This is a genomic window from Nocardiopsis coralliicola (assembly GCF_054779695.1).
The window spans coordinates 1-55223 of sequence record NZ_BAAGXT010000013.1; the positions used below are offsets into that span (position 1 = coordinate 1).

Annotated in this window: 52 protein-coding genes and 5 tRNA genes (1 of these 57 running past the window's edge); 29 read left to right on the plus strand and 28 right to left on the minus strand. The window is 72.8% G+C overall.

Annotated features, from left to right (window positions below; all coding sequences use genetic code 11):
- Positions 1 to 231 precede the first annotated feature (231 nt).
- A complete protein-coding gene (locus ACYVGT_RS11945) occupies positions 232 to 486 on the minus strand; it encodes a DUF2630 family protein (RefSeq protein ID WP_460857188.1) in 255 nt (84 codons plus the stop codon).
- Positions 487 to 702: 216 nt separating this feature from the next.
- Between ACYVGT_RS11945 and ACYVGT_RS11950 the strand changes: the two genes are divergently transcribed.
- From ACYVGT_RS11950 to ACYVGT_RS11975, 6 genes are all read left to right on the plus strand, one after another.
- A complete protein-coding gene (locus ACYVGT_RS11950) occupies positions 703 to 2172 on the plus strand; it encodes an FGGY-family carbohydrate kinase (protein WP_460857403.1) in 1470 nt (489 codons plus the stop codon).
- Entirely contained in the window at positions 2172 to 2819 is a 648-nt protein-coding gene (locus tag ACYVGT_RS11955) for a histidine phosphatase family protein (RefSeq protein ID WP_460857190.1), read from the plus strand. The genes ACYVGT_RS11950 and ACYVGT_RS11955 overlap by 1 nt, the downstream gene beginning before the upstream one ends.
- A 477-nt stretch (positions 2820 to 3296) precedes the next feature.
- Positions 3297 to 4754, plus strand: coding sequence for an FGGY family carbohydrate kinase (locus tag ACYVGT_RS11960; RefSeq protein ID WP_460857192.1), 1458 nt, complete (start codon positions 3297 to 3299; stop codon positions 4752 to 4754).
- 185 nt (positions 4755 to 4939) lie between these two features.
- Positions 4940 to 5620 (plus strand): class II aldolase/adducin family protein, encoded by a 681-nt coding sequence (locus tag ACYVGT_RS11965; protein ID WP_460857195.1) that lies wholly within the window; start codon positions 4940 to 4942, stop codon positions 5618 to 5620.
- Positions 5621 to 5825: 205 nt separating this feature from the next.
- Entirely contained in the window at positions 5826 to 6113 is a 288-nt protein-coding gene (locus ACYVGT_RS11970; protein ID WP_460857197.1) for a metal-sensitive transcriptional regulator, read from the plus strand.
- Between the two features lie 41 nt (positions 6114 to 6154).
- A complete protein-coding gene (locus ACYVGT_RS11975; RefSeq protein WP_460857199.1) occupies positions 6155 to 6361 on the plus strand; it encodes a heavy-metal-associated domain-containing protein in 207 nt (68 codons plus the stop codon).
- Between the two features lie 61 nt (positions 6362 to 6422).
- Here the strand turns inward: ACYVGT_RS11975 and ACYVGT_RS11980 are convergent, their stop codons facing one another.
- The gene (locus ACYVGT_RS11980; protein ID WP_460857202.1) at positions 6423 to 7775 is read right to left on the minus strand and encodes an NAD(P)/FAD-dependent oxidoreductase; all 1353 of its coding nucleotides are present in this window, start codon (positions 7773 to 7775) and stop codon (positions 6423 to 6425) included.
- 356 nt (positions 7776 to 8131) lie between these two features.
- Between ACYVGT_RS11980 and ACYVGT_RS11985 the strand changes: the two genes are divergently transcribed.
- A complete protein-coding gene (locus tag ACYVGT_RS11985) occupies positions 8132 to 8638 on the plus strand; it encodes a hypothetical protein (protein ID WP_460857205.1) in 507 nt (168 codons plus the stop codon).
- 173 nt (positions 8639 to 8811) lie between these two features.
- On the opposite strand, the gene ACYVGT_RS11990 is transcribed toward ACYVGT_RS11985, so the two are convergent.
- Positions 8812 to 9396 (minus strand): SACE_7040 family transcriptional regulator, encoded by a 585-nt coding sequence (locus ACYVGT_RS11990; RefSeq protein WP_460857208.1) that lies wholly within the window; start codon positions 9394 to 9396, stop codon positions 8812 to 8814.
- Between the two features lie 131 nt (positions 9397 to 9527).
- Between ACYVGT_RS11990 and ACYVGT_RS11995 the strand changes: the two genes are divergently transcribed.
- The 3 genes from ACYVGT_RS11995 to ACYVGT_RS12005 all read left to right on the plus strand — a co-directional run bounded on the left by ACYVGT_RS11995 (position 9528) and on the right by ACYVGT_RS12005 (position 14648).
- Entirely contained in the window at positions 9528 to 11153 is a 1626-nt protein-coding gene (locus ACYVGT_RS11995; protein ID WP_460857210.1) for a carboxyl transferase domain-containing protein, read from the plus strand.
- 85 nt (positions 11154 to 11238) lie between these two features.
- On the plus strand, positions 11239 to 13371 hold the full coding sequence (locus ACYVGT_RS12000; protein ID WP_460857213.1) for an acetyl/propionyl/methylcrotonyl-CoA carboxylase subunit alpha: 2133 nt from the start codon (positions 11239 to 11241) through the stop codon (positions 13369 to 13371).
- Between the two features lie 98 nt (positions 13372 to 13469).
- Positions 13470 to 14648 (plus strand): acyl-CoA dehydrogenase family protein, encoded by a 1179-nt coding sequence (locus ACYVGT_RS12005; protein ID WP_460857216.1) that lies wholly within the window; start codon positions 13470 to 13472, stop codon positions 14646 to 14648.
- A 194-nt stretch (positions 14649 to 14842) separates the two neighbouring features.
- Here the strand turns inward: ACYVGT_RS12005 and ACYVGT_RS12010 are convergent, their stop codons facing one another.
- Positions 14843 to 15331, minus strand: a complete 489-nt coding sequence (locus tag ACYVGT_RS12010) for a GNAT family N-acetyltransferase (protein ID WP_460857219.1) — start codon at positions 15329 to 15331, stop codon at positions 14843 to 14845.
- A gap of 264 nt (positions 15332 to 15595) precedes the next feature.
- Here ACYVGT_RS12010 and ACYVGT_RS12015 point away from each other — a divergent pair, with 264 nt between their 5' ends.
- The 3 genes from ACYVGT_RS12015 to ACYVGT_RS12025 are packed head-to-tail and all read left to right on the plus strand — an operon-like array spanning position 15596 to position 17651.
- On the plus strand, positions 15596 to 16462 hold the full coding sequence (locus ACYVGT_RS12015) for an alpha/beta fold hydrolase (RefSeq protein ID WP_460857221.1): 867 nt from the start codon (positions 15596 to 15598) through the stop codon (positions 16460 to 16462).
- A 41-nt stretch (positions 16463 to 16503) separates the two neighbouring features.
- Positions 16504 to 17415 carry a hypothetical protein gene (locus ACYVGT_RS12020; protein WP_460857223.1) on the plus strand — a complete coding sequence of 304 codons (912 nt, stop codon included), beginning with the start codon at positions 16504 to 16506 and terminating at the stop codon, positions 17413 to 17415.
- Positions 17412 to 17651 (plus strand): hypothetical protein, encoded by a 240-nt coding sequence (locus ACYVGT_RS12025; RefSeq protein WP_460857225.1) that lies wholly within the window; start codon positions 17412 to 17414, stop codon positions 17649 to 17651. Before ACYVGT_RS12020 ends, ACYVGT_RS12025 begins: the two co-directional genes overlap by 4 nt.
- 16 nt (positions 17652 to 17667) lie before the next feature.
- On the opposite strand, the gene ACYVGT_RS12030 is transcribed toward ACYVGT_RS12025, so the two are convergent.
- The 3 genes from ACYVGT_RS12030 to thrS form a co-directional block, all read right to left on the minus strand.
- Positions 17668 to 18450: a class I SAM-dependent methyltransferase gene (locus ACYVGT_RS12030; protein WP_460857227.1), complete on the minus strand. Its 783-nt coding sequence runs from the start codon at positions 18448 to 18450 to the stop codon at positions 17668 to 17670.
- Between the two features lie 148 nt (positions 18451 to 18598).
- Positions 18599 to 19837 (minus strand): phospholipase D-like domain-containing protein, encoded by a 1239-nt coding sequence (locus ACYVGT_RS12035; RefSeq protein WP_460857229.1) that lies wholly within the window; start codon positions 19835 to 19837, stop codon positions 18599 to 18601.
- A 139-nt stretch (positions 19838 to 19976) separates the two neighbouring features.
- The gene (thrS, locus tag ACYVGT_RS12040; protein ID WP_460857230.1) at positions 19977 to 21953 is read right to left on the minus strand and encodes a threonine--tRNA ligase; all 1977 of its coding nucleotides are present in this window, start codon (positions 21951 to 21953) and stop codon (positions 19977 to 19979) included.
- Between the two features lie 288 nt (positions 21954 to 22241).
- Between thrS and ACYVGT_RS12045 the strand changes: the two genes are divergently transcribed.
- Both ACYVGT_RS12045 and ACYVGT_RS12050 read left to right on the plus strand, forming a co-directional pair.
- Positions 22242 to 23435, plus strand: a complete 1194-nt coding sequence (locus tag ACYVGT_RS12045; RefSeq protein WP_460857231.1) for an FAD-dependent monooxygenase — start codon at positions 22242 to 22244, stop codon at positions 23433 to 23435.
- A gap of 267 nt (positions 23436 to 23702) precedes the next feature.
- The gene (locus ACYVGT_RS12050) at positions 23703 to 24005 is read left to right on the plus strand and encodes a PGPGW domain-containing protein (protein ID WP_460857232.1); all 303 of its coding nucleotides are present in this window, start codon (positions 23703 to 23705) and stop codon (positions 24003 to 24005) included.
- A gap of 238 nt (positions 24006 to 24243) precedes the next feature.
- On the opposite strand, the gene ACYVGT_RS12055 is transcribed toward ACYVGT_RS12050, so the two are convergent.
- Positions 24244 to 24317, minus strand: a tRNA-Val gene (locus ACYVGT_RS12055).
- A 436-nt stretch (positions 24318 to 24753) separates the two neighbouring features.
- Here ACYVGT_RS12055 and ACYVGT_RS12060 point away from each other — a divergent pair.
- Positions 24754 to 25173, plus strand: coding sequence for an SsgA family sporulation/cell division regulator (locus ACYVGT_RS12060; protein ID WP_460857235.1), 420 nt, complete (start codon positions 24754 to 24756; stop codon positions 25171 to 25173).
- Positions 25174 to 25508: 335 nt separating this feature from the next.
- On the opposite strand, the gene ACYVGT_RS12065 is transcribed toward ACYVGT_RS12060, so the two are convergent.
- Positions 25509 to 26351 carry an aminotransferase class IV gene (locus tag ACYVGT_RS12065; protein WP_460857237.1) on the minus strand — a complete coding sequence of 281 codons (843 nt, stop codon included), beginning with the start codon at positions 26349 to 26351 and terminating at the stop codon, positions 25509 to 25511.
- Between the two features lie 514 nt (positions 26352 to 26865).
- Between ACYVGT_RS12065 and ACYVGT_RS12070 the strand changes: the two genes are divergently transcribed.
- The 5 genes from ACYVGT_RS12070 to ACYVGT_RS12090 all read left to right on the plus strand — a co-directional run bounded on the left by ACYVGT_RS12070 (position 26866) and on the right by ACYVGT_RS12090 (position 27976).
- Positions 26866 to 27294 (plus strand): roadblock/LC7 domain-containing protein, encoded by a 429-nt coding sequence (locus ACYVGT_RS12070; RefSeq protein ID WP_460857239.1) that lies wholly within the window; start codon positions 26866 to 26868, stop codon positions 27292 to 27294.
- Between the two features lie 261 nt (positions 27295 to 27555).
- Positions 27556 to 27628 (plus strand) — tRNA-Gly (locus ACYVGT_RS12075).
- A gap of 83 nt (positions 27629 to 27711) precedes the next feature.
- Positions 27712 to 27784, plus strand: a tRNA-Gly gene (locus ACYVGT_RS12080).
- A gap of 26 nt (positions 27785 to 27810) precedes the next feature.
- Positions 27811 to 27882 (plus strand) — tRNA-Cys (locus ACYVGT_RS12085).
- A gap of 17 nt (positions 27883 to 27899) precedes the next feature.
- Positions 27900 to 27976, plus strand: a tRNA-Val gene (locus tag ACYVGT_RS12090).
- A 902-nt stretch (positions 27977 to 28878) separates the two neighbouring features.
- Here the strand turns inward: ACYVGT_RS12090 and ACYVGT_RS12095 are convergent.
- Entirely contained in the window at positions 28879 to 29520 is a 642-nt protein-coding gene (locus ACYVGT_RS12095) for a DUF4333 domain-containing protein (RefSeq protein ID WP_460857241.1), read from the minus strand.
- Between the two features lie 203 nt (positions 29521 to 29723).
- Between ACYVGT_RS12095 and ACYVGT_RS12100 the strand changes: the two genes are divergently transcribed.
- The gene (locus tag ACYVGT_RS12100) at positions 29724 to 30101 is read left to right on the plus strand and encodes a TraR/DksA family transcriptional regulator (RefSeq protein ID WP_460857243.1); all 378 of its coding nucleotides are present in this window, start codon (positions 29724 to 29726) and stop codon (positions 30099 to 30101) included.
- Between the two features lie 85 nt (positions 30102 to 30186).
- Here the strand turns inward: ACYVGT_RS12100 and ACYVGT_RS12105 are convergent, their stop codons facing one another.
- The 6 genes from ACYVGT_RS12105 to ACYVGT_RS12130 all read right to left on the minus strand — a co-directional run bounded on the left by ACYVGT_RS12105 (position 30187) and on the right by ACYVGT_RS12130 (position 36117).
- A complete protein-coding gene (locus tag ACYVGT_RS12105) occupies positions 30187 to 30750 on the minus strand; it encodes a TetR/AcrR family transcriptional regulator (protein ID WP_460857245.1) in 564 nt (187 codons plus the stop codon).
- Positions 30743 to 31579: an alpha/beta fold hydrolase gene (locus ACYVGT_RS12110; protein ID WP_460857247.1), complete on the minus strand. Its 837-nt coding sequence runs from the start codon at positions 31577 to 31579 to the stop codon at positions 30743 to 30745. Before ACYVGT_RS12110 ends, ACYVGT_RS12105 begins: the two co-directional genes overlap by 8 nt.
- Positions 31580 to 31733: 154 nt before the next feature.
- On the minus strand, positions 31734 to 32324 hold the full coding sequence (locus ACYVGT_RS12115; protein WP_460857249.1) for a class I SAM-dependent methyltransferase: 591 nt from the start codon (positions 32322 to 32324) through the stop codon (positions 31734 to 31736).
- A 90-nt stretch (positions 32325 to 32414) separates the two neighbouring features.
- Entirely contained in the window at positions 32415 to 33515 is a 1101-nt protein-coding gene (locus ACYVGT_RS12120) for a cytochrome P450 (RefSeq protein WP_460857251.1), read from the minus strand.
- Positions 33497 to 34837 (minus strand): cytochrome P450 family protein, encoded by a 1341-nt coding sequence (locus ACYVGT_RS12125; protein WP_460857253.1) that lies wholly within the window; start codon positions 34835 to 34837, stop codon positions 33497 to 33499. Before ACYVGT_RS12125 ends, ACYVGT_RS12120 begins: the two co-directional genes overlap by 19 nt.
- Before the next feature lie 416 nt (positions 34838 to 35253).
- Positions 35254 to 36117 carry an SDR family oxidoreductase gene (locus ACYVGT_RS12130; RefSeq protein WP_460857256.1) on the minus strand — a complete coding sequence of 288 codons (864 nt, stop codon included), beginning with the start codon at positions 36115 to 36117 and terminating at the stop codon, positions 35254 to 35256.
- A gap of 111 nt (positions 36118 to 36228) precedes the next feature.
- Here ACYVGT_RS12130 and ACYVGT_RS12135 point away from each other — a divergent pair, with 111 nt between their 5' ends.
- Positions 36229 to 36825, plus strand: coding sequence for an acyl-CoA-like ligand-binding transcription factor (locus ACYVGT_RS12135; protein WP_460857259.1), 597 nt, complete (start codon positions 36229 to 36231; stop codon positions 36823 to 36825).
- 128 nt (positions 36826 to 36953) lie between these two features.
- On the opposite strand, the gene ACYVGT_RS12140 is transcribed toward ACYVGT_RS12135, so the two are convergent.
- The 3 genes from ACYVGT_RS12140 to ACYVGT_RS12150 form a co-directional block, all read right to left on the minus strand.
- The gene (locus ACYVGT_RS12140) at positions 36954 to 38444 is read right to left on the minus strand and encodes a cation:proton antiporter domain-containing protein (RefSeq protein ID WP_460857261.1); all 1491 of its coding nucleotides are present in this window, start codon (positions 38442 to 38444) and stop codon (positions 36954 to 36956) included.
- Between the two features lie 174 nt (positions 38445 to 38618).
- Positions 38619 to 39101: a MarR family winged helix-turn-helix transcriptional regulator gene (locus ACYVGT_RS12145; protein ID WP_460857263.1), complete on the minus strand. Its 483-nt coding sequence runs from the start codon at positions 39099 to 39101 to the stop codon at positions 38619 to 38621.
- 56 nt (positions 39102 to 39157) lie between these two features.
- Positions 39158 to 39619 (minus strand): hypothetical protein, encoded by a 462-nt coding sequence (locus ACYVGT_RS12150; RefSeq protein WP_460857265.1) that lies wholly within the window; start codon positions 39617 to 39619, stop codon positions 39158 to 39160.
- Between the two features lie 694 nt (positions 39620 to 40313).
- On the opposite strand from ACYVGT_RS12150, the gene ACYVGT_RS12155 reads away from it, so the two are divergent.
- From ACYVGT_RS12155 to ACYVGT_RS12165, 3 genes are all read left to right on the plus strand, one after another.
- Complete coding sequence (locus ACYVGT_RS12155; protein ID WP_460857267.1) at positions 40314 to 41117, plus strand: AfsR/SARP family transcriptional regulator; 804 nt, start codon at positions 40314 to 40316, stop codon at positions 41115 to 41117.
- Positions 41118 to 41260: 143 nt separating this feature from the next.
- Positions 41261 to 41878, plus strand: coding sequence for an NAD(P)-dependent oxidoreductase (locus ACYVGT_RS12160; RefSeq protein ID WP_460857269.1), 618 nt, complete (start codon positions 41261 to 41263; stop codon positions 41876 to 41878).
- A gap of 38 nt (positions 41879 to 41916) precedes the next feature.
- A complete protein-coding gene (locus ACYVGT_RS12165) occupies positions 41917 to 43227 on the plus strand; it encodes an FAD-dependent oxidoreductase (RefSeq protein WP_460857271.1) in 1311 nt (436 codons plus the stop codon).
- Positions 43228 to 43261: 34 nt separating this feature from the next.
- Here the strand turns inward: ACYVGT_RS12165 and ACYVGT_RS12170 are convergent, their stop codons facing one another.
- The 7 genes from ACYVGT_RS12170 to ACYVGT_RS12200 all read right to left on the minus strand — a co-directional run bounded on the left by ACYVGT_RS12170 (position 43262) and on the right by ACYVGT_RS12200 (position 49266).
- Positions 43262 to 43753, minus strand: a complete 492-nt coding sequence (locus tag ACYVGT_RS12170; protein WP_460857273.1) for a nuclear transport factor 2 family protein — start codon at positions 43751 to 43753, stop codon at positions 43262 to 43264.
- Positions 43750 to 45297, minus strand: a complete 1548-nt coding sequence (locus ACYVGT_RS12175) for an FAD-dependent monooxygenase (protein ID WP_460857276.1) — start codon at positions 45295 to 45297, stop codon at positions 43750 to 43752. The genes ACYVGT_RS12170 and ACYVGT_RS12175 overlap by 4 nt, the downstream gene beginning before the upstream one ends.
- A gap of 6 nt (positions 45298 to 45303) precedes the next feature.
- The gene (locus ACYVGT_RS12180) at positions 45304 to 46263 is read right to left on the minus strand and encodes an aromatase/cyclase (RefSeq protein WP_460857278.1); all 960 of its coding nucleotides are present in this window, start codon (positions 46261 to 46263) and stop codon (positions 45304 to 45306) included.
- 33 nt (positions 46264 to 46296) lie between these two features.
- Positions 46297 to 47082: a 3-oxoacyl-ACP reductase FabG gene (fabG, locus tag ACYVGT_RS12185; RefSeq protein WP_460857280.1), complete on the minus strand. Its 786-nt coding sequence runs from the start codon at positions 47080 to 47082 to the stop codon at positions 46297 to 46299.
- 21 nt (positions 47083 to 47103) lie between these two features.
- Positions 47104 to 47361 carry an acyl carrier protein gene (locus ACYVGT_RS12190; protein WP_460857283.1) on the minus strand — a complete coding sequence of 86 codons (258 nt, stop codon included), beginning with the start codon at positions 47359 to 47361 and terminating at the stop codon, positions 47104 to 47106.
- A 72-nt stretch (positions 47362 to 47433) separates the two neighbouring features.
- Positions 47434 to 47760 (minus strand): TcmI family type II polyketide cyclase, encoded by a 327-nt coding sequence (locus ACYVGT_RS12195; protein ID WP_460857285.1) that lies wholly within the window; start codon positions 47758 to 47760, stop codon positions 47434 to 47436.
- Between the two features lie 42 nt (positions 47761 to 47802).
- Complete coding sequence (locus ACYVGT_RS12200; protein WP_460857287.1) at positions 47803 to 49266, minus strand: FAD-dependent monooxygenase; 1464 nt, start codon at positions 49264 to 49266, stop codon at positions 47803 to 47805.
- Positions 49267 to 49439: 173 nt separating this feature from the next.
- On the opposite strand from ACYVGT_RS12200, the gene ACYVGT_RS12205 reads away from it, so the two are divergent.
- Genes ACYVGT_RS12205 through ACYVGT_RS12215 form a run of 3 tightly spaced genes read left to right on the plus strand, consistent with a single transcriptional unit; the run spans position 49440 to position 53319 of the window.
- On the plus strand, positions 49440 to 50708 hold the full coding sequence (locus tag ACYVGT_RS12205; RefSeq protein WP_460857290.1) for a beta-ketoacyl-[acyl-carrier-protein] synthase family protein: 1269 nt from the start codon (positions 49440 to 49442) through the stop codon (positions 50706 to 50708).
- Positions 50705 to 51967 carry a ketosynthase chain-length factor gene (locus ACYVGT_RS12210; RefSeq protein ID WP_460857293.1) on the plus strand — a complete coding sequence of 421 codons (1263 nt, stop codon included), beginning with the start codon at positions 50705 to 50707 and terminating at the stop codon, positions 51965 to 51967. The genes ACYVGT_RS12205 and ACYVGT_RS12210 overlap by 4 nt, the downstream gene beginning before the upstream one ends.
- Positions 51968 to 52017: 50 nt before the next feature.
- On the plus strand, positions 52018 to 53319 hold the full coding sequence (locus ACYVGT_RS12215) for an NAD(P)/FAD-dependent oxidoreductase (RefSeq protein ID WP_460857295.1): 1302 nt from the start codon (positions 52018 to 52020) through the stop codon (positions 53317 to 53319).
- A 91-nt stretch (positions 53320 to 53410) separates the two neighbouring features.
- Here ACYVGT_RS12215 and ACYVGT_RS12220 read toward each other — a convergent pair whose 3' ends face one another.
- Entirely contained in the window at positions 53411 to 55054 is a 1644-nt protein-coding gene (locus ACYVGT_RS12220; protein WP_460857297.1) for a hypothetical protein, read from the minus strand.
- Positions 55051 to 55223 carry the end of an ATP-binding cassette domain-containing protein gene (locus ACYVGT_RS12225; protein WP_460857299.1) on the minus strand. 556 nt of this gene lie beyond the right edge of the window, so only the last 173 of its 729 coding nucleotides appear in the window; the start codon falls outside the window, past its right edge — the gene reads right to left on this strand; the stop codon is at positions 55051 to 55053. Before ACYVGT_RS12225 ends, ACYVGT_RS12220 begins: the two co-directional genes overlap by 4 nt.

A 55223-nucleotide genomic window follows, 5' to 3' on the forward strand; every position in this document is an offset into this window, starting at 1 on the left:
GCCCCATCCGGCCCGCGCGCGGCTTTGCGCCGGGCCCCCGCACCGAGGCGCGGCACGGCCCCGCGAGCGGCGCCCGGTCCCGCGCTGGAGGAGGCGCCCGCCCGGCCCCGCCGGCAAACGGAAGCCGATGGCGGCGCCGCTGGGCCCGGGAACGGGGCTCCGGCCCGCCACCGGTCGGCGTTCCGCGGCCGGCCCCGCTGTCCCGGGACAGCGCCGGCCCGCCGCCGGCCGTCAGTTCCAGTAGCCCTCGACCTCGGCGGCGGGGCGGACGCTGGGCTCGGGCGCGTCCTCGCCGTACTCGTCCTGGGCGCGGCGCTGGCGGAGCAGGTCCCAGCACTGGTCGAGTTCGGCGGCGACGTCGCGCATGCGGGTGCGCTCGTCGGGCGTGAGCCGGTGCTCGTGCTGCTCGCGCAGCGCCTTCTCCTCCTGCACCAGTGCGTCGATGCGCCCGAAGATGTCCTGCTCGGCCCTCTTGTCTGCATCCATGGCCTCATGATCGGCGGCGCACCGGGCCGGGACAAGCACCGCCAACCGCGCCAGACGCGACGTTTACCCAGAGCAGAGCCGCGGGCGGATTCGCGGATGCACCCGCCGGGCCTCGGCCCGCGGAACCGGGGATCCACCACCCGTTCCACCGTTCCGGCCCGTCTGCTTCAATCTCAATGAGAAGTTAACATTCTTCATAACATAGAGGGGGTGGGCATGTCCGCACCGGCTGCGCCCGTGTGGGTCGGCATCGACATCGGGACCCAGGGGGTCAAGGCGGTCGCCGCCGAGCGCGGCGGCGCCGTCGCCGGCCAGGGGTCGGCGCCGCTGCGGAGCGTGCGCGGCGGCGGCCGGCACGAGCAGGACCCGGGCGACTGGTGGGCCGCGGTGGGCACGGCCTGCCGGACCGCGATCGCCGCCGCCGGAGCCCGCCCGGTGGGCGGTACGGCCGTGTGCGCGACGTCGGGCACCGCGCTCGTCGCCGACCGGCACTTCACCCCCCGCGGGCCGGCTCTGATGTACGACGACGCCCAGACCGCCGCCGGGGCGGAGGAGCTCGCCGACGCGGTCGGCGCGGCCGTCTGGGAGCGGACCGGCCTGCGCCCGCAGCCGCACTGGGCGTTCGCGCGGATCGCGCACCTGGTCCGCACCCGGTTCCGGCCCGGCGCCGGCGACCTGGTGCTGCACCAGTCCGACTACGTGGCGGGCCGGCTCAACGGCGGCCCCGTCGCCCCGGACACCAGCCACGCGCTGAAGTCCGGCGCCGATCCGCTCGCCGCCGCCTGGCCCGGCGAGGTCCGCGCCGCACTGGGCGCCCCCGCGGAGGCACTGCCCGAACCGGTCGCGCCGGGCACCCTGATCGGCGCGGTCAGCGCCGCGGCGGCCGCGCATACCGGCCTGCCCGAGGGCACCCCGATCGCGGCGGGCATGACCGACGGCTGCGCGGCCCAGATCGCCTCCGGAGCGCTGGAGCCCGGAGCCTGGAACTCGGTACTGGGCACCACCCTCGTCCTCAAGGGCGCCGCCGAGCACCGGGTCGCCGACACCGCGGCCGGGGTGTACAGCCACCGCTCCCCGGACGGCCTGTGGTGGCCGGGCGGGGCGTCCAGCACCGGCGCGGGCGTGCTGAGCACCGCCTTCCCCGGCGCCGACCTGGCCGCCATGGACGCCGCCGCCGCACTGGACCGCCCGGCGTCGGCCGTCGTCTACCCGCTCTCCGGCCGCGGCGAGCGGTTCCCGTTCAGCGCACCGGAGGCCACCGGGTTCGCGCTGGGCACCCCGCGCGGGGAGGCGGACCGCTACGCGGCGGTACTGCAGGGCGTGGCGTTCCTGGAGCGGCTCTGCCTGGAGCGCCTGGACGCGCTCGGCGCGCGCGCAGCCGGGGCCCTGCGGGTGACCGGCGGCGCGGTCAGGAGCACCGCCTGGACGCAGCTGCGCGCCGACGTGCTGGGACGTCCGCTGGAGGTCCCGGCAAGCGCGGAGCCGGCGTTCGGCATGGCGCTGCTGGCGCTGTCGGGCTCCACCGACACACCGATCGCCGAGGCGGTGCGCGCGGCGGTGCGGATCGAGGGCAGAGTAGAGCCGCGCCCGGAGGTGGGTGCGCGGCTGGAGGAACCGTACCGGCGGCTGACCGCCGCGCTCGCCGAGCGCGGCTGGACTCCGGCGGCGAGCGAAGGGGCAGCGTGATGGCGGAGGCGGTCGAGGTGGAGCCCACGGAGCTGATCGTGGTGCGCCACGGCGAGACGGTGTGGCACGCCGACAACCGGTACGCCGGATCTAGCGACATCGCGCTGACGGCGCGCGGTGAGGAGCAGGCCGCTGGCCTGGCCCGGTGGGCGGCCGGCGCCGGCCTGGCTGCGGTGCGCAGCTCAACGCTGTCCCGGGCGCAGCGCACCGCGGAGCCCGCCGCTGCGGCGGCCGGGCTGGCGCCGGTGGCCGACCCGCGCCTGGTCGAGCAGCACTTCGGCGACGGCGAGGGGCTGACGTCAGCGGAGATGCGCGAGCGGCTCGGCGCCGCGCGGGAGCGGTTCGAGATGGACCCGTTCCGCAACCCCATCCCCGGGTCGGAGGACCCGGTGGAGGTGGCCGAGCGCGGGCTGGCGGCGCTGTCGGACGCGGCGCTCGCGGCAGCCGGCGGCCGGGTGCTGGTGGTCGCGCACGGCACGCTCATCCGCCTGGTGCTGTGCTCCCTGCTCGGCATCGACAAGGGGCGCTACCGGCGGGTCTTCCCCTCGGTCGGCAACTGCCGCGGCGTGCGGCTGCGCTGGCGCAGCTCCCACCGGGCGGCGCTGCTCGGCTTCAACGAGGCGCTCGGCGACGCTGTCGGGCACTGACGCCCCGAGCCCGGGAGGCGGCGCCGGCGCTCCAGCCGCCCCCGAGGCGTGCCCCGCACCCGGGCTCGAACCGGGCGCCGCAGCGGCCGCCGCGGCGCTGACCTGGCCTGACTGCACCCACTCCGGGGAGCGCCGCACCCGCCGGACCCTACCCTGCATGTGCATCCCTGTGAGGGCCGGGGCCGGGCCGGCTCCTTCGGGCCGCGCTTCAACTGCCCCGGCCCCCCGTCAGCTGCGGCCTTCGCGGCGGGCGCGGCGCGGGGTTGACGGGCATGGAATATAAACGTAAAAAGTGATAAACAAACATTCACAGTGTTAAATCCGCGCTCCGGCGCGGCACCAGTCACCGGTCTGCACACCGGCAGCACCAGAACTTCCCAGGTCGTCTCCCCGCCGCACCTCGGTCCGCGTGCCCTCCCCCGGGCCCGCGCCACCGATCCGGCCGGGTGCGCAGGACGGATCGAGCGCGGAGGCCGCATGTACATCGGAGTGGACATCGGAACGTCGCTGACGAAGGCGGTCGCCTTCGACGGGACGGGACGCGAGATCGACGCGGAGTCGCTGTCCACGTCGCTGCTGCACCCCGAGCCCGGGCGCGTGGAGCAGGACGCGAACGAGGTCTTCGCCTCGGTCGGCACCGTCGTCGGCCGGCTCGCCGACCGGCTGCCCGGCGCCCGCTCCGGTGCGGTGGAGCTGCTCGCCCTCACCGGCCAGGGCGACGGCCTGTGGCTGCTCGGCGCCGACGGCCGGCCCACCCGCACGGCGCTGTCCTGGATGGACGGCCGCGCCGCCGGCCTCATCCGCGACTGGGAGGACCGCGGGATCGGCGACCAGGTCTTCCGCGCCACCGGCAACACCGTCTTCCCCGGTGCCCAGGCCGCCCTGCTCTCCTGGCTCGACACCAGCGCCCCCGCCGAGCTGGACGCGGCCGCCACCGCCGGCTACTGCAAGGACATGGTGTTCCAGCGGCTCACCGGCGAGCGCGCCACCGACCCCTCGGACGCGTCGCTGCCCTTCGGCGGCGGTCCCGGCGGATACTCCGCCACCGCGCTGAAGGCCACCGGCCTGGAGCACCGCGCGGACCTGCTGCCGCCGGTCGCCGACGGCCCGCCCACCGCGCCGCTCACCGCGGCCGGCGCCGCGCTGATCGGCCTGCCGGCCGGCACCCCGGTCAGCTCCGGCCCGTTCGACCTGCCGGCCTGCGCCCGCGGCGCCGGCGTCGTCCAGCCGGGCGACGGCCTGGTCACCATCGGCACCACACTGGCCTGCCAGGTCGCCCGCGCCGAGGTGGACACCACCGGCGCGCCGGCCGGCATGACGCTGGCCACCGGCGGCGGCGCCTATCTGCGCGCAATGCCGGCGATGGTCGGCACGGCAGGCCTGGACTGGGCCCTGCGCACCACCGGCACCAGCATCGACCGGCTGGAGGACCTGCTCGCCGAGTCGCCGGCCGGCGCGCGCGGCGTGCACATGCTGCCCTACCTGGCGCCGTCCGGCGAGCGGGCCCCGTTCGTCGACCCGTTCGCGCGCGGCGAGATCGCCGGCCTGAGCCTGCACCACGGGCCGGCCGACGTGGTGCGCGCCCTGTGCGAGGGCATCGCCTACGCCGCGCGGCACTGCCTGGAGGCGGCGGGCCTCAGCGGCGAACTGGTGCTCTGCGGCGGCGGCGCCCGCAGCGCTCGCTGGGTGGAGGTGTTCTCCGCGGTCACCGGGCTTCCGGTGCGCCTGGAGCCGGGCGCGCAGGTCGGCGCGAAGGGCGCGGTGCTCGCCGGGCTGTCTGCGCTCGGCAAGGGCGTCGACGAGGCGGCCTGGACCGCGGCACCGGCCACGGCGCCGCCGCCCGCGGCGCTGGTGGAGCAGTACGCCGAGGGGTACGGGCGCTACCTGTCCCGCCTGGAAGCCGCCCGCCCCATGTGGGCCGCCGCCGCACGCTAGGAGGCGCGGCACCCGCCACGGCGCTGCCGGCGCGCCCGCCGCATTCCGGTGGGCCCGCCGCCGGCCGGCGCACCGAAGGCCGCGCCGATCCGCAGGGCCGCCACCGCCCGCGCCGGACCGCGCGGAGCTCAGCCACCGCCCGGGAGCAGACCTCCGGGGCGCAGAAGAACAAGGGGGAAGCACGCATGCGCTGCGCAGAGGAGCGTGCGGCGGTCGTCGCCGCGGTCCAGCGGCTGGTCGGCGACGGGCTCGTGGTCGGCACCGCCGGCAACGTGAGCGTCCGCGCCGGAGACGGGAACGGGGACGGCGCCGTTGCGGTGACACCGAGCGGGCTCGACTACGGTGCGCTGGCACCCGAGCTGGTGGGGCTGCACGCGCTCGACGGCGCGGCCCTGGACGCGCCGCTGGCGCCGACCAGCGAGATGGGCATGCACCTGGAGGTCTACCGGCGCACCGGCGCGCAGGCCGTGGTGCACACGCACTCCCCGGCTGCAGCGGCACTGTCGGTGCTCGTCGACGAGATCCCGCCGATCCACTACTACTTGGCGCTGTTCGGCGGCCGGGTGCCGGTGGTGCCGTATGCGCCCTATGGCAGCGCGGAGCTGGCGGAGGCGGCCGGCGCAGCCCTGGAGGAGGCGGGCGGCTGCCTGCTCGGCAACCACGGCGCGGTGACCACCGGCGCAACGCTCGACCAGGCGCTGGAGCGCGCCCGCCACCTGGAGTGGCTCAGCGACGTGGCACTGCGCGTGCTCGGCGCGTCCCGGCCCTACCGGGCGCTGACCGGGGCCGAGATGGACGAGGTCGGAGCGCGCATCGGCGGCTACGGCCAGTCTGCTCCGCCGGCCGGGCCCGCGGACAGGCCCTGAAGGTCCGCCGCGGCCGGAAGGTTCGCTTCCGGGCGAATTGCACCGATACTCGAAGGGCGCCCTCCGCCAGGGGAGGGCGCCCTTTGCGCGTCCCCGCGGGGCCCGGCCGCCGGCGCAGCACGCCGGTCCCGCGCACCGCCACCGATTGATACCAGTGGGGGGTATATTGGCAAGGGCAGAGACCGAAGATCAGGGGAGCACCCGGATGGCGACCTACGGCTACCACGACGACAAGCAGAGCCACCTCAACCGGCTGCGCCGGATCGAAGGGCAGGTCCGGGGTCTCCAGCGCATGGTCGAGGACGACGAGTACTGCATCGACATCCTCACGCAGACCGCAGCGGTCAACAAGGCGCTGCGCTCCTTCGCCCTGTCCATGCTCGACGAGCACCTGAAGCACTGCGTCGGACACGCCGTGGCCAACGGCGGCGACGAGGCCGACGCGAAGGTGCGCGAGGCGTCCGAGGCCATCGCGCGCCTGGTGCGCTCCTGACACCACCCCGACGGGCACCCAGCCCTGGATGAGGAGGCCCCATGGCCGGCACCACCATCACTGTCAACGGGATGACCTGCGAGCACTGCGTCAGCTCGGTCACCGAAGAGATCGGTGCGATCCCCGGCGTGACCGGGGTCGCCGTCGACCTGCCCACCGGCCGGGTGGACATCTCCGGCGAGGGCCCGATCGACCCCGCCGCCCTGGAGGCGGCCGTCGACGAGGCCGGCTACACGATCGCCTCCTAGGACCCCGAGCCGGTGCGCCGGCTGGTGCGGCCGCACCGGCCGGCGCACCGGTTCGCGCCGCCTACCCCTGCGCCCCCAGCCGCGCCGTCTCGGAGGGGACGGCCTCGGCGTCGAGGTAGGAGTCCTGCTCCATGTCGACGAAGGACGACGGCTTGCCGTGGTGGAAGCCCAGCCGCGACACCTCCGCGCCCAGCACCGCGTCGATGCACCAGTTGGCGGCGACCCGGGCGCGCGACGGGGCCGAGGGCACCGCGGCCAGGTGGTAGGCGCGGGTGACGCCGAGCGCAGGCAGACCGGTCAGCTCCACCCCGAGCGGGCGGGCGAGCGCATCGTGGCCGCTCAGGTCGACGACCAGGCCCAGGTCGCGGTGGCAGAACTCGGTGGTGGGGCGCCCGAGCAGCGAGGCGACGACGTTGTCCGCCACCGCCGCCCCCTGCCGCTGGGCGTACTGCGCGGTGGGCGGGCAGTAGGCGCTCTCCTCCTTGCTGAGGTCGGGCACTGCCGCGGCGTCGCCGAGGGCGAACACACCGGACTGGCCGCGGGCCGCCATGTCCGCTCCGACCACGAGCCGGCCGCGGTCCAGTTCCGCCCCGAGGGTGGCCATCAGCGGGCTGGGGGTCGTTCCGGCGGTCCACACCAGGGTGCGGCAGGGCAGCACGCGCCCGTCGGTGAGGGTCACCCGGTTCTTGGTGATCTCCTTGGCCGACACGCCGAGCGTGACCTCGATGCCCATCCCGCGCAGCATGTCCAGGGCGCGGTCGCCGAGGTTGGTGCCGAGCTCAGGCAGGATGTGCGGCGCGACATCGACCAGGTGCCAGCGGAGCAGCGACCGCAGCTCCGGGTAGCGGCGGGCCATCTGCTGGGTGAGCCGGGCGAGCGAGGCCGCTGTCTCCACGCCGGTGTAGCCGCCGCCGACCACGATGAACCGGCAGCGCTCCTCCCGCTCGACCGGGTCCGCGGTGGCGTTGGCCAGCTCCAGCTGGGCGAGCACGTGGTCGCGGAGGACGACGGCCTCGGCAAGGTTCTTGTTGCCGAAGGCGAAGTCGCCGAGTCCCGGGATGTCGAACGACCGGGTCAGTGAGCCCGGCGCCAGGACCAGCCGGTCATAGCGCTCGTAGTCGCGCTCGCCGTTGATCTTGTCGATGACGACGGCCTTGGCCGCGGTGTCGACTCCGACGGCGGCGCCGGGCACGAGCCGGGTGCGTGCCAGCACCCGGTGCAGCCCGATCGCGATGGATTGCGGAGTCAGGATGCCCGATGCGACCTGCGGCAGCAGCGGACTGTAGAGCATGTAGTCGTTGGGCGCGACCAGCACGATCTCCGCGGCGCCGCGCGGCACGCGGCGCTCCAGGCGGCGCAGTGCGTGCAGCCCCGCGAACCCCGCGCCGATCACCACGATCTTCGGACGTGCCATGGTCGCTTCCTCCCCCTGGCGCCGGTGCGGCCCCTCGATAGGTCATCTCCAGCGGGCAGCTGCCCTGCTGTGCGCCCTGTTAGTCGGCTGCCCGCCGGCCCACCCGTGAAACGTAGGCAGCACGGCGCGCGCCAACGGCGCGACGCGCCCGGGGGCGACCGCCTCTTGGCCCTGCGTTGGGGCGATGGCGGTCCGCCGCGCCGCACCCGGCGCAGTGCTCTCGGAAATCCCGTTGCTTTAAGTTACGGTTTGATATCGGAACGTCATCACCGCTGATGAGGCGCTTGGTGGCGGACCGTGTGCCCGCGGTGCGCGGGCACAGCACCATCACCCGAGAAACCCGAGAAGGGGACACCATGCATCGTGTCAGCAAGGCGGCGACCGTCGTCCTGATGACCGGCGGACTGGTCTGCGCGGGCTTCGCCTCGGCGTGGGCCGACGAGCAGCCGCTCCCGGACACGGAGCTTGCCGCGGCGGTCGCCCAGGTCTGCAAGGTGGCGCAGGAGGCCGAGAAGCCGGCCGAGCAGCCCGCCGAGCAGCCGGCCGAGCAGCCGGCCGCCGGGGCCGAACAGCCTGCCGAGCAGCCCGCTGAGCAGCCGGCTGAGCAGCCGGCCGCCGAGGCTGAGCAGCCGGCCGAGCAGCCCGCTGAGCAGCCGGCCGCCGAGGCTGAGCAGCCGGCCGAGCAGCCGGCCGCCGAGGCCGAGCAGCCCGCCGCGGAGGCCCAGGAGCTCGACCAGGCCGTGGCCCAGCTCTGCGACGTCGCCAACACCGGCGACGCTGCTGCTGCCGAGGCCACCGGTGTGGCCGAGGGCGCCGAGCCGGCGGCCGAGGCTGTCGAGCCGGCGGCCCCCGGCATCAGCTAAGGGCCGAGCCGCTAGTCAGGGGGGTCGGACCGCGCGGTGTGCGCGGACCGGCCCTTCTCTCGCGCCGGAGCCGGGCCGGTCCCGGCCGCACCGCAGGTGCGGCCAGGTGTCCTGGCGCAGGGCAGCAGGCGCTTCTGGCCCGCGCCGCGGGACCCCGGCCCGCGCCAGGCCGGTCAGCCGGCCGGGAGGGGGCCTTCGAGAAGGGCGCTGCGCGCCATCCGGAAGAGCAGCGCCGCCATCCGGTCCCGGTGCAGGGCGCCGGCGCTGTGCGGGGTGGAGTTGAGCAGACCGAACGCTCCGTGCACAGCGGCGCGCAGCTCCTCCGGTGCAGCTCCCGGGCGCAGCCGGCCGAGCACCTCCACCCACTGCTCGGCGTAGGAGCGCTGCAGCCGGCGGATGCTGCGCCGCTCCGGCTCGGGGACGTTGGCGAGCTCGCGGTCGTGCACCGTGATCAGCGCCGGCTCGCCGAGCGAGAAGTCGATGTGCGCGCGCAGCAGCGCCCCGAGCGCCTCCTCGTCGGTCGCAGCGGCCGCGGTCCGCTCCGCGCCGCCGCGGTGCAGGCGCTCGCTGACGTCGAGCAGCATCGCCGCGAGCAGGGCCTCCTTGCCGGGGAAGTGCCGGTACAGCGCCGGCCCGGTAGTCCCCACCGCCCGGCCCAGGTCCTCGATGGAGGCGCCGTGGTAGCCGCGTGCGGCGAAGAGCTCCGCCGCCGCGGCGAGGATCTCCGCCCGCCGGCCGCCTGCTGCCCGCACCGCCATCGCCGCCTCCGCTGCTGTCCCGCTGCCGTTTCCGGGCCCGCCGTGCCCCTTGGCGCCGGCACCCCTGGACACCTGTGTCCGGCATCACTACGATCAGCCATGTTAGCGATCATTAACATCGAGGGGAACCGATGACGAGGGCATCCGCGCTCCGATCCGCGGTCGACACCGGCAGCGCCGCCTTCACCGCGAACGCCGAGGCCAACCGCACCCTCGCCGAGCAGCTGCGGGAGCGGATCGCCCGCACCGCCCGCGGCGGCTCCGACGCCGCGCGCGACCGCCACACGGGGCGCGGCAAGCTGCTGCCCCGCGAGCGCGTCCGCGCACTGCTCGACCCGGGGTCGCCGTTCCTGGAGCTGTCGCCACTGGCCGGCTGGGGCCTGTACGGCGCTGACGGGCACGACGCACCGGGCGCCGGCATCATCACCGGCATCGGCCGCATCGCCGGGCGCGAGGCGGTCGTCGTCGCCAACGACGCCACCGTCAAGGGCGGCACCTACTTCCCGATGACGGTGAAGAAGCACCTGCGCGCCCAGGAGGTGGCGCTGCAGAACCGGCTGCCGTGCATCTACCTCGTCGATTCGGGCGGCGCCTTCCTGCCGATGCAGGACGACGTGTTCCCCGACCGCGACCACTTCGGCCGCATCTTCTACAACCAGGCGACGATGTCCCGGGAGGGCATCCCGCAGCTCGCCGCGGTCCTCGGCTCGTGCACCGCCGGCGGGGCCTATGTTCCGGCGATGAGCGACGAGGCGGTGATCGTGCGCGAGCAGGGCACGATCTTCCTCGGCGGACCGCCGCTGGTGAAGGCGGCGACCGGCGAAGAGGTCACCGCCGAGGAGCTCGGCGGCGGCGACCTGCACTCCCGCGTGTCCGGGGTGACCGACCACCTCGCCGACGACGACGCCGACGCACTGGACACCCTGCGCCGCATCGCCGCGACGCTCGGTCCGCAGTCGGATCCGGCCTGGGAGCGCGCGGAGTCCGCACCGCCCGCCCGCGACCCCGCCGAACTGGCCGGGATCATCCCGACCGACACCCGCACCCCCTACGACGTGCGCGAGGTGATCGCCCGCACCGTCGACGGCTCGGAGTTCACCGAGTTCAAGGCCGAGTACGGAACGACGCTGGTCACCGGATTCGCCCGGATCCACGGCCACCCGGTGGGCATCATCGCCAACAACGGCATCCTGTTCGCCGAGTCGGCGATGAAGGGCGCCCATTTCATCGAGGTGTGCGACCGGCGGTCGATCCCGCTGGTGTTCCTGCAGAACATCTCGGGGTTCATGGTGGGCCGCGACTACGAGGCGGGCGGCATCGCCAAGCACGGCGCCAAGATGGTGACAGCGGTGGCCTGCGCCCGCGTCCCCAAGTTCACCGTCGTCATCGGCGGCTCGTTCGGCGCCGGCAACTACAGCATGTGCGGCCGCGCCTACTCGCCCCGGTTCCTGTGGATGTGGCCGAACGCCCGCGTGTCGGTGATGGGCGGCGAACAGGCCGCGTCGGTGCTGGCCACAGTGCGCCGGGACGCCCTGGAGGCGCGCGGTGAGGAGTGGCCGGCCGCTGACGAGGAGCGCTTCAAAGACCCGATCCGGCAGCAGTACGAGGAGCAGGGCGAGCCCTACTACTCCACCGCACGGCTGTGGGACGACGGCGTCATCGACCCGGCCGACACCCGCACCGTCCTCGGCCTCGGCCTGTCCGCGGCCCGGCACGCGCCGCTCGACCCGGTCGGCTACGGCGTCTTCCGGATGTGAGCGCCGTGCCCCGCCCGAGCAGCAGACCGCATCCCAGTCCGCGCGCGCCCGCAGTGGCCGCGCACCCGACGAGACGAGGCCGCCGATGACCCTCTCCTCCGCTGGAGAACCGCCCGCCGTCCTGGTCGCCAACCGCGGCGAGATCGCGGTCCGCATCATGCGGACCCTCCGCCGCATGGGCCTGCGCTCGGTCGCCGTCTACGGCGACGGCGACGCCGGCGCCCGGCACGTCCGCGAAGCCGACGCGGCGGTCCGGATCGGCGGCGCCGCGCTCGCCGACAGCTACCTGGACGCGGCGGCCGTCGTCCGCGCCGCCGTGGGGTCGGGCGCCCGCTACGTCCACCCCGGCTACGGCTTCCTCTCGGAGAACGCCGCGTTCGCGCGCGCCTGCGGCGAAGCCGGCCTGGTGTTCGTCGGCCCTCCGCCGGCCGCGATCGAGGCGATGGGCGACAAGATCCGCGCGAAGGACGCGGTCGCCGCGGCCGGCGTTCCGCTGCTGCCCGGGTTCGCCGAGGAGCCGGGGGCGCCGCTGGAAGGCGATGCGCTGGCCGGCGCTGCTGAGCGCACCGGGTATCCGCTGCTGATCAAGCCCTCGGCCGGCGGGGGCGGGAAGGGCATGCGGCTGGTCCGCGCACCCGGCGAGCTGGCCGAGGCGGCGGCCGCGGCGCGCCGCGAGGCCGCCGCGTCCTTCGGCGACCCGACGCTGCTGGTCGAGCGCTATGTAGAGCAGCCGCGCCACATCGAGGTGCAGGTCTTGGCCGACGGGCACGGGACGGTCCTGCACCTGGGCGAGCGCGAGTGCAGCCTGCAGCGGCGCCACCAGAAGATCGTCGAGGAGGCGCCGTCGCCGATGGTCGGCGCAGGGCTGCGCGCCGCGCTGGGTGAGGCGGCGGTCGCGGCGGCGAAGGCGTGCGGCTACGTCGGCGCCGGGACGGTCGAGTTCATCGTGCACGGCGGCGCCGGTCCCGAGGCGGCCGAACCCGAGTACGCCTTCCTGGAGATGAACACCCGGCTGCAGGTGGAGCACCCGGTGACCGAGGAGGTCACCGCGGTCCGCGGCGCGCGCGGCATCGACCTGGTCGAGCTGCAGATGCGCATCGCCGCGGGCGAGCCGCTGCCGTTCGGCCAGGACGACGTCTCCTGGTCCGGCCACGCCGTGGAGTGCCGCGTCTATGCCGAGGACCCCGCCCGGGAGTTCCTGCCCACCGGAGGCCGGGTGCTGCTGCTGTCCGAGCCGTCCGGGGACGGCGTGCGCGTCGACTCGGGACTGGCCGAGGGAGCCGAGATCACCTCGGCCTACGACCCGATGCTCGCCAAGGTGATCGCGTGGGCGCCGGACCGCGCGGCGGCGCTGCACCGCTGCTCGGCGGCGCTCGCCGGATTCACCCTGCTCGGCTGCGGCACCAACACCGCGTTTCTGCGCCGGCTGCTCGCCCACCCGGCGGTTGCGGCGGGCGCGCTGACCACCGGCCTCACCGAGCAGGTGCGCCCCGAGCTGACCGCAGGCGACGGCGAGCCCCCCGCAGCGGTGGCCGCCGCGGCTGCGGTCGACCACCAGCTGGGCCTGGAGCCCGCGGCGGGCAGCGACCCGTTCGCGCTGCCGAGCGGCTGGCGGCCCGGCGGCGGTGCCTGGACGACCTGGCGGCTGCGGGCACCGGGGCGCGACCCGGTCGCCGTGGACGTGCGCCGGCTCGGACCGCCCGAGCCGGCTGCGGCCGGCGCTGAGCGCGAGCAGGACTACGAGGTGTGCGTGGACGGCGGCGCTCCGATCGCCGTGCGCGCGGCGCGCTCCCGCAGCGGGCGCAGCCTGACCGTCGCCGCCGGCGGGCGCACCGAGCGCTACGCGCGCGCCGCCGGCGGGGGCGCACTCTGGATCGGCCGGTCCGGCGCAGCGTGGTCCTTCACCGATGCGCCCCGGGTGGCACCGACCCGCGCAGCCGCCGCCTCCGCGGGCGGCCCGCTGCTCAGCCCGATGCCCGGGACGGTGCTGTCCGTGCCGGTGTCGGTGGGCGATGCGGTGTCCGCGGGCGACCCGGTGGTCGTGGTGGAGGCGATGAAGATGGAGCACACCGTGCGTGCGGCGGCGGAGGGCACCGTCGCCGAACTGCCGGTCCGCGCAGGCGACGCGGTTGCGATGGACGCCGTCCTCGCCGTCGTCGCCCCGCACGGCAGCGCAGCTCCGCAGCCGCAGGAAGCAGGCGCACCCGCACCGCCCTGACCGCACCGACCGCCCTGCACCCCGGGCCGGCGGAGCGGCAGAGCCTGCTGCCGGACCCGGCCCCCGTCCCGCCCGAACCACGATCGGAAGTGACCGCGATGACCGACGGAGCCATTGCCCTGCGGCCCGACGCACTGCCCGAGGAGTACGCCGACCTGCGCGCCAGCGTCGAGGTGTTCGCCCGCGACGAGGTCGCCCCCGTCATCGGCGACCTCTACGAGCGGGGCGAGTTCCCCTACGACATCGTCGCCAAGATGGGCCGGATGGGCCTGTTCGGGTTGCCGTTCCCCGAGGAGCACGGCGGGATGGGCGGTGACTACTTCGCGCTCTGCCTGGCGCTGGAGGAGCTGGCGCGCGCCGACTCCTCGGTCGCCATCACGCTCGAGGCCGGGGTGTCGCTGGGCGCGATGCCGCTGTACCGGTTCGGATCGGCCGAGCAGCGGACGGCGTGGCTGCCGCAGCTCTGCTCGGGCGAAGCGCTCGGCGCGTTCGGCCTCACCGAGCCGGGCGGCGGCTCCGACGCCGGCGCCACCCGCACCACGGCGCGGCTGGACGGCGACTCCTGGGTGATCGACGGCTCCAAGTGCTTCATCACCAACTCCGGTACCGACATCACCGCGCTGGTGACGGTGACCGCGGTGACCGGCCGCAAGCCTGACGGCCGCCCGGAGATCTCGACGATCCTGGTGCCCTCGGGCACGCCCGGCTTCACTGTCGGCCGCGCCTACTCCAAGGTCGGCTGGAACGCCTCGGACACCCGCGAGCTCTCCTTCGACGGCGTGCGGGTGCCGGCCGCGAACCTGGTGGGCGAGCGCGGCCGCGGCTACGCCCAGTTCCTCCGCATCCTGGACGAGGGCCGGATCGCGATCGCCGCGCTCTCAGTCGGGCTGGCTCAGGGCTGCGTCGACGAGAGCCTGCGCTACGCCGCCGAACGGGAGGCGTTCGGCGCCCCGATCGCGACTCGGCAGGCGATCCAGTTCATGATCGCGGAGATGGAGGCGCGCGCCCGCGTCGCCCGGCTCGCCTACTACGACGCGGCGGCCCGGATGCTCTCCGGCGAACCGTTCAAGAAGGAGGCGGCGATCGCCAAGCTCACCGCGTCCGACGCCGCCATGGACAACGCCCGCGCCGCCACCCAGGTCTTCGGCGGCTACGGCTTCATGAACGAGTACCCGGTCGGCCGCTTCTACCGCGACGCCAAGATCCTCGAAGTCGGCGAGGGAACCTCCGAAGTCCAGAAGATGCTCATCGCCCGCGAACTCGGCATGCCCGCCTGACGGACCGTCCGGCGGGGCGGGCAGCCCGACCGCCCCGCCGGACGGCGCTGGTGCACTGTCCCCGCTCGCGGACCGCTGGGGGTCCGCGGGCTGGCGTCCTGCTCGGCCTCTGACACGGCCGCCGCCCCGGACCGGCTGGCTCCTACCGGCGGTCCGGCCCGCTGGCGTGCGGACACGCCCCTCCCGCGCGGGGGTCAGCGCGGTCGGAGCTCCTTTGCATAGGCGAGCAGGGTCAGGCCGGGGACGGGCGTCCAGTCGCGCTGGGGCAGGCGCGTGTAGCCGAGGGATGCGTAGAGGCGGTGCGCCCCGTGCATCGCCGGCTGTGTGGACAGCACGACGCGCCGGGCACCCGCCGCTGCGGCGTGCTCCTCCAGTGCCGCCATGAGCGCACGGCCGATGCCGCGCCGCTGGGCGCCGGGGTCGACGGCGAACGCGCGCACCTCGGTCTCTGCCGCATCCGCCGCCACTTCACTGCCGGCGTGCCAGGGCTCCAGCATCACCGTGCCCAGCAGGTCGGCGCCGTCGGTGGCGACCAGCACCGTGCCGGGGCCCTCCGTTCCCAGCCGGGCGAGCTCGCCGGCGTAGTCCGGCGCCGAGTCCAGCAGGCTCTGGGCCCCGTAGGCGGCCAGGCGCAGGGCGCCGATGCGCTCGGATTCCCCGGGAAGGGCGCGTCGGATCTCCATGGCGCCAGTGAACCACTCCCCGGTGACAGCCGCGTGCCTCCCTTCCGCAGAGCAGGCCCGCCCTCTCACCGACCGCCGACCGCCGACCGCCGACCGCCGACCGCCGACCGCCGACCGCCGACCGCCGAGCAGGAAACCCGGCGACGCGCCTCCCCGGCTCCCGGACCCGCAGCTACCGGTGAGTAAAGTCGGGACCGCCCAGCGCGGGCGCGGCGCCCCGCGCCGCGGGTGCCCGCCCCGATCCGACGCAGCAAAGGCAGCGCCGTGCTTGCCCCCACTTCCGACCGCTCACCGACCTCTCCGATGGCCTACGACCGCGCCGGTTCCGGCACCCCGGTCGTCCTGCTGCACGGACTCGGGCACCGGCGACAGGCGTGGACCCGGGTCATCCGGGCCCTCGGCCCGGGATTCGACGCAGCAGCCCCCGACCTGCCGGGGTTCGGCGCCACTCCGCCACCGCCGCCCGGCGCGCCCTACGACGTCGCAGCGCTGGCCGACACGGTCGCGGAATGGGCTGACGGCCTCGGCTGGGAGCGCCCGCACCTGGTCGGCAACTCGCTGGGCGGCGCAATCGCCCTGGAGCTGGCGCGCCGCGGCCGGGCCGCGTCGGTCACCCTGTTCTCCCCGGTCGGCTTCGCGGACCCGGGGACGCGCGCCGGCATGTACGCCCTCGCCGCCGGAGCCGGTGCCGCCTCGCGGGTGCCCGCGCACATCCGGCAGGCCGTCGCGGCCAGCCCGCCCGGCCGCTCCCTGGCACGCCGGGCGCTGCGCGGCGACCCGAAGGCGTCCGGCTCCCGCGACCTGGTGTTCGACGCGAGCGTGCTCAACTCGGGGTCGGCGTTCGTACGGCTGATCCCCGAGATCGCCCGGCACCGCTTCAGCGGCCCGGTCCACTGCCCGGTGACCGTCGGCTGGGGCGACCGCGACCGGCTCCTCCGGCCGTCCAACGCCGTCCGCGCCCTGCGGCTCATCCCGCACGCCCGGACCGTGATCCTGCTGGGCTGCGGCCACATCCCGATGGCCGACGCACCCGGCCGGGTAGCCGCCGAAATCCGGCGCACCGCGAACCGGTCCGCCCTCCCCGCCTCGGCAGACGGCCCGATACCCGAGACTTCTCCGCGGATTCTCTGAAACCGCCCGCTTGTCCGGCATGGCCCCGCTAGCGTCACGCCATGCCATCGAACGCACACGAGGTGCCGATCGAGTTCTTCAAGAACCGGCCGAGCCTCGCCCCCCAGCTGCTGCAGGAGTCCTTCGGCTACGAGGTGCCGGAGGACACCACGGCCCTGCTCGCCTCGGAGTCGTGCACGGACGTGCAGCCCAGCGAGTTCCGCGCCGACGGGGTCATCGCCCTCGCCGACAAGGAGAACACCAACAAGCTGGCCGTGGTGCTGGAGGTCCAGCTCGGCACCGACGCCGGAAAGCGGTGGAGCTGGCCGGTCTACCTGGCCACCATCCGGGCCCGCCTGAAGTGCCCGACCGTGCTGGTCGTACTCTGCCCGGCCGCGGCCACGGCCCGCTGGGCCGCCGATCCGATCTGCACCGGCCACCCGGAGTGGGACCTGCGCCCCCTCGTCCTCGGCCCCGACACCGTCCCGGTCGTCACCTCCCCCGCCACCGCCAGGGAGGCCCCGGAACTCTCCGCCCTCTCGGCCATCGTCCACGGCGACCGGGACTTCTCCGTCCTCGACGCCTTCGCCGATGGCATCGGAGACCTGCCCGAAGACACCCTCCGCACTTACACTGGACTCGTGCTCGCCGGCCTCTCCGCGGCGACCGTCGAACGATGGGATGCCAAAGTGACCGACATCGACTTCGTCCACCGCAGCAAGTTCGCCCGCGCCCACGAAGCCATCGGCGAGGCCCGCGGGGAAGCGCGCGGCGAGGCCCGAGGGGAAGCGCGCGGCGAGGCCCGCGGCGAAGCCAAGGCACTCCTGCTCATGCTCAAAGCGCGCCGCATCACCGTCGACCCCGCATCACGCCGCCGCATCACCGACTGCACGGACTCGGCACAGCTCGAAGAGTGGATCCTCCGAGCGAGCACCGTCGAACACGCCGACGAACTCTTCGACGCACGCCCATGACAGACGTCCACCACGAGACCCGCAGCAAGTTCGCCCGCGCCCACGAAGCCATCGGCGAGGCCCGTGGAGAGGCGCGCGGCGAAGCCAAGGCACTCCTGCTCATGCTCAAAGCCCGCGGCATCACCATCGACCCGGACACACGCGACCGGATCGCCCACTGCACCGACATCGAACAGCTCGACCGGGGGATCATCCGCGCCGCAACCGTCCAGCACGCCCGCGAGATCTTCGGTTGACGCGTGCTGCCGCCGGCTACTCCGCGGTGATGCGGATCTTGGACTGGCCGTGCGGGAGTTCGTCCCAGTCGGCCATGAACCGGGCCTGCAGGCCGTGCTTCTCGGCGAGGGAGATGAGGGTCTCGGTGCGGTAGTAGAAGTCCTCGTTGAGGACCTGGTGCTCGCGCCCTTCGGTGCGGTCGAAGGTGAAGTCGAAGAAGCCGCCGGGGGCCAGGATGCGGCCGACGTGGGCGAACGCCTCGTCGATCACGGGCAGCGGCGAGTGCGAGAAGACGCTGTGGGCGTGCACCACGTCGAAGGAGTCCGCGGGCAGGAAGTCGAAGGTGAGGTCCTTCGTCAGCGTCAGGTGCGGCAGCTTCTGCTGCAGCTCCTGGTCGGTGAGCGTGCCCTTGGCCGCGATGAGGATGTCCGGGGAGATGTCGATGCCGTAGTAGTTGCCGGTGTGCAGGTAGTCGATGAAGCGCCAGCCGGCCCGCAGGTTGCCGCAGCCGATGTCGAGCATGCGGTGCTCCGGCTTGAGGCCGTGCTTGACCAGGTAGTCGAACTGCATCTGGCCCAGGGCCAGCCAGCGCTTGCGGCTGCCGCTGCCGACCGCCTGCTTGGGGTCGCGGGCGGTGTCGGAGGCCATCACGGCGCGGTAGTAGGACACGTGGTCGCGGTGCTGCAGCCGCAGCTTCAGGTCCCGGGCCGACCGCTTGAGGTAGGGCGCGATGCGGTCGGGGTGGGCCAGCGCATAGCGGACCTTGTGCACCAGTGAGGAGCGGTTCGCGTTCAGCGAGGCAGCGGTCTTCTTCGGCATCGGAAGGGCACTTTCCATTGCGTCGGTCGTGTCGCGAGCGTACTCTCCCCGCGGCACCGTCGGTAATCCGACGCCCGAGGAGTCCGCGGGGTTCGCCGATCCGACAGACCGCGCTGGCCCGCCCGACGCCCCGCCGACACCCCGCGCGCTAGAACAGCGGCCGCAGCGGCCCGATCACACGCTCGGTGAGCTTCGCCAGCAGCGGCCTCGCCCGCCACTCCGCCGCGCGGAGCTCCTGGGCGTTGCTGCTGTCGTTGGCGAACACCTCCTCCAGGTGGGCAGCCATCCCGTCGTCGAAGATCTCGACGTTGATCTCGTAGTTGCCGGTGAGGCTGAGCCGGTCCACATTGGCGGTGCCGACCGTCGACCAGCGGCCGTCGATCGTGGCGGTCTTGGCGTGCACCATGGCGTTGCGGAACCGCCACAGCGTCACTCCGCCCTGCAGCAGCACCGAGTACAGGCCGCGGGACATCCAGTCGGCGATGACGTGGTTGGACGCCTCGGGCACCAGGACGCGGACGTCCACCCCGCGGTGTGCGGCCGCAACCAGCGCGTCGACGATCTCGCGGTCGGGGATGAAGTACGCCTGCGTGATGTAGATGTGCTTGCGGGCGCGGTCGATCGCGTCGAGGTACATGCCGCGGATCGGGTAGACGAAGAGGTCCGGAACGTTGCGCTGGGCGCGGATCTCCGGCGTCCACGGTGCATCGCCGATCGGCGTGAGGCGGGGCTGGCCGGCGCGCCGGTGCCGGTTCCAGAACTCGCAGAAGGCGTTCTCCAGCTCCCACACCGCGGGCCCTGCCATGCCCAGGTGGGTGTCGCGCCACTCGGTGGCGTAGGAGCGGCCGACGTTGTACCCGCCGACGAAGCCGATCCGGCCGTCCACGGAGAGGATCTTGCGGTGGTCGCGGCCGAGCTTGCGCACGTCCAGCAGGAGCACACCGGGGTGCAGCACGGGATAGCGGAGCACGTCCACGGTGGGCGGGAAGCGGAAGAACGCCCGCGGCACCACGAGGTTGGCGAAGCCGTCGTAGACGACGTAGACCTCGACGCCGCGCTCAGCCGCCGCGATGAGCTCCCGTTTGAAGGCGCGGCCGGTCTGGTCGCCCTTGACGATGTAGGACTCGAAGAGGATCCGGGTGCGGGCGCCGCGGATCGCGTCCAGCATGTCGGCGTAGAGGTCCTCGCCGTAGGTGTAGGTGGTGACCAGGCTGTCCCCCACCGCGAGCTCCTTGGGCGGAGTCCGCGGGAACCGGGCGCGCTTGGGCCGCACCCGCTTGCGCCACAGGTCGATGCCGATGAGCCCGAGGATGGCGGCCAGTTGGGCCGAGCCCAGGGCGATCACCGCCCGCTTGACGGCGGTGAGGATGGTGGTTCTTCGTAGCATTCCGTCGTCTCCGGTCCGCCGGGGGCCCGACACCCGCCGGACGCCCACCACGCTACCGTTCGGGGGCCGCGGGGCCGCGCAGCACGACACGCCCGTGTCCCCGCCGGCCGGACGGGGCACGGGCGCGCCGGAGCAGCCCTCAGCGGTGTTCGCGCACCGCCTCGGTGATCTCGCGGACCGCCTCATCGATCGGGACGCCGTTCTTCTGCGAACCGTCGCGGTAGCGGAACGAGACGGCGCCCTTGCCGGCGTCGTCGTCCCCCGCCAGCAGCATGAACGGCACCTTCTGCTTCTGCGCGGTGCGGATCTTCTTCTGCATGCGCTCGTCGCCGGCGTCGACCTCGGCGCGGATGCCCTGGGCGCGCAGCCGGTCCGCGACCTCCTGCAGGTAGGGCGCGTGCTCGTCGGCGATGGGGATGCCGACGGCCTGCACCGGGGCGAGCCAGGCCGGGAAGGCGCCGGCGTAGTGCTCCAGCAGCACCGCGAAGAACCGCTCGATGGAGCCGAAGAGCGCCCGGTGGATCACGACCGGCCGCTGGCGGGTGCCGTCCGCGGCGGTGTAGGTGAGGTCGAAGCGCTCCGGCATGTTGAAGTCCACCTGGATGGTGGACATCTGCCAGGTGCGCCCGATGGCGTCCCGGGCCTGCACGGAGATCTTGGGCCCGTAGAAGGCCGCACCGCCGGGGTCCATGACCAGGTCGAGGCCCTGCTTCTCGGCGGCCTGGCGCAGGATGGCGGTGGACTCCTCCCAGACCTCGTCGGTGCCGACGTACTTCTCCGGGTCCTTGGTGGACAGCTCCAGGTAGAAGTCGTCCAGGCCGTAGTCGCGGAGCAGGTCCAGCACGAAGGTCAGCAGCGAGTCGAGCTCGTCCGCCATCTGCTCGCGGGTGCAGTAGATGTGCGAGTCGTCCTGGGTGAAGCCGCGGGCGCGGGTCAGGCCGTGCACCACTCCGGACTTCTCGTACCGGTAGACCGTGCCGAACTCGAACAGGCGCATCGGCAGCTCCCGGTAGGAGCGTCCGCGTGCGTCGTAGATCAGGTGGTGCATCGGGCAGTTCATCGGCTTGAGGTAGTAGTCCACCCCGCCGTCGAGCTGCATGGGCGGGTACATGCCGTCGGCGTACCAGTCGAGGTGGCCGGACTTCTCGAACAGCTTGGCCTTGGTGGCGTGCGGCGTGTAGACGAACTCGTAGCCGGCCTGCTCGTGGCGCTTGCGCGAGTAGTCCTCCATCTCCCGGCGGACGACGCCGCCCTTGGGGTGGAAGACGGCGAGGCCGGAGCCGATCTCCTCGGGGATGGAGAACAGGTCGAGCTCGGCGCCGAGCCGCCGGTGGTCGCGCTTCTCGGCCTCCTCGAGGAAGGCGAGGTAGGACTTGAGCGCGTCCTTGGACTCCCAGGCGGTGCCGTAGATCCGCTGCAGCTGCGGGTTGGTCTCCTTGCCGCGCCAGTAGGCGGCGGCGCTGCGCATCAGCGTGAACGCCGGGACGGCCTTGGTGGTCGGCAGGTGCGGGCCGCGGCAGAGGTCCTTCCAGCAGAGCTCGCCGGTGCGCGGGTGCAGGTTGTCGTAGATGGTCAGGCCGCCGTCGCCGACCTCGACCGAGGCGCCCTCCGCGGCCTCGCCGCCCTGGCCGCCCTTGAGCTCGATCAGCTCCAGCTTGTAGGGCTCGGTGGCGAGCTCGGCCCGGGCCCCCTCATCGGTGACGTCGCGCCGCTCGAAGCGCTGGCCCTGCTTGACGATCTGCTGCATCCGCTTCTCGATCGCCTTGAGGTCGGCTGGGGTGAACGGCTCGGCGACGTCGAAGTCGTAGTAGAAGCCGTTCTCGACGGGCGGGCCGATGCCGAGCTTGGCCTCGGGGTAGAGCTCCTGGACGGCCTGGGCCAGGATGTGCGCGGTCGAGTGGCGCAGGATGGCGCGCCCCTCTTCGGAGCCCACCTCGATGGGCTCGACGGCGTCGCCGTCGGCCAGTTCACGGGCCAGGTCGCGCGGCTCACCGTTGACGCGCGCGGCGATCACCGTGCGGCCGTCGGCTTCCAGCGCCTGTCCCGCCGTCGTGCCGGCCGCCACCGCACGCTCGGTTCCGGCGAGGGTGATCTGCAGCTCGGGCTGGGCGGACACGGGGACTCCTCATCGCTTCGGGATCGTCTGCGGGGTGCGCACGGAAGACGGCGCAGGCGGGCCGTATTCCGGCGCCGCCTGCCCCGATGCTATCGGCTGGGCGGTCCGCGCCGCCCGTTTGCGGCGCAGCCCGCCCGGCCCGGCGCGGGTCCCTCCCCCGCGGGCGGCCGAGGGTCGGCCGGGCGCCGCCCAGGCCGCCGGCGCCGCGGGTAGATACGCGGGCGCGGCGCGGGTATGCAGACGGCTGAACGGACGTCTCAGCCGCGGCAGCGGCACGGGGGGCAGCGCGTGCGCATCGTGATCGTCGGAGCCGGCATCGCCGGACTCACTGCAGCGGCGGCGCTGGCCAGAGCGGGCCGCGCGTGCGTCCTCGTCGACCAGGCGCCGTATCCGGACACGATCGCATCGGGGGTTCGACTCGGCCCCAATTCCACGCGGCTGCTGACCGGCATCGGCCTGCGCCGGGAGCTGGCTGCGGCATCGGTGCGGCCGGAGGAGCGCGACGTCCGCGACGGCGCCAGCGGCCGGCTGCTGCACCGCACCCGGCTCGGCGCGGCAGCCGCGGAGCGGTTCGGGGCCCCCGAGCTCACCCTGCTCCGCCCCCGCCTGCACGCGCTGCTGCGGGAGGCCGTGCCGCGCTCGGCGGTCCAGCAGGGCCGCTATGTCACCGACATCCTGGAGAACAGCGACGAGGTGGAGGTGCGCTGCTCCGACGGGCACGTGCTGCACGGCGACGTGGTGGTCGCCGCCGACGGCGTCCATTCACTGCTGCGGCCGCTGCTCCGCAGCGCGGAAGCGCGCCCCCTCGACCTCGCGGTCTACCGCGGTGTGGTGCCCGCACCGGCGGTTGCCGCAGCAGCGGCTGGTCCGCCGCGGATCAGCGTGTGGCTCGGGCCGGGCGGGACCGCCACCGTGCAGCCCGCAGCGGACGGGGCGGCCGCGGTCTCGGCGACCCTGCTGCCGCCGGGTGCGCCGGCGGACCGGTGGAGCGCGGACGGGCGCGCCGCCGAGCTGTACGGCCGGCTGAGCGGCTGGCATCCGGACCTGCTCTCGGTGGTGCAGCGGGTCGAGCAGGTCGGCCGCTGGGACCTGAGCGAGCGGCCGGCGGTGGAGGCGTGGACCGGTGGCCGCGTCGTCCTGATCGGCGACGCCGCCCACCCGATGCTGCCGCACATTTCGCGCGGCGTGGACCAGGCGGTCGAGGACGGCGCGGTCCTGGCGCAGTTCCTGCTCCGCGCCGACGCGCTCAGCGCGGGCCGCGCCCTCTCGGCCTTCTCCCGCGCCCGCGCTGAGCGCGTGCGGCGCGTGCAGGGCCTGGGGTTCGACACCCTCCCGGCCGCGGCCCCCGGCACGGGCCTCTCCCCGGAGGAGCGGGCCCGCCGGCTCTGCGCCATCGAGGAGGCCGCAGCGGAGTGGATCCACCCGTTCGACGCGGCCGCCGACGCGGCGCGCCGGATCACGGCACTGCGGGCACACCGCTGAACACGGCGCAGAGCAGGGGCGCAGCGGCGGCACGGACGCCCGATCGGCAACGTCAGCGTTTCGGACCGTATACCCGACCTTGATGCGACCGATATCCTGTCGGGCATGACTCAGGCCCCACCCACCGGTCTTGACGCACCGGATCCGGAGCCGGGCAGCGGTCCCGAGGTCCCCACGGACGCGGCGGCACCGCGACAGAGGGCCGGCCCGCGCGGGCGCCGCGCCTGGCGCCGGACGCGCGTCCGCATGCGGCTGTGGCGGCGCGCCATGCATGCCCACCCCGTCCTGCACGCGACCTGGCGGACCGCGGTGGCCGTCGTCGGCGGAGCGGTGCTGACGGCCGGCCTGATCATGAGCATCACGCCCGGTCCGGGCATTGCGGCGATCATCCTCGGCCTGGCCATCCTGTCGACCGAGTTCGGCTGGGCGCACGGCCTGCTGCGGCGGGCCCGCACCTACGCGGTCAAGGGCAAGGAGAAGGCCCTGGCGATCGAGCGGCAGCGCCGGGAGCGCCGGGCCGCCCGCCGCGAACGGCGCCGGCAGCGCAGCGGATATCGGCCCGGCTCTTAACTACGGGTGACCGGGGGCAGCGCCGGCGACTGAAAGCGGCCACCGGGGGCTGCACTGTTGCGCAGTTCACGGGGGTCTGTCCGAACCGGATCGCACGGGCGCACGTCGGAGTGGTCGCAGGGGGTGAGCAGCGGCCGCACAGCGCAGCGGGGCGGAGGACCGGACCGCGACTGCGGACTGGCCGAATCCCCATGAAAAAAGGCCGACTCCGCAGAACGAAGCCGACCTGAAACCAGGGTGGGCGATACTGGACTCGAACCAGTGACCTCGTCGGTGTGAACGACGCGCTCTAGCCAACTGAGCTAATCGCCCTGGTGTCTCCCGCTCTCCCGGCGGGGCGAACATGTAGAACTCTAGCGCATCCGGCGGGGTGCTCGCGCAACCCGCGCCCCCGGCGGTCCGGCGAGGTGTGTGACTGAGGTCTCACCAAGGACGCGGTCGCCTCGTTCAGGATCGCGCAAAACGTGAATCCCCTTCAGTAAAGGGGATGTGAACGACGGCCGACGAGCGGGTCACCGGGCTGCCCCAAGCTGGGTGACGCGGGACACATATGAACCGGAAATTACTGGTTTCCGCAGCTCATTACAGTGACGAAGGATCGGTGAGACTCCGCTTGGGCGCAGCTTGGCGATCCCTTAGCGAAAAGTCCCGCGAGCACGCGTCATGGAAAGCGGCCCACCGCCGTGGAGCGGGTGAGACGGCAGCGATCCTTGCCCCGCGGGGCCGGACGAGAAAAGGTTTGGCGAACATGAACAGCAGCGGCACCACGGCCAGCGCCGAGCTCGGCCTGCAGCTCCTGGTCCCGGAGCGTACGTCGGTCCCCCTCGTCGCGCGGATCGACTACACCGCCGATGACCCGTACGCGATCAAGGTGGCCTTCCACACCGGCGAGGACGAGCCGGTCGAATGGATCTTCGCCCGCGAACTCCTGACCGTCGGCATCGTGCGCCCGGTCGGCGAGGGCGACGTCCAGGTCTGGCCCGCCAAGGACGGCGACGAGCGCACCGTCAACATCGCACTGTCCTCGCCGTTCGGCCACGCGGAGTTCGACGCTCCCGTCGCGCCGCTGGCGGAGTTCCTGCACCGCACCTACGAGATCGTGCCGGCGGGCGAAGAGGGCGGCCACGTCGACCTCGACGCCGAGATCGAGCGCCACCTCTACTCCTGAACCGCCGCGGCGGCGCGCCCCCGGAAGCAACGGGAGCGCCTCCGGTCGCGCATGCCCCGGCCCCAGCAGAGTGATCGCACATGTACTGAAAGTGGTTTACCCGGCGCAGAGCAGAGCAAAACAGCGCGAACCGAAGATTCCCTGAAAAGTACGGCGAGCCCTCTGCCACCACCGCGTAAGCCGTCTCTGCGGCGAAAACGGCGGTGCTGCGCCCCAGTCCGGGGCGCAGCACCGCCGTTTTCGCTGTTCCGTCCGTGCCGCCGGCGCCGCACGCGCGGCGTGCCGGACGCGGCAGGCGCGGCACCGCCTTCAGGAGGCCGGCCGGGCGCTGCCGGTCACGGGTCGAGGTCGGAGGCGGAGCGCTCGGCAAAGACCTCCATGGCCTTCCGGGTGACCGGTCCGGGAACGGCCGGAACGGCGCGGCCGTCGACCGAGCGGATCGGCTGCACGTCGCGCCCCGTCGAGGTGAGGAACACTTCGGACGCCTCGTCCAGCGCCGACATCGGCACCGCGGCCTCCTCCCCGCCGGCCCACTCCAGCACCAGCTCCCGGGTGATCCCCGCGAGCGGGCCGGACTCCAGCTCCGGGGTCAGCAGCCGCCCGCCGACCACCGCGAAGATGTTGCTTCCGGTGCCCTCGCACAGGTCGCCGCGGGTGTTGGCGAAGACGGCCTCGTCCGCGCCGCGCGCCTTGGCGAAGGCGAGGGCGCGGACGTTGTCGGCATAGGACGTCGTCTTGAGTCCGGTCAGCGCCCCGTTCTCATTGCGCGTCCAGGGCACGACCGCGACCGCGGACGACGGCGCGGACGGGGTGAACGGCGCGAGCGCCACCAGGTAGGTGGCCTCGGCGGAGTCCCGGTCGGAGCTGAGCGGCCCCGGGCCGCCGGTCACGGTGATCCGGATCCGGCTGGGGCCGATGTCGGGGTTGGCGTCGACCGCCGCCCGCACACCGTCCGCGATCAGGTCCAGGTCGGGCTCCGGCAGGCCGAGCCCCACCGCTGAGCGGCCCAGCCGGCGCAGATGGCGGGAGAGCGCGAACGGCTGTCCGCCGATGCCCTTCACCGTCTCGAAGACGCCGTCGCCCACGGTGATCCCGTGGTCCAGCGCGGGAATCCGCGCCTCCTGGGAATCGACGACTTCGCCGCGGCCGTGCCCGGCCCCCGCGATCCACACGCGCATCGCTCTCACCTCAGACGTTCATCGGCGGTCATTGGCCACACCGCCGGTCGGGACCGATCCTGCCACGCGCATCCGGCGGGGCGGCGGCCCGGCCGTCCTGCGGCGCCGAGCGTGACGAGAAGCACTCGGCGAAGGCGCTCGCAGAGCAGACGCGGCGGCGGGGTGCGCGGCGGGGGGCGCTGCGGCGCGTTCGCGACACGGCCCCGCCCGGCCTCGACGGCCCGTCCCAGCAGCCCGCGTTTCAGCCCATCGGGGCGGAACCCACGCAATACCCGTGTCCGGCATCGGCCGCAGGGAAGGGCCCCACCTGCCGGGCCGGGTCCGTCACTGCTGGCAGTTCCGCCATGACCGGAGGCCGGCCGGGCCCCGCAGACCCGGGTCCCTCGGCGGAATCCGGACGGCACGGGTTACGAATGGCTATCATCTGGGCAACGCTTACGGGGATTGCTCCCGCGGATCCCCGCTACATGCCCGGGAGCCGGCCCCGCCCCACCGACGACAGATCTAGAGAGTCATGACCATACGGAGCACCGCCCCCGGCGAACTGAGCTGGCTGCTAGACGACCTGCTCACGCGGGCCCAGGGCACCCGGCACGCGATCGTGCTGTCCACCGACGGCCTGCTGATGGCCTCCTCCAGCGGGCTGGAACGGCCCGCGGCCGAATCCCTCTCGGCCATCGCGTCCGGGCTGCACAGCCTTGCGGGCGGAGCGAGCCGCCAGTTCAGCGCCGGCAGCATCCGGCAGAGCATCATCGAGATGGACGGGGCATTCCTGTTCGTTGCCGCGGCCGGCGAGGGCGCGTGTATGGCGCTGCTCTCCGACACCGACAGCGACGTCGGCCTGATCGCCTATGAGATGAACAAGGTGATCCAGCGGGTCGGCCAGTACCTTTCGGCGCCGCCGCGCCCCGACGTCCCCGTCTCCACGTCCACCGAGGGCTGACGCGAACCCGCTGCGCCCGCCAGGCGCGGACAGCGGAAACGGGGCCGGACTGCGGGGCTTGCCTGCGGGCCCGGGCGCCTTCCCGTGCACGGGAGGTCCCCGGGCCGGCGCGGCGCTGCCCGGCGCCGCTTCCGGCGGATCCGGAGGTCCGCGGGCAGCCCGAGCGGGAATCGTTTCGCACTCACGCCGAAATTCCGCTAGAGTTCAGGCATCGCAGCGGACACGGCGGACCCCACCGGGCGGCCGGAAGTCCACTGAGATGCGGACGTGGCTCAGCTGGTAGAGCATCACCTTGCCAAGGTGAGGGTCGCGGGTTCGAATCCCGTCGTCCGCTCGAGGCCGCTTCGGCGGCCCGCCGCACCGGATCCCTGGGGAACCGGTGCACCCCTGGATCCCGGAGCAGCGCTCCGGTATCACGCGGACGTGGCTCAGCTGGTAGAGCATCACCTTGCCAAGGTGAGGGTCGCGGGTTCGAATCCCGTCGTCCGCTCGGAGATCAGGCGGCTTCTGGCCCGCGGCGGAGTGGCCGAGTGGCTTAGGCAAGGGACTGCAAATCCCTGTACACGGGTTCGATTCCCGTCTCCGCCTCGCATTCCCACTTACCCGGGCGGTTAGCTCAGTTGGTTAGAGCGCTACCTTGACACGGTAGAGGTCACAGGTTCGAATCCTGTATCGCCCACCAGTTTCCCTGCAGGTCAGAGGGTTATCTGACGATAACGACGAAGATGACTATCCCGCCTTGGGAGATCATCTTCTTAGCGGGATCCTCCGGGATCCCGCTCTCCGCGGTAGTGCTCTTCACACCCTGGCACCAAAGCCAAGCTCCTGACGGGTGAGCCTTGCCTACTCCCCCACCACCGGGTTCTCCAGCACGCTGAGCACACGCCACTCCATCTCCCGTGTGACGCGTTTATAGACCCGATCCACCCTTCATCCGGTCCCCCCAACCAGGCAGCATGCGCAACTCCGGGGCCCCGCGTGCGCGGGGAGCACGCACAGCGCCGCAACACCCCCGACCCAGCCGAGGGGCCATCCCCGCGCGCGCGGGGAGCACTCAAGTACAACTACCCGGACGCCGGGTACACCGGGACCATCCCCGCGTGCGCGGGGAGCACTCGGCGTGACTGAGCACTGCGGTGGCGAGGCCGGGACCATCCCCGCGTGCGCGGGGAGCACTGATCGCCATCGCCCAGCGCCAGGTGCGTCCGGGGACCATCCCCGCGTGCGCGGGGAGCACACTGGATGACCTGCTCCTTTATGAGCGGCAGAGGCCGTTTTCATTCACTTCTAGAAAAAACGGCACAACACCCATAACGAACATTCGACTCAACGGTTCCCGAAACGGCGGCGCTTGGATGCCTTGCTCCAACGGAAGCTACACGTTCTTCGGGAGCACCCGAGCGGACCCCGCGGCGGGGCGGCGGTCCCGGGTCCGGCGGGTAACCGCGACCAGCCAGCGCCGAACCGCTGGGGGAGCTCGCCGGTAGGTGCCCGTTCCTGGGGCCGAGCGGGCCTGCCCGGAAGCACCGCGGCCATGCCCGCGCCCCGCCTCTCCCGCTTCCGGGGGCGAGTGGTGAACCAGTGCTACAGGGGCTGGTCGTCGACCTTGATGTCCCAGCTGACGTCGTCCCCGTTGACCTCGGTCACGGTGATGGTCACGCCGTAGAGGGTCCCGTCGCCCTGGAAGTTGCAGCGGATCTCGGTGCCGACCTCCGCGCGCAGGCCCTGGGAGCAGGAGAAGTCCTCCGGAGTCTGGCCGACCTCGGCTTCCAGTGCGGCCGCAGACTGCTCCGCGACGTCTTCGGCGGCCACCACGCCCTCGGTCGCCGTGCCGGTGTTGCCCCCGGGGGCGGGCTCGCCCGCTTCCTCGGCGCCGCCGCCGGCCGCACTGTCCCCAGCCGGCTCGTCGTCGACCTCGATGTCCCAGTTGACGTCCTGTCCGGCCACCTCGGTCACCGTGATGGTCACGCCCATAGTGTCGCCGCCGCTGGCGAGCTCGCAGCGGATCTCGGCCCCGACTTCGGCCGGAAGGTCGTCGGCGCAGGTGAAATCGTCCGGGGTCTGGCCGACCTGCTCGGCCAGCATCGCGCTGGAGCGCTCGGCAACCTGATCGGCGTCGACCGCGCCGGAGCCGCCGAAACTGAAGGAGCAGCCGGCGGCGAAGAAGAGCGGCAGCACCCCCAGAGCCGTTCCGGTGGTGATTCGGTGACCTCGGGTCTGCCGCATTGCGGGCTCCTCACAGCGTTGAGTGGGCTACGTCCAACAGACCCGCCCGCCCGGCAGCGCGTTCCCCATCTGCACGTTTCGCGATGATTCCGTATCCTTACGGCGACCTTGCCGCTTTTGCCCGCATCGCTCCCGGATCCGGAACGCGCAGTGGGATTCCAGCGCGGAATCCCCGGCACTCGGGCGGCGTTGGAGGTCGCACGATGAACTATGCGGCGGAGTTGTCCGGGGCCGGGCGGCGCGCGGCGGAACAGCGGATCCGCCGGGCCCGCGCTGAGGCCGAAGCGCTGGCAGAGACGCTGCAGCGCGAGTGGAACGGCGTCGTCGACGCGGCCGCGTCTGCGGCCAACGACGACGAGCACGACCCCGAGGGCCCGGGGATCGCCTATGAGCGCGAGCGGGTCGCGGCACTGCGCGCCCATGTGCGGTCCGAGCTCGCCGCCCTCGATCTGGCCGCCGAACGGCTGCGCGCGGGCACGTACACGACCTGCGAGGTCTGCGGCGGCCCCATCGCCGCGGCGCGCCTCGAAGCGCGCCCCACCGCCCGGACCTGCATCGGCTGCGCGTCGTCCGCCCGGTAGGAGCGCCGCCGCCAGTGATCTGCCCGGCGCCGGCTGCGGTCCGAAGAGCGGTCCGGAGAGCGGTGCGGACCGGCCGGGCCGGAGGTCAGAGGGAGCGCAGGCCGCGGTCGGTGAAGGCGATCAGCCATTCGAAGCTCGCGTCGACGTCGGTACTCCACTGGAAGCCGCGCTGCCCCTCCAGGGTGGCGAAGCCGTGGAAGAGGCTGCGGAGCAGGCGCAGGGCGTGGTCGCGGTCGTCCGGGCCGACGCCGTAGCCGCGCAGGATCGCGGTGAACGTGTCGAGCCAGCGCAGGCTCGGCGCGGCGAGCGGGTCGTCGGGGCCCTCGGGCTCCCGGCCGATGGTGGCCGCATACCGGCCGGGGTGCTCCACGGCGAAGGCGCGGAAGGCGTGCGCTGCGGCGGCCAGCGCGTCGCGGCCCGCACGGCCCTGGATGGCGGCGCCCATGGCGTCGGCCGCCTGGCCCATCGCCAAGGCGGCGATGCCGCGCAGCAGCTCGTCCTGCCCGGCGACGTGCTTGTACAGCGACGGCGCGCGCACGCCCAGCCGCTGCGCGAGCCGTCCCATGGTGAGGCCGGCCAGGCCCGTCTCGTCGGCCAGATCCGCGCCCGCCGCCACCACGGCTGCGGTGTCCAGTCCCGCCCTAGGCACCGGGGACCTCCGCGCGGAGGAAGCCGAGCAGGACTGCGGCGACCTGCTCGGGGAACTGGTCGTGCGGGTAGTGCCCGGCGCCCTCGACCAGTTCGAGGCGGCCGAGGCCGTCCGGCAGCGCAGCCACGACCGCGGCGCCCTCGGCGGCCGGGTCGGCCCAGTCCGGGTCGAGTGTGCCCATGATGACCAGGACCGGGGAGCGGACGCCGCCCAGGCGCGCGCCGGCGTCGGCGGGCGCGGTGGCGCCCATGCCCTTGAGCGCGGCCATCCGGCCGGGTTCGCGCAGCAGCGCGCCGATGCGGTCGAGGCGCTCGGCCCAGTCGGCCGGCTTGGGGCCGGGGTAGGCGGCCTCCAGGTAGGACTGCCACATCCGCACGCTGCCCAGGCCGACTGCGCCGAGCAGGCGGACCATGCCGCGCCGGACGCGCGCCGACTTCAGCGCGCCGAGCCCCACCGACTGCGCCCGGGTGAACGGTGCGATCTCCACGACCGCGGTGACCAGGTCGGGCGATTCGGCGGCGGCGATGGTGGCCGCTCCGCCGGAGATGGAGTGGCCGACCAGGACGGCCGGCCCGCCCAGGTGGCGGATGACGGCGAGCAGGTCGCCGGCGATGGCGGTGCGGCTCCAGTCGGTCCAGCCGGTGCTGGATTCGCCCGCGCCGCGCAGGTCGACCGCCGCGACCCGGTAGCCGGCCCGGACCAGGTCCGGGGTGAGCGCCCGGTAGGCGGCGCGGTGGTCGCCCATGCCGTGGGCGAGGACGATGAGCGGCCCTTCGCCCTGCACCTCATAGGCGATGGTCCCGCCGTCGACGGCGAGGAATTCGGTCATGGCAGCCTCCATGGCTAATCTCTATAGCTTTAAGCTAATGTTGTTAGCCAATGGCGTCAAGCCCGGTCCGGGAAGCCGACCCTGCAGCACTGCTGTGCACTGTGCACGCCTCCGGCCGCCCGCAGGCGCGGCCCCGGGCACGCCGGCCCGGCGGTCAGCCGGCGGGGTACTGGAACCGGTACCACTGCGGCGCGGTGCGGTCCATCGGCCAGCCCATGCCCTCGGTGCTGGCCGCTTCGGTGCGGGTGAGCTCCCAGTCCGGGAAGCCGGCGGCCACCTCCTCCGGCGATGCCCCCTCGACCATCCGGCGGTATTTGGAGTCGCCGAAGGCGAGCAGGAGGAGGACGGCTCCCGGCTCGGCGAGGGCGGTCACACCGCGCCCTTCGGCCGTGCGCTGCTCCGGACCGAGTCCCTGGAAGCAGCCGCAGTCGAGGAAGAGGGAGAAGGAGCCCAGCCCTTCCGACTCCAGCCGGGTCACGTCGGCCACGCGGAAGTCGGCTCCGCCGGCCGACTCCGCCTCGCTCACCGCCTGCGGCACGGCGTCGATCCCGACGGCGTCCCAGCCGCGCCGGGCGAGTTCGCGGGTGAACCGCCCGCGCCCGCAGCCCAGGTCGAGCGCCCGGCCGGCCGGCGGCTGCTCCCCCGCCTCGCGGTCGAGCAGCCGCCCGAACTGCGCCAGAGCCACCGGCCCGTACCGCTCCCACGGCGTGTATCCGAGCCGGTACATCCATCCGTATTTGCCCATGCCCCCAACCTAAGCGCGCCCGGCCGGGGCGCCCCGCCGCCCCGGGAAACGCGGGGCCGGCGGGGCGCCCGGACCGGGCGCGCGGTGGAGCTAGGGAGCGAGCCGCACGGGGAGGCTGGCCGGGCGGCGGATCATGAAGCTGGGGAGGGCCGGGATGTCGCCGGCGACCTCCATCTCCGGGAAGCGCCCGAAGAGCCCGGAGAGGGCGGTCTCCAGCTCCACCCGGGCGAGGTGGACGCCGAGGCAGTAGTGGGCGCCGTGGCCGAAGGCGAGGTGGCCCTTGGGGTTGCGGGTGAGGTCGAAGTCCTCGGGGTCGGACCAGCGCTCCGGGTCCAGGGCGGCCGCGGTGTAGCCGAGCAGGATGCCGGCGCCCCGGGGCAGGGGCGTGCCGCAGAGGTCGACCTCGCGGGTGGTGAAGAGGATCGGCAGGGTGGCCACTGAGCTGTACCGGCGCAGGCACTCCTCGACCGCCTGGGGCCACGGCACCTCGCCCGAGGTCGCGAGCGCGCGCTGGCCGGGATGGGACAGCAGGGCGCCGGCGGCGTTGAGGAGGGCCCCGAGCGTGGTGTCGAAGCCGGCGACGATGAGGAGATAGCAGGTGTCGACGGCATCGCGCCGGGAGATGCTGCCGTCCCGCTGCGCGTCGGCGAGCAGGGAGACCAGGTCGTCGCCCGACCCGGCGGGGCGGGCGTCGATGATGGCGCCCATGTACTCGCGCGCCTCGTCGTGCACGCCCGGATCGCTCAGCGCGAAGGCGCGGGTGGTGATGTCGGTGAAGCGGTCCGCGTGCGTGCCGTCCAGGCCGAAGAGGTCGAGGAAGACCTCCACCGTGAGCGACCAGGCGAAGTCGAGCAGATCGGCCTCGGGGCCGCTGGCCGCCATCTCCTCCAGCAGCCGGTCCGTGATCGCCTCGATCTGCCCGCGCCGCCGCTTGGCCGCGGCAGGGGTGAAGGCCGGCCGCAGCAGGCGGCGGATCTCCTCGTGCTCGGTGCCGTTGATCGCCAGCAGGCTGCGCAGGTCGGCGACGAGCGCAACCAGCGGATGGCTGCGGTCGACCGCGCCCTCCTGCAGCGCGGGCCAGTTCTCCCCGCCGCGCAGGAAGGTGCCGGAGGTGTCGCCGAGCACGGTGCGCAGGGCATCGTCGCCGCAGGCGGCGTAGAGCTCCAGGCCGGCTAGATCAACCTCAGCCACTTGGCCAGCCGCTCGAAGGCGCCGGGTGTTCTCTTCGGGGTCGTCGAGGGTGAGTCGGATGCGCTCGGCTGTTTGGGGGACGGACTCCACTGCTCCTCCTGTGCTGGGTCGGGCGGAGAGAGGGGGCGGACGGGGGTGAACTCGACCGGGAGCGCGCTCTGCCCGGCGATCACCGGGGAGGCGCGGCGCTCCACCTCGACCTGGCGCAGGCGCAGATCGGGCAGGCGGCGCTGCAGCCTCTCCACGCCGGTCTGCGCGGTCGACAGGGCGATGTTCCGGGCGAGCTGGGGGCAGCCGTGCGGCCCCATGCCGAAGACGGCGTAGGAGCGGTTGGAGGCCGGCATCTCCGTGGTGCGCAGCAGGTGGCGCTGGGCCGCGCCGAAGCCCATGACCAGGCAGTCGCCGCGGCGCAGCTGGTAGCCGCCCACCGTGGTGCCCTCCTCGGTGGGGAACCGGCCGACCAGCGTCTCCAGCGGCGGGTGGTGCCACAGGCCGTGGTTGAGCGTCTCGCTAATCAGCCAGGTGGACCCCACCATCTGCAGCCGCGCCGAGCCCAGCAGCCCGGACAGGGTGTTGGCGATGGCGTAGGCGATCGGGTCGTGCGCCGCGGCCATGATCAGCATCAGCTGGTCGCAGATCTCCTCGTCGTCCAGCCCGCGCTGGGCCATGCCGCTGGTGATGTCGTGCCCGGGGGCCCGGCGGCAGCGCACGGAGTGGTCGTTGAGGATGTCCCGCAGTTCGCGGTGTGCGTGCCCGGCGTCGGACTGGCCGTCCCAGAGCCGCTGCATGGCCATGCCGACCCGGATGCCGGTGCGCTGGTCCATCCCGAACAGCCGGCAGAGCACCAGCAGCGGCAGCACGCTGGCGTACTCGGCGACCAGGTCGGCCTCGCCGCGGGTGCAGAACCAGTCGATGACGGTGTCGGCGGTCTCGGTGACTTCGCGGCTGACCCGGCTCAGCGTCACTTCTTCCAGCGCGCCGGTCAGGGCCGAGCGCAGCCGCACGTGCTCGGCGCCGTCCACGCTCAGCGCGTTCCGGCGCGGCGGGTAGAGCGCCTTGAGCGGACTGGCGTCCGGGATGGTGCCGTCCCAGAAGTCCCGCCACGCCCTCGGGTCGCGGGCGAACCTCCGCTCGTCCTTGAGGACCTCGTGCAGGACGCTCATGCTGATCATGAGCCACCCGCTGACGCCCTTCTCCATCTCGACGGGGATGAGCCCGCGCCGGAAGTGCTCCTCGTCCAAGCCGTCCACGAAGGTGGGGAGGTCGAGGTCGGGGTCGTCAAGGCGCAGCAGTGGCGGCGGAACCGGGTTAAGGGAAGTCACGCGGTCACTTTCACAGGGGGCGAGTGTGATCCGTGGGAATGGCCGAGACTTCCAGGAGAGGGCACACGGGGTCAACGGCGCCCGCTCAGCCACGCCGCCGAAGCGGACCAAAACCACGGGCCTGCCCGCCCGGGCTGCGCTCCGCCGCCCCGCGCCCCCGTCCGAGGTAGGGCGGGTGCGGTTCGGTCGCGTGCTCGCGCTGGGGCACATGTGACGGGAGTGCAGTCACGCCGTGAATCAACCTGAAACGGGGCGGAACGCCCCCTGATTCTCCGCGTTTTCGCCGGGAGGAATGCTGGATCAGTGAAGACCGAAAAAGCGGCGCCCTGGCCGATTCCCGGCACGGGGCGCCACACTCGCCGGTAGCGCGGCCGGACACCCCGTCCCCTCGCTGCGGGGGCGGGGCGGATCCGCCGCTACTCCTGCGCCGCAGCGAAGAGCTCGTGGAGGGCGGCCCTGGTCTCCTGCTCCAGCGCAGTGGCGGGCGGCATCGCGCCCACGAGGGCATCGGCGCGCTCGCGGATCCGCTCTTCGAGGAGCCGGTCGGTGATGACGTAGGGGCGGCCGCCGCGGACGGCGTCCAGGACCTGGCGCCCCACGGCCTCCGGGGGCAGCCCGAAGCGGTCGAAGAAGTCGAGGATGCGCCGGGTGCGCTCGGGGTCCGGGTCGGCGGCACCGTCGGGCTCGGCGCTGTTGGCGGCGATGCGGGTCTGCACGAAGCTGGGGCACACGACCGTGACACCGATCCCGGCTGCTGCCAGCGACGGCTGCACCGCCAGCGACTCGGACAGGCCCACCACGCCGTACTTGGAGGCGGAGTAGGAGAGGTCGGTGTTGCCGATCAGCCCCGCCCCGGAGGCCACGTTGACGATGTGCCCGCCGGAGCCGCGCTCCAGCAGGCGGGGCAGCACGGTCTGCACGCCGTTCACGGTGCCGCCGAGGTTGATGCCGATGACCCGGTCCCATACCTCGTAGGACATCTCGGCGGGCGGCAGCATGCGGGTAATGCCGGCGTTGTTCACCAGCACCCCGACGGGGCCGAGCCGCTCCTCTGCCTCGTCCACGGCGCGGGCGAAGGCCTCGCGGTCGCGCACGTCGAGCTCGATCGCCGCGGCCTCGGTACGGGCGCCGAGGTCTGCTGCGGCCTCGCCGAGCGCGTCGCGGGACAGGTCGGCCACAGCCACTCGCGCCCCCGCATCGGCGAACGCCCGGGCGATCCCCAGGCCGATACCGCGCGCTCCCCCCGTGATGAACACCGTCCTGCCGTCGATGTCGGTCATTGCGGTCTCCTCTCGTCCGGGGACGCGGAGGCGCGGCCCCTGGAGACCAAATTTACAGTCGCTGTCTTTTGAAAGCCACTGTCAATAAGAAGTGACTGCTAGATTGGCCCCATGGGCGAGGTGAACGGGTTGCGGGAGCGCAAAAGGGACCGGGCGATGCGGCGCATCCGGGAGGTGGCGCTGGAGCTCTTCGAGGAGGAGGGGTTCGATGCGGTCACCGTGGAGCGCATCGCCCAAGCGGCCGAAGTGTCGCCGAGCTCGGTCTACCGCTACTTCCAGACGAAGGAGGGGATCGTGCTGTGGAACCCGAACCGCGACGCCGCGCTGGGGCGCCTGTTCGCCGCCGAGTACGCCGGCCTCCCCCTGCTGGAGACGCTCCGCCGCGGCCTGGCCGCCTACTTCGCCGACCCCGGGGTGTGGAGCGAGGGCCCGGAGCGCCGCCGCGTCCGGCTGCTGCTGTCGGTGCCCTCGGTACAGGCGGCGGCGGTCCGCCGCCTCACCGAGGCCGTGGACAGCCTCGCCGAGCAGATTGCGGCGCGCGGCGGCGATGCGGCCGAGCCGTTCCGCACCCGCATCGCCGCCGGAGCCCTGCTGGGCGGGGTGCTCTCCGCCGTTCGCGTGTGGCAGGAGGAGGGCGGCACCGAACCGCTGCCCGCCCTGCTCGACCGCACCCTCGCAACGCTCGAACAGGGCTTCGACGCGGTGTGACGGCAAATCCCGGGCTCTGGACGCTCCCGGGTGGCGCCGCACTCGCGCCTGCGAGCGGCCGGCTCTGCCGGCCGCCACCCGGCCGGACCGGGCAGACCGCGCACGAAGCCGGCAGGGGGAGCGCGCGGTCAGCCGCCCGGATCACGGTTGGGGCGCTGCACCACCGCCACACCGACCTCCGGCGGGGGCCCGTCCGGGGAGGGAGGCACAGCTTCGTCCGCCCCGTCCTCGGACGCGCTGCCGCCGGCCTCCCGTCCACTCCCCCGGTGCGGCCGGACCACTGTGAGCAGGGGCCCGGTGGCGAACGTGGTGATCAGCGCGCCAGCGGTGAGGACCGCGAGGAGGCGTCCGTCGATGATGCCCGTGTCGTAGCCGACCTGAAGCACGACGAGCTCGGTCAGTCCCCGGGAGTTCAGCAGGACTCCGATGGTTGCCGCGTCCCGCCAGGAGACACCGGTGAAGCGGGCGCACAGGCCCGCGCCGACGATCTTGGTTGCGGCGGCCACTGCGACGAGCAGGGCGAGCACCGCGAGCGAACCGTCGCGGAACCCGAGGCCGGTCAGATCGACGCTGAACCCGAAGCCCACGAAGAAGAAGGGGAGCAGGAAGGTGCAGGCGCCGGAGGCCGCCTCCGCCGCCTTCCGGGCAACCGGGTGGCGGCGGGGCCAGGCGACACCGACGACCAGCGCCCCGATGAGCTGGTGAACACCGAGTGCACTGGTCAGGGCGGCGGCCCCGAGCACGCATATCGCCAGTATCGCCAGCGTCGCCGTAGTGCCCCGCCCGCCCGCCGGCGCGGGCGCGCCGTCCCCGGCATAGCGCTCCAGCCGTGCGCGCAGCGGGCCGAGGACGACGGCGATGATCGCAGCCGCCGCTGCTGTGGTGCCGAGAACGCCGAGCACACCCGTGCCCTGCGCCACCGCGATGATGATCCCGAGCAGGATCCAGCTTCCGCAGTCGCCCACGGCCGCGGCGAAAAGGCTGAGGCGGCCGGGCAGCGACCCGCTGAGGCCGGTCTCGGAGATAATCCGCGCCAGCACCGGGAAGGCGGTGATGCTCAGGGCACACCCGATGTAGAAGACGAAGACGCCCGGGTGCACGCCCGCCGGCATGTACCGGTCGACCAGCAGAAGAGCCGTTGCGGCCCCGGCCGCCAGGGGAATCATGAGGGACGCCTGGCTGATGGCGAGGGATCGGCCGACAGCACCGCGCAACCGCATTCCGCCGAGCTCCCTGCCCACCCCGAACATGAAGAGGACGAGCCCGACCTGGGCCACGCCCGTCATGAGCGGAAGCACAGACTCGGGGAAGAGCACGGCGGAGACCCCCGGTGCGACCGCGCCGAGCAATGACGGGCCCAGGACGATTCCCGCGGCGATCTCGCCGAGGACTCGGGGCTGGCCGATGGCGTCGGCAATCCGGCCCGCGCCAAAGCAGCACGCGAGGACCACAGCAGCGCTGAGGAAGAACCGGCCGAGGGCATCGCCTTCGTAGTCATCCGCGCCCGCCGCCGCAGCCGCAGATTCGAGCCCGGTGACCCGTTCTGCGACTAGCGCGAGCACCACGATCGGAAGCAGGAGGAGCGCAGCGGTAAGGATCCGCCGCCGATGTCTTTGCATGGACGACCGCCTTTGTCGCGGGGGGCACGTTCGGTCTCGGTGGCGGGACGGCCCGACGCGAGCACAGCGGCCGTCTGGGAACGCGACCACGCGTACCCTCCGGTAGCGCGGGCACCCCGTGCGATGCAGGGGGGCGGCATCGCACGGGGACCCACAGCGGCAGAGCGGCGGGGATCAGCTCACTTCGGCGGCCCAGAATTCCAGGCCGGCGGCGAACCCCTTCAACTCCTCTGGGCTCAAGTGCGCCAGCACCCGCAGGAGCGGCGCGGCCCGGTTGGCGACGAACCGCTCCATCAGAGGCCGGTATGCGTCGGCAAGGGAGACGAGGACACGCCGACGATCGCTCGGATCACGCCGGCGCTCTGTGAGCCCGACCCACGTCAGATCCGCTACCAGCTCGCTGGTGGTCGACAGGTGCACGTTCAGGCGCTCCGACAGGCTTCCCACGGTGATCTCCCCGCCGCTGACCAGCTGGACCAGCACCGCTCCGTGCCTCCCGGCGAGGTGGTGGCGGCGGAAGAGGTCCCGAAGCTCGTCGGGCATGTCCTCGTGGGCGCGGCGGTAGTAGTTCTCCAGCAGCGGCACGAAGCGGAGGACCCCCTCGGCCAGGGACGGGTCGGGGACCCCCAGGTCGCGAGCGGTGTCACCATCATCCATGCTGGGGATCGTAATTCATTCGGGTCCCCGAACTGGCGCGCGGCTCTAGGCCTCAGTCACAAGGGCTTGCAGATGATGGGCAGGGCCGCCATTCCGCTGGCCTTGAGCCGCGCGCGGACGAAGCGGTGAAAACTCGGCCGCAGCAGCTGCTTGACAAGGAAAGGAGCGGCACCCCCTGGCAGGCGCGCGTAGTTGACGAACGGGAACCGCGCGTCATCGACCGCCTGCAGTGGAGTGGAGTTGTCGATGCCGGTCTTGGCGGTGTACCAGCCCGCCACGCTCTTCCAGGTGCGCACTGCAGAGTCGCCGTCAGGGGCGCGGAAGTGGTTGAACAGGTACAGGCCGGACGACGGGTCCTCAGTGTCGCCGATACGCGCCGGGTTCACCGCCGCCATCACCATATCGGCCCCGATCTCCTGGAACGGGGCAGACGACTGGACGTAGGAGATCGTACTCGGCGAGGAGGTCTCCACGAGCATCAGCACGTCAAACCGCGGCAGCCCCTTCAATGGCGGCATGAGAACAGCCTCGAACACCCGGGCGCGGACCACTTCGGGCCCTTCTTCCAGGCGCCTGGCAAGCTTTCGGCAGTGCTCCAGCGCATCATCGCGCTCGGCGCTGCGGCGCACCAGGGGCACGTGCGGCGGAGCCACCGAAATCCCGGCATACAAGTATCCCGAGGTTGATGGGTCTCGGAATCGCGGCCTCGGGTATCGCTCTTCGGCCGATGCCATCGACTCACCTCCAACAATTTACAGGCCAACACTTCGCGTCTCCAAATATATACCCGACTGCCTGATTCGAGGAACCCCTCGCACGCCTCCCCGTCCTGGCCTCCACTGAAAGTGCAGCCCGGTTCGAGCAGGGCCGGCCGGCCCCCCGCCACCGGCGGCCGACTCAGGGCCCACCGGAAGCAGCCGCCCCCTCCCCTTCCTGTCGGCCGCGGGCGTACTCCGCCGCCGCGTCCGCACGGAGCTGCCGCACCAGTGGGCCGATCGGCGCAGGAGCAGCCCGCCCCCGCCGCGGACGGCGCCGCTGACCAGGCCCGGCGCCCGCGCACCGGGGCAAGCCGGACCGGGATAGGGGGTGCCGCAGCACTCAGGGGTGGGCACTCTCGCCAACACTCGGGGGCCTTAGGGGCTGACGCAGACCGCGGCTTCCGGAAGAATCACCTTTCGTGGAATCAGGGGCAATCCAACGGTGGGATCATCTATGAAATTTCGCGCCCTCGGCCCGCTGGAAATCTCCGCGGGCGATTGCATCACACCAACCGCCGCCAAGCCTCGGCAGGTAATCTCCCTGCTTATGCTGCGAGAAGGGTCCCTCGTCCTCCCTGAAGAGTTCATCGACGAACTCTGGGGATCCGCTCCACCGAAAAGCGCATCCACGACACTTCAGACCTATGTTTACCATCTGCGCAAAATATTCGATAGAAAAGGTTTCCAGGACATACTGAGCACACATCCGCGCGGATACAGACTCGAAACCGACGGGCACTGGCTGGACATCCGGGAATTCGAGCGCGCATTCCGGGCTGGGCGCTCGGCGCTGGAGGCCGGCGACGTGCAGGCGGCGTCCCAGCGGTTGCAAGAGGCCGTCGACCTCTGGCGCGGCCCTCCGCTCGCCGACGTCGAACAGGGCAAGCTGCTGTACACGTACACGACCCGGCTGCGCGAGCTGCGGCTCCGCGCGCTCGAACTCCGGATCGAGGCCGACCTCCAGATCGGACGGCACCGGGAGGTCTCCAGCGAACTGAAGTCTCTCGTGCTGGCCAACCCCCTCGACGAGCACATCCACGGCCTCCTCATGATCGCGCTCTACGGCTCGGGCCGGAGGCATGAAGCACTGGAGCGGTTCCGGATGCTGCATCGGAACATGGTCGAGGAGCTCGGCATCGACCCTGGACACGAGCTCAAGCATCTCCACCAGGAAATGCTCTCCGGGCGCTGCCCGGAGACAGCGGCCCTGCTCCCCGAACGCCGGGGACGCGTCGGCCCGATACGGGCGGCGGGGTAAGTACCGCCAACGCGAGGAACCCGCGCGCCGGTGCGCCGGTAGACCGGTGCTCGCCAGGGCGGGGCTCCGGACGGCTCCGGACACCGTCTGCCGGACGCCGCCGACCCGACTCCGGCCGCTGCCGCGAACGAGAGGACGAGAACGTGTGGCTGTCGATATTCGGAGCGACCGGACGGACCGGGCGCCTACTGGTCGCCCGCGCCCTCCAGGAGGGGCACCATGTCACGGCGTTCGTCCGCTCCCCGCAGCGCCTCCCCCTCGACCATCCGCGCCTGGTAAAGGCAACACTCGGCGATACGGCCGCATCTTCACTGGCGAGCGGCATGAAGGGCAGCGACGCGGTTCTGTCCGTGCTGGACGGCAGCATCAGAGACGGCCGCCCGGCCACCGTGTGGACGCGCGCGGCCCTCGCCGCTATGGAGGAGTGCGGTATTGAGCGGATCGTGGTCACCAGCGCCGCGCCGGTCGGCGCGCGGGGCGGGCGCTCTCCGCTCCTCTACCGGCTGGTCGGGTGGGTGTTCCGGGATTCCCACCGGGATCTCGCGACGATGGAGGACGCCATCGCCGGCAGCAGCGCAGCGTGGACGATCGTTCGGCCGCCGCGGCTGACCAACGGCCCCGCGACTGGCACCTACCGGGTCGCGATCGGCAGCGGTGTCCCCAGGGGATGGTCCCTCTCCCGCGCCGACCTCGCCTCGGCCGTGCTGCGGTTCGCCGACGATCCGGCCGCCGTGCGCCGGGGTGTCGGCATCGCCTATTGATCCGATCCGGCCCTACCCCTCCGGCGAAAGGACGCGCCGTGCCTCCCTCCACGGACTACCCCGACGAGACGACCGTCGCCATCTCCGGCGGCGGGCCCGCCGGGATGATGCTGGGGCTCCTCCTCGCCCGCGCTGGTGTGGACGTCACCGTGGTCGAAAAGCACTCCGACTTCTTCAACGACTTCCGCGGCGACACACTCCACCCCTCGACCCGCACCGTGCTCGACCAGATCGGACTCGGAGCGGAGGTCGAGCGCATTCCGCACCGCAAGGTCCGCCGCATCACCGTGGGCCGGGACTCCGCCGAGATCAGCGCGGACCTGGCCGCCCTCTCGTTGGAGCACCCCTATATCGCCATGGTCCCCCAGTGGGACTTTCTCGAAATGCTCGCCCGTCGTGCCCGGAGCTACCCCGGCTTCCGACTGCTCATGGCGGCGGAGAGCACGGAGCTGATCCGCGAGGGGGCCGCGGTCCGCGGACTCCGCTTCTCCGACGGGTACGGAGTGCACGACCTCCGCTCCGTGCTCACGGTGTCCGCGGACGGGCGGCGCTCTCCCCTGCGGGAACAGGTCGGCCTGCACCCGCACAGCCTGGGCTCGCCGATGGACGTGCTGTGGCTGCGGGTTTCGCGCGGCGACGAGCAGGTGGAGGGCCTCAACGGCCGCGCTGAACGCGGCGCCATGGCGTTCGCGATCGACCGCGGCGACTACTGGCAGATCGCCTTCGTCATCGGCAAGGGCGGGTTCGACGGGCTGCGCGCGGGACCGGTGGAGGGGCTGCAGAGCCGGCTCTCGACGCTCCTGCCGTTCCTGGGCCAGCGCGTCCAGGAGATCCGGGCGTGGGACGATGTCGCACTCCTCGACGTGCGCCTCGAGCGGCTTGCGCGCTGGCACCGCCCGGGGTACCTGTGCATCGGCGACGCGGCCCACGCGATGACTCCGGTCGGCGGGGTAGGGATCAACCTCGCCGTGCAGGACGCGGTCGCCACCGCCAACCTGCTGGCGGAGCCCTTGGCCCGCGCGCAACGGGATCCGCGCCGCCTGGCCAAGACATTGAACCCGGAACTGCTGGCACAGGTCCAGCGCCGCCGGAACTTGCCTTCCGTCGGAACACAGATGGTCCAGCAGTTCATGCAGCGCGAGCTGTTCGGCTCTGTGGTCCCCGGCACCGCGGAGAACGGCCGCCCGCCGGCGCACCGGCGCCTGGCCGACGCGGCCCTCGGATCACCCGCCGGTGCGCGCGCCGCGAACCGCGTCTACTCTGCGCTGATCTCCAGGGTGATGCTGCGCGGCCTGCGCCCGGAGCATGTGGCCTCGCCGGAACAGGCCGTTCCGGACGCGGCCCCGTGAACCTCCGGGAGGCCGGCCGGGTGCGGCAGAGCCGTCACTGCCGCGTGGGCTCGGCGGGCGGCGCCGGAGGGCGCCCCCGCGTCCACACGCCGATGTACTCGGCTCGGGCAAGCCGCCAGCCGGAGTTGGTACGCCGTGCGTCGAAAACGTACTCTGCTCCGCCCGTATAGGCGTTCTCCGGTTCGTCCGCACGCTGCAGGTGGGTGGCGATCATCTTGGACCGCACCGAGGCGGTGTCGCCGTCGAGCTCGATCACGTTGTTCGCGACGAGGTGGTGGCTGCGCTCGAATACCAGTGCCGAGGTCCGCACGGCGGTCCGCATCTCCTCCCTGCCCGTGTAGGTTCCGGTCGGCACAGTGAGAGCGAAGTCGTCGGTGTAGAGCGATTCGAGCCATGCGTCGTGGGTGCGCCGGTCGTCCGGCGAGAGGAAGTGCCGGCTGATGAGCTGATCGATCTCCGACCTGTCCACCACGTCGCGGAGGCGTGCCGAAAGCGCATGTCCGTCGGACCGGATTGCGTCGTTCACGTCCGGTCTCCTTTCTTCGTTGGCTTCGGATCCCGGTGATCGGTGCGAGGCGCGCCGAACCATCGCCGAAGAGCGTCCTCGATCGGGCTGCCGGAGGTGTCGGTCCAGACGACGTGTCCGTCCGGCCGCAGCAGGGCCGCACCCACACCGCTTGGCAGCCGGTCGGTATCGGGGGCCCCGCGGACCGGCACCGTGCGGACGCGGTCAGACCATCCCTCGGCCAGAGCGGTCCGGCACGGGACTCCGGGGCGCACCGCCAGCACGCCGTTCCCGGCCGGGAACGGCTCCGGATCGGCTGCGGAGCGTACCGGCGCGATCCGCAGCCCCATGATTCCGGCGCCGGGGCCCCTCTCCCGTGTCGGGTACCGCACGTCCACACCGCCCACCAGTTCAGCGAGGTGCCGGGCCGCGGCCGGAACGGCCATCAGCTCGCCCACCAGGCCGCGGAGCGGCTCCGCCCGTTCCCCGTCAAACTGCAGCACCGTCTGGGCTTCGACGTTCGCCAGCACCCGGGCACCCGCCGCATGCCGCTCCGAGTGGTAGGTGTCCAGAAGTCCGTCCGGCGCCCAGCCCTTGATCTGCGCGGCCAGCTTCCATCCGAGGTTGACGGCGTCGAGAAGGCCCGTGTTGAGCGACTGGCCTGCAACGGGCATATGGCTCCGTGCGGCGTCGCCTGCGATCAGCACGCGTCCGCAGCGGTAGGCAGCAGCATGGTGGCGGGCATCGGTGAACGAGTCCGTCCAGAGGGCGCGGCATGCCCCGATGTCCTCACCCGTGACCTGCTTCCATGCCGCGGCGACCTCGTCGAAACAGGGTGGGCGCGTCCGCACCGCCGGCGCGGCTCCATACCGGTGCACCATGATGCGGGTGACGCCGCCGGGAAGGGCCCCGGCGGCCGCGACCCCGTCCGGCAGCCGATCGAACCGCCGTGCAGCGAGTTCCGCCCCGACAATGTCGGCGCGGAGCAGCTCCCGGCGCGCCGGCCGGGTCTGCGCGTCTATTCCGCCCAGGTGCCGAACGGCCCCGTCCCGGCCGTCGCATCCCAGGACGTAGCGGGTCCGCAGCCGGCGTACACGCCCCGGAGCGGCGTGCGGGGCGGCGATCTCCAGGACCACCTCCTCCCCGTCATCGCAGAGGCCGACCACCTCGTGCCCCCGGTAGACCGGTACGCCCAGCCGGGAAAGCCACGCGCGCAGGATCTCCTCCGTCCGGAACTGGGGCACCATCCAGTTGGCCGCGATAGGCCCGCCGGCCAGCCCCATCTCCAGTGGCGCTCCACCGAAATGGCCCCGGTCCCTGCGTGGCGGCGTGCCCAGCTCCCGTGCCATCCCGCGCTGCAGCAGAAGTTCAACCGACCGGGGGCCGAGCTGGGCCGCGCGCGACTCCCGGTGCGGCGCGGGGAGGCGGTCAAGCACGACCGCCTGCACGCCGCCGAGCCGCAGCTCGCCCGCCGCCAGCAGGCCTACCGGGCCGGCGCCCACCACCACGGCATCGACGGCAGTCTCCGGGACTGCGCCGCATCGGCCGATCGCTAGCGCGGCCACACCGCCTCAGCCCTTCCCGCCCGATTCGGCGAAGCTCTTCGCCAGCCGCATCGTGGCCGCGCTGTTTCCGCCGATCGCCGAGCGCACCGCCTGCTTGGCTTCGGCGAGGCCCGCCGCCGGCCCGAGCACAGCCGGGATCTTCTTCTCATCGATGCGCACGGTGTGCTGCGAGCAGATGGTCGTTCGGCCCGCTTCCTCCGCCACGCTCCAGACCCCGGTGTGCAGCGTGATGAGCGGAGGCGTGCGCAACTGCTTGTAGACGATGCGGTGGTGCGGAAAGCAGACGCGGACGGACTCCGTGGTGTGCACCGAGCCCCCGCCGTCCCGCGTGTCCATCTCCAGGGTCTGCAGGCCGGGCACGTCCTCGGTCAGGCTGAGCCGGGCCACATGGGGCAGGCGCTCGGTCCACCGGTCGGCCTCGTTGAGGAAGGCGTAGACCCGTTCGGCGGGGCCGTCGGCGGCCACGCGGTCCTCAAAGACCAGCAGCGCAGCGTCCGCCTCTGCTCCCGCCTCAGCGGCGGCCGCCATCGCCGCCAGTTCGGCGCGGCTGTTGGCGTCGACGGCGGACTCGATCAGCCGGAGGCTCTCGGGGTCGTCGCCGACGGCCCGGTAGTCGTGCAGCAGGCGGACGCGGGACGTCTGCTCGGACAAGGGCTCCACCACCCACGCGCCGCCCATGGCCGCCACCGGATGCGCGGGCACCTCCTGGCGGAACTCGACGCGGAGCGCATCCGGGTCCAGCCGGCGGCGCGACGTCCAGGTCCTCGGCGCCCCGTGGGCGAGCGCCCACAGGCGGATCACCTCTTCCCCTTCCCCGGGGCGCCGCTCTGCGTACTCCGCGTGGACGGTGGGCGGGAAGATCTGCGGCCAGCGCTCGACTTCGGCGGCGATCCGGTAGACGGTCTCGGCCGGAGCGCCGACCTCCGCCGCGTGCTCGATCTCCTGGACACCCTGCTGTTCCGGCATGATCACTCTCCGTACGCCACGATGGTCCCTCGGTCAGAAGTTTCCGAGTCCGCCGCAGACATTGATGGCCTGCGACGTGACGGAGTCGGCGAGATCGGTCGCCAGGTAGCCGACCATTCCCGCGACCTCCTCCGGTGTGGAGTAGCGGCGCAGTGGGATCTTTGCCTGGAAGCGCCGGAGGATGTCGTCCTCGGAGACCCCTTCGTGCGCGCTGTGGCGCTGCCGGACCTGCTCCGCCATCGGCGTCTCGACATATCCGGGACAGACGGCGTTCACCGTGATTCCGGACGCGGCAAGCTCGTTCCCGAGCGCCTTGGTGAAGCCCACCACCCCGTGTTTGGAGGCCGAGTAGGGGGCTCCGTAGACCACGCCCTGCTTCCCCGCGGTCGAGGCGATGCTGATGATCCTGCCGCGCGGGAGTGTGCGCATCCCGCCCGTTTGGAGGACCTCCCGGGTCATCCGGAACACGCTGTTCAGGTTCGTCTCGATGACGTCAAGCCACAGGTCGTCGGGGATGTCCGCGGTGATTCCCCCGCCGCTGCGCCCGGCGTTGTTGACGAGGACGCCGATCGGCCCGTACTGGTCCGCCGCTGCCCGGACCAGCGCACGGACCTGCTCGGCGTCCCGCACGTCGCACGCCGTCCCCTGCACTTCGAGGCCCTTGTCCCGGAACTGCCCGACGGCGGCCTCGACCTGGTCAGCGCTGCGAGCGCAGATGAACACGCTCTTACCCTGCTCAGCCAGCAGGCCCGCGACCGCGTGTCCGATCCCGCTCGTGGCGCCAGTGACGAGAGCGGCGCGCATTCTGTCCTCAGGCATTACGCCCCCAATCCCGGTCGCTCAGCCCAGGCGCGCGTTCACGAGCTTCAGCAGCTCGCCCGGCGTCTCCGCGGCCACGAGGTCGTCTTCTTCCAGGTCGATATGGAACCTCTTCTCGATACGGCTGCCCGTCTCCAGGATTGCCAGTGAGTCGTAGCCGAGGTCGGCGAAGGAGACTTCGGTGATGTCTCCGCTCAGATCAACCCCCTCCGCTTCCCCCGCGGCTGCCTTCAGCACCGCCTTCAGCTCCTCCAGCGACAAATACACCGATTCCGCCATCTCGCCTCTCCTTTCTGCGTGGCTGCGCGGGGGGCTTGTCCCCGCAAGCGCCGGATGTTCAGCGGCGGCCGTTCAGCGGCCCTGCTCCCAGAAATAGAAGCGCTGGGCTATGGCGTCTGCCGGCGAGCGCCATGTCGCCGGGTCGTAGGCGTTGACGTAGGGCCGCATATCGGCGCTGATCTGCTGGAAGAGGGGGTGTGAGCGCGCGTTGTCGATCGCGACGGACCCTTCGGACTCGAAGTCCTGCAGGTGCAGGTAGAGGTCGTTGAACGTGAAGAGCTGGCGCCGCAGCGTGCCCATTCGCTCGGGCATGTCCGTCTTGTCGAACGCTGAGAAGAGCGAACGGATCTCTTCCTCATAGGGGCCGGATTTGCGGGCGATGATCAGTGTGCTGTGCATAGCGTGGCGTCATCCCTTCGGAGATCTGCGGAATCTGGCAGCTCATTCGTGCGGCGGACCGAACCAGCGGGCGAGCGCCGCGGTGGGGTCGGGGTCTCCGGATCCCGCCGCGGTCCAGGCAATGTGCCCGTCCGGCCGGACCAGTAGCGCCTGCGCGCCGTGCACGGCGGTGTCCCGTGGCGCGTCTGCTTCGACCACGTCGACGCGGTCACGCCACCGGGATGCGGCTGCACGCTGGTCCGGAACGCCCGCGACGTCGAGGAAGACCCCCCGGCCGCGGCTCAGCAGCTGGGCGGTGGTCGTCGCGCGCCCTCCGGCGGCGAGGCCGGTGTGCGGAAGGCGGCATCCGAGCAGCGGGTGGTCGCCGGGGCCGACGTCGTAGCGGATGTCGAGGCCCCCCACCATGCCCGCCAGATGCCGGGCCACGTCCTCGCGGGCGATCAGCTCTGCCAGGACCTCCCGCATCGGGCGGGCCGCCTCCCCGCCGAGGGTGAGCATGCCCTGGGCGCGGGTGTTGCGGAGGAGCCGCTCCCCGACCGGATGCCGCTCGGTCTCGTAGGTATCGAGCAGCTCCTCCGAGGCGCGCCCGGACGCGACGGCCGCGAGTTTCCAGCCGAGGTTCGCCGCGTCCTGGACCCCGGTGTTCATGCCCTGTCCTCCGGCGGGGAGGCAGATGTGCGCAGCGTCGCCGGCCAGAAGGACGCGGCCCCTGCGGTACTCGGTCGCCTGGCGCGCCGCGTCGGTGAAGCTGCTGACCCAGCGCGGGGTGGCGCCCCCCACGTCTTCGCCGGTCAAGCGCTGCCACGCGGCCGCTACTTCGGCGAATGCGGGCGGCTCGGCCCGCTCCTTGGGCTCGTTGCCGTGCTCGCAGGCGATAATCCGGTGGATTCCGTCGCCGACCGGCCCTGCCATTGCCATCCCACCGGCGACGTGCTCACCGATCGGGCGGGGGCGGACCTCGGTGTTCTCAATGTCGGCGAGGTACATTTCGAGCGTTGGCTCCGTGCCCGCGAACGTGAAGCCGGCGGCCGAGCGCACCGCGCTTCTCCCGCCATCGCACCCGACCACGTACGAGGCGCGCAGCGTCGCCGGTCCCGCCTCTCCCTCGATGTGCACGTCCACACCTCGGGAGCCCTGGTCGAGGCCGACGACCGTGGCGCCGCGGCGTATTTCCACGCCGAGCCGGCCGAGCCAGCCGCGCAGGACTTCCTCGGTCCGCCATTGCGGAACGCCCTGGACACTGAAATGCGCCCCTTCGAGCACCGAGAAGTCCAGCGGGACACCGCCGAAGTGTCCGGCCGAGCTGGTAGCGATCTCCCCGAATTCCTCCAGAAGCCCGCGCTGCGCGAACAACTCCATCGTGCGCGGACCGAAACCGAGGCCGCGGGATTCACCCGACGGGGCCGTGCGGCGTTCGAGAAGGACCACCGGCGCACCGGCGAGGCCGAGTTCACCGGCCAGCATCATGCCGGTGGGGCCTGCTCCCACAACGACGACATGTTCCATGGGCCCTCCACGATCGACTCCCGGTGCCGCTCTCTGACCGGAACCGAGCATCGCCGGGCGTCCTAGAAGTTCACTCGGGGCTCCATCGAGCCCGCTCCACGGGCGCCCGAGCGAGTTTCGAGGCGGTGTCTCCACTCTCTCTCTGGAGCGATTCTTCAGAATGGGGTACCGGAATGCGCAGGGTAGCCGTGACAGGAATCGGAGCCGTGGCTCCCGGCGGGGGCACCATCAAGGAGTATTGGGACCTACTCACGTCCGGGCGCTCGATGACCCGGCGCATCACCTTGTATGATCCCGCGCCCTTTCGCTCCAAAGTGGCCGCCGAAGTCGACTTCGACGCCGCTGCCGCCGGCCTCGGCCCGCAGCAGATCCGCAGACTCGACCGGGCCGGCCAGTTCGCCGTCGTGGCGGCCCGCGAGGCTCTGGCCGACAGCGGACTTGGCGACGCCGGAGTGCCGCCGGACCGGATCGGGACCTCCCTCGGCAGCGCGGTCGGGTGCACCACCACCCTGGAACGCGAGTACGTGGTCCTCAGCGACGGCGGCCGCAAGGCCAACGTCGACCACGAGTACGCCGTCCCCGAGCTCTACCGGAACTTCGTGCCGAACACGATGGCGGCCGAGGTGGCGTGGACCGCCGGGGCAGAGGGCCCGGCCGCGGTGGTGTCCACCGGCTGCACGTCCGGACTCGACGCCCTGGGGCACGCCGCGGAGCTGATTCGCGACGGGACGGTGGACACCGTCATCGCCGGAGCCACCGAAGCGCCCCTCTCCCCCATCACCTCCGCGTGCTTCGACGCCATCCGCGGAACGACACCCGACGACGACCCGCCAGAGAGGGCCTGCCGCCCGTTCGACCGGAGCCGGCGCGGCCTCGTGTTGGGTGAGGGGGCCGCCGTGCTCGTGCTGGAGGAATTGGAGCACGCGCGCCGCCGCGGCGCGCACATCTACGCGGAGATTGCGGGATTCGCCTCGCGGTGCAACGCCTACCACATGACCGGTCTGCAGCCGGACGGGATCGAGATGTCCTACGCCATCGACGCAGCCCTGGCCGAGGCGGGACTCGCGCCGGAGGAGATCGGCTATGTCAACGCACACGGATCAGCGACAAAGCAGAACGACCGGCACGAGACCGCTTCGCTCAAACGCAGCCTGGGCGACCACGCCTACCGGGTCCCGGTGAGCTCGATCAAGTCGATGATCGGCCACTCGCTGGGCGCCATCGGCTCCCTGGAGACCGTCGCGTGCGCACTGGCCATGGAGCACGGAGTCGTGCCGCCGACGGCGAACCTGCACGATCCCGACCCGGAGCTGGACCTGGACTACGTGCCGCTGACCGCGCGCGAGGTCCCCCTCGACCACGTACTGACGGTGGGCAGCGGTTTCGGCGGTTTCCAGACCGCTCTGGTGCTGTCCAAGCCTGATCGGAGGAGCGCATCGTGACTGCCGCCCAGACGGCCCCGGAACACCGCCGCTCCGGCCTCGGCCAGGTCTCGGCTGTCGTCACCGGTATCGGCATCGCGTCCCCCAACGGGCTGGGCACCGAGGAGTGCTGGCGTGCGACGCTCGCCGGCCGCAGCGGGCTCGCGCGGATCTCCCGCTTCGATCCGTCGCAGTACCCGGGGACGGTGGCGGGAGAGGTCGGCGGCTTCGTCGCTGAAGAGCACATCCCGAGCCGGCTGCTGCCGCAGACCGACCACCAGACCCGGCTCTCGCTGACCGCCGCGGAAGAGGCCCTCCGCGACGCCGGCATCGTTCCCGGAGAGCTCGATGAATTCGCGGTGGGCGTGGCGACCGCGGCCTCCGCCGGAGCGGTCGAGTTCGGCCAGCGCGAACTGCAGAACCTCTGGTCGAAGGGGAAGAGCCATGTGAGCGCGTACCAGTCGTTCGCCTGGTTCTACGCCGTCAACAACGGCCAGATCTCCATCCGCCACGGGCTGCGGGGGCCGGGTGGGGTGCTGATCAGCGAGCAGGCCGGCGGGGTCGACGTTCTCGCCCAGGCGCGGCGGTTCATCCGAAGGGGCACGCCGGTCATGCTCACGGGCGGTGTGGACGGCGGTCTGTGCCCCCTTGGCTGGGCGCACTACCTCGCCACCGGGCTCGTCGCAGAAGAGAGCGATCCGGCCCGCGCCTTTCTGCCGTTCTCCCCCGCGGCCGGTGGATTCGTCCCTGGTGAGGGAGGCGCGATCCTCGTCATGGAGGAGGCCGAGCACGCGCGGCGCCGGAACGCCCCTGCGCTGTGCCGGGTGGCGGGCTACGGCGCGACGCTCGACCCTCCGCCCTGGTCTGGCAAGCCGGCGCTCCTGGAACGGGCGATGAGGGCGGCGATCGCCGACGCGGGGCTGCTCCCGGGGGACATCGACGTCGTCTTTGCGGACGCGGCGGGCGAACGCTCCGGCGATCGCGCGGAGGCCGATGCCCTGCGCTCGGTCTTCGGCCCCTCCGGGGTTCCGGTAACGGCACCCAAGAGCATGACGGGACGCCTGTTCGCCGGCGGCGCCGCCCTGGACGCCGCGTTCGCCGCGCTGACACTGCGGGACGGACTGATCCCGCCCACGGCCAACGTGGCCGAGCCCGCAGCCGAATACGAAATGGACCTCGTGACCGAGGCAGCGCGCCCTGCCGACGTCCGGACCGCACTGGTCGCGGCACGCGGGCACGGGGGGTTCAATGCGGCCCTGGTGCTGCGCGCCCCCGCATAGCCGGCGCCGATGCCGGCGCCAGATCCAACCGAACAACGGAAGGAGTGTCCATGGCTGCGACACCCCACACACGGAGCGAGTACGACGCCGTCGTCATCGGCGGGGGGCCCGGAGGATCGGCCTGCGCACGCACGCTCGCCCTGGCAGGCCGGTCTGTCCTGCTCCTGGAACGCGAGCAGTTCCCCCGGTTCCATGTCGGCGAGTCGCTGCTCACCTATACGGCCGACGCGCTGGCGAAGCTCGGCATCCTGGGCAAGGTGCAGAGCTCGGGCTTTGTCACGAAGCGCGGTGTCGAGCTGACGGACACGTCAGGAGACTCCTACCGCGTTGACTTCGCCGAGATCGGCGAGGGCTACCGGAACTGGACGTTCCAGGTGGAGCGCTCCGACTTCGACCGCATCCTGCTCGACTCGGCGGCCGAGGCCGGCGCCGAGGTGGCCCAGGGGGTGCGCGTGCTCGCCCCGCTGCAGTCGGACGGCCGTGTCACGGGGGTCCGCTACACCGACGGAGAGCAGGAGTACTCCGTCTCGGCCCCCTACGTCGTCGATGCCAGCGGACGCGCCGGCGTCCTGGCGCGCGCGCTCGGCCTGCGGAAGACCGACAACAGCATCCGCATGATGGCCGTGTTCAAGCACTTCGCCGACATCAACGAGCTGCACAATCCGGGCGCAAAGGGCGACATCGTGCTCGGCAACCACGCGGACGGCTGGGTGTGGGCCATCCCGATCCGCGAGGACAAGCTCAGCGTCGGAACCGTCGTCCCGGTCGACGTCATGCGCGCGGGGCGGGCCGAGGAGATCTACGAGGAGTTCGTCGCACGCCTCCCGCGCATCCACCGGCGTGTCGCCAACGCCACGGTGGCAGCCGACCTCAGCGGCGAGACGGATTACAGCCACTACTCCGCACGGCTGGCGGGCCCCGGCTACTACGTGGTCGGGGACGCCGGCTGCTTCACCGACCCGATCTTCTCCGCGGGGGTGTTCCTCGCGCTGGTGACCGGTACCCGGGCTGCCGAGGCGATCGGCGCCTCCCTGGCGGATCCGTCGGTCGCCCAGGGGCGGGCCGACCTCTACGAGCGGTTCGCCATGACCGGGATGGACACCTACCACCGCTTGATCCGCGCCTTCTACTCCCACAACTACAGCGTCTACGAGTACCTCTGGGACCAGTGCGCGAGCGGGGAGGCCAGTCTCGCGAGCGTGCTCCGCCTGATGAACGGCGACTTCTGGAACCCGGAGAACCCGGTGGGGCAGCGGCTCCGGAGCAACCACGAGTGGGGGGTGTTCGAGGACTTCGTACCGGACTACACCCATCCGGTGCACGGCATCCACCGTGAGGCCGCGGCCGGATGAAGCGCGGCCGGCGGCGCTCCGGCCCCGGAGCGCCGCCGGCCCTCCGCGCGCTGACGGCGGCTGAGGCGGCGAGGCGGAATGCGTCGGCGCGTCAGCCGCCGATGGTGCGCCGGGCAAAGACCGCACCGCCGATCCAGGCGAGGACGGGGCCCGCGGCGAGCAACCCGGCGAGGAACACGGGATCGGGACCGCCCGCGATCGGCACCGGGAGGCCGGTCTCGGCCGGCAGCCCCAGGAGGCGGCCAGCCAGCCCGAAGGCGAGGAGGAGTACCGCACCCGCTGCGGCCCAGGGCAGCGGGCGGAGCATCCGCGGTGCCGCGCCCAGCATCGCGAGGAGGACGCCGGTGAACAGCAGAACCGCCGGGACCTGGGTGGCAGCGGCGGCCATCGCCTGAGCAAGTCCACCACCCAGGTCCCCGGCACGCAGGCCGGTCCCCAGCCCCGCTCCCGCGCCGCCGGCGACCACGACCGCCGGCCCCACCAGGGCGAGCGCCGCATGGGCCGCGAACCATCGGGGGCGTGCGGGTGCGGCTCCGAGGAGGAGCGCGAGCCTGCCGCTCGGCTCCTCGCCCCGCGCAGCCAGGAGGACGTGGGCGGCGGAACCCATCGCGGCCACCGCGACGAGCTCTCCCACCAGCAGCGCGAACGCCTCGTCAGCCGCCAGTCCGAGCCCTCGCGCGAACCGGGAGAAGGCCGCCGCCTCGCCCCAGGGGCCGGAAAGGCCCGCGACTCCGAGGAGCCCCAGGCACAACGCTCCCAGGAAGGCCCCCGCGACCCAGGCGGTGAGGGCCGCGCGACGCAGCCGCCAGAACAGGCTGACAGTGCCGCGCAGGGCGGGAGCGGCGGCGGGGGAGCCGGTGTCCGTGGTGAAGACACTGGTACCCGGGTCGCGCTTGCGGCTCAAGCGGAACCCCTGCAGCGCAATGGGCAGGGCCAGAGCGGCGACCGGGATCAGCAGCGGCCAGTTGTCGCCGTGGAACGGGCGGACCTCTTGCGCCCACGTCGCCGGCGAGATCCACGAGATCCAGCCGCGCTCCACACCGACCCCGCCGGGCGCCGGCTCCGACGCCGCGTCGCCGACTGCCCGGGGAAGGGCGACCAGTGTCATCACCAGCACCGCATCCCACGTGGACGCGGAGGTGGAGGGCCAAAGCTGCGCCGTCATGGTGGCCACCGCGGCGAAGACCAGGCCGACGGAGGCGATCGCACCGCCGGCGGCGAAGGATCCGGAGAGGGGCAGACCGGTGATCGCGAGGGCGAATGCGAGAACCGGCACGAGCACGGCACAGGACGCCGCGCCGAGGAGGAGCGCAGCGAGCAGCGGAGCGTGCCGGCCCACCGCCGTTGAGGCGACGAGTTCGGCGCGGCCGGCCGCGTCGTTCTGGCGTGTCTGCCGCAGGACCATGCTCACCGCCATAAGGGAGGCGAGCGCCGTCGCGAGGGTGAAGGTGTCGGTGAAGGCCAGGGAACCCGCGCTGTCGGCGGCCGGTGCGCCGTTGAGGCCCCGCAGGGCCGCGGACTCCGAGCGGGCCACCGCTGCCGAGCGGACGTCGGCGCCGGAATAGATGTGGCCGTAGACCGCCGCGGTACCGCCGAGCAGCGCCGCGTTGGCGAGCAGCCACGCGGGGAGCGCGAGGCGCTCCCGTCGCAGCCCCAGCCGCAGCAGGCCCCCGGTTCCGGCGAGCCGGCGGCTGCGCTCGCCCGGTGCCGCCGGGCCGCCGCGCCCGGGGCTCACAGCGCCGGGTCCTTCCCCGGGCCGGGGGCCGCGCCTTCGGCGGCCAGGAGGTACTCAGGGGCTGCCGAGCGCAGCTCCGCGGGTGCCCCGACCTCGACGGTCCGGCCCGCCCGGAGCACGCTGACGCGGTCGCACACACCGCCGAGATCCGCGACGGCCGATGAGGAGA

Coding starts and splice junctions, on each gene's coding strand:
- ACYVGT_RS11945 (WP_460857188.1), bottom strand. CDS start 486: ATGGATGCAGACAAGAGGGCCGAGCAGGACATCTTCGGGCGCATCGAC.
- ACYVGT_RS11950 (WP_460857403.1), top strand. CDS start 703: ATGTCCGCACCGGCTGCGCCCGTGTGGGTCGGCATCGACATCGGGACC.
- ACYVGT_RS11955 (WP_460857190.1), top strand. CDS start 2,172: ATGGCGGAGGCGGTCGAGGTGGAGCCCACGGAGCTGATCGTGGTGCGC.
- ACYVGT_RS11960 (WP_460857192.1), top strand. CDS start 3,297: ATGTACATCGGAGTGGACATCGGAACGTCGCTGACGAAGGCGGTCGCC.
- ACYVGT_RS11965 (WP_460857195.1), top strand. CDS start 4,940: ATGCGCTGCGCAGAGGAGCGTGCGGCGGTCGTCGCCGCGGTCCAGCGG.
- ACYVGT_RS11970 (WP_460857197.1), top strand. CDS start 5,826: ATGGCGACCTACGGCTACCACGACGACAAGCAGAGCCACCTCAACCGG.
- ACYVGT_RS11975 (WP_460857199.1), top strand. CDS start 6,155: ATGGCCGGCACCACCATCACTGTCAACGGGATGACCTGCGAGCACTGC.
- ACYVGT_RS11980 (WP_460857202.1), bottom strand. CDS start 7,775: ATGGCACGTCCGAAGATCGTGGTGATCGGCGCGGGGTTCGCGGGGCTG.
- ACYVGT_RS11985 (WP_460857205.1), top strand. CDS start 8,132: ATGCATCGTGTCAGCAAGGCGGCGACCGTCGTCCTGATGACCGGCGGA.
- ACYVGT_RS11990 (WP_460857208.1), bottom strand. CDS start 9,396: ATGGCGGTGCGGGCAGCAGGCGGCCGGCGGGCGGAGATCCTCGCCGCG.
- ACYVGT_RS11995 (WP_460857210.1), top strand. CDS start 9,528: ATGACGAGGGCATCCGCGCTCCGATCCGCGGTCGACACCGGCAGCGCC.
- ACYVGT_RS12000 (WP_460857213.1), top strand. CDS start 11,239: ATGACCCTCTCCTCCGCTGGAGAACCGCCCGCCGTCCTGGTCGCCAAC.
- ACYVGT_RS12005 (WP_460857216.1), top strand. CDS start 13,470: ATGACCGACGGAGCCATTGCCCTGCGGCCCGACGCACTGCCCGAGGAG.
- ACYVGT_RS12010 (WP_460857219.1), bottom strand. CDS start 15,331: ATGGAGATCCGACGCGCCCTTCCCGGGGAATCCGAGCGCATCGGCGCC.
- ACYVGT_RS12020 (WP_460857223.1), top strand. CDS start 16,504: ATGCCATCGAACGCACACGAGGTGCCGATCGAGTTCTTCAAGAACCGG.
- ACYVGT_RS12025 (WP_460857225.1), top strand. CDS start 17,412: ATGACAGACGTCCACCACGAGACCCGCAGCAAGTTCGCCCGCGCCCAC.
- ACYVGT_RS12030 (WP_460857227.1), bottom strand. CDS start 18,450: ATGCCGAAGAAGACCGCTGCCTCGCTGAACGCGAACCGCTCCTCACTG.
- ACYVGT_RS12035 (WP_460857229.1), bottom strand. CDS start 19,837: ATGCTACGAAGAACCACCATCCTCACCGCCGTCAAGCGGGCGGTGATC.
- ACYVGT_RS12050 (WP_460857232.1), top strand. CDS start 23,703: ATGCATGCCCACCCCGTCCTGCACGCGACCTGGCGGACCGCGGTGGCC.
- ACYVGT_RS12060 (WP_460857235.1), top strand. CDS start 24,754: ATGAACAGCAGCGGCACCACGGCCAGCGCCGAGCTCGGCCTGCAGCTC.
- ACYVGT_RS12065 (WP_460857237.1), bottom strand. CDS start 26,351: ATGCGCGTGTGGATCGCGGGGGCCGGGCACGGCCGCGGCGAAGTCGTC.
- ACYVGT_RS12070 (WP_460857239.1), top strand. CDS start 26,866: ATGACCATACGGAGCACCGCCCCCGGCGAACTGAGCTGGCTGCTAGAC.
- ACYVGT_RS12095 (WP_460857241.1), bottom strand. CDS start 29,520: ATGCGGCAGACCCGAGGTCACCGAATCACCACCGGAACGGCTCTGGGG.
- ACYVGT_RS12100 (WP_460857243.1), top strand. CDS start 29,724: ATGAACTATGCGGCGGAGTTGTCCGGGGCCGGGCGGCGCGCGGCGGAA.
- ACYVGT_RS12110 (WP_460857247.1), bottom strand. CDS start 31,579: ATGACCGAATTCCTCGCCGTCGACGGCGGGACCATCGCCTATGAGGTG.
- ACYVGT_RS12115 (WP_460857249.1), bottom strand. CDS start 32,324: ATGGGCAAATACGGATGGATGTACCGGCTCGGATACACGCCGTGGGAG.
- ACYVGT_RS12130 (WP_460857256.1), bottom strand. CDS start 36,117: ATGACCGACATCGACGGCAGGACGGTGTTCATCACGGGGGGAGCGCGC.
- ACYVGT_RS12135 (WP_460857259.1), top strand. CDS start 36,229: ATGGGCGAGGTGAACGGGTTGCGGGAGCGCAAAAGGGACCGGGCGATG.
- ACYVGT_RS12140 (WP_460857261.1), bottom strand. CDS start 38,444: ATGCAAAGACATCGGCGGCGGATCCTTACCGCTGCGCTCCTCCTGCTT.
- ACYVGT_RS12145 (WP_460857263.1), bottom strand. CDS start 39,101: ATGGATGATGGTGACACCGCTCGCGACCTGGGGGTCCCCGACCCGTCC.
- ACYVGT_RS12150 (WP_460857265.1), bottom strand. CDS start 39,619: ATGCCGCCATTGAAGGGGCTGCCGCGGTTTGACGTGCTGATGCTCGTG.
- ACYVGT_RS12155 (WP_460857267.1), top strand. CDS start 40,314: ATGAAATTTCGCGCCCTCGGCCCGCTGGAAATCTCCGCGGGCGATTGC.
- ACYVGT_RS12180 (WP_460857278.1), bottom strand. CDS start 46,263: ATGCCGGAACAGCAGGGTGTCCAGGAGATCGAGCACGCGGCGGAGGTC.
- fabG (WP_460857280.1), bottom strand. CDS start 47,082: ATGCCTGAGGACAGAATGCGCGCCGCTCTCGTCACTGGCGCCACGAGC.
- ACYVGT_RS12190 (WP_460857283.1), bottom strand. CDS start 47,361: ATGGCGGAATCGGTGTATTTGTCGCTGGAGGAGCTGAAGGCGGTGCTG.
- ACYVGT_RS12195 (WP_460857285.1), bottom strand. CDS start 47,760: ATGCACAGCACACTGATCATCGCCCGCAAATCCGGCCCCTATGAGGAA.
- ACYVGT_RS12200 (WP_460857287.1), bottom strand. CDS start 49,266: ATGGAACATGTCGTCGTTGTGGGAGCAGGCCCCACCGGCATGATGCTG.
- ACYVGT_RS12205 (WP_460857290.1), top strand. CDS start 49,440: ATGCGCAGGGTAGCCGTGACAGGAATCGGAGCCGTGGCTCCCGGCGGG.
- ACYVGT_RS12215 (WP_460857295.1), top strand. CDS start 52,018: ATGGCTGCGACACCCCACACACGGAGCGAGTACGACGCCGTCGTCATC.